This window comes from Caballeronia eucalypticola (assembly GCF_047608185.1).
Classification (GTDB): domain Bacteria; phylum Pseudomonadota; class Gammaproteobacteria; order Burkholderiales; family Burkholderiaceae; genus Caballeronia.
This window is the reverse complement of the sequence record NZ_JBLKRU010000011.1, coordinates 55,823-112,780: the sequence shown is the minus strand read 5'-3', so window position 1 is coordinate 112,780 and position 56,958 is coordinate 55,823. Positions and strand designations below refer to the sequence as shown.

General features: G+C 59.7%; 54 protein-coding genes (1 of these 54 running past the window's edge). 28 read left to right on the top strand and 26 right to left on the bottom strand.

Going from position 1 to position 56,958, the window contains the following annotated elements; all coding sequences use genetic code 11:
* The 6 genes from ACMX25_RS15290 to ACMX25_RS15265 form a co-directional block, all read right to left on the bottom strand.
* On the bottom strand, nt 1-835 hold the 5' portion of the coding sequence (locus tag ACMX25_RS15290) for a short-chain fatty acid transporter (protein WP_414950809.1). Its footprint begins 500 nt before the window's first position; the window shows 835 of its 1,335 coding nt (coding positions 1-835); its start codon is at nt 833-835; its stop codon lies off the left edge, out of view.
* Between the two features lie 80 nt (nt 836-915).
* Nucleotides 916-1,875 (bottom strand): 3-hydroxyacyl-CoA dehydrogenase, encoded by a 960-nt coding sequence (locus ACMX25_RS15285; protein WP_414950808.1) that lies wholly within the window; start codon nt 1,873-1,875, stop codon nt 916-918.
* A gap of 1 nt (nt 1,876) precedes the next feature.
* A complete protein-coding gene (locus ACMX25_RS15280; RefSeq protein WP_414950807.1) occupies nt 1,877-2,578 on the bottom strand; it encodes an SDR family oxidoreductase in 702 nt (233 codons plus the stop codon).
* A gap of 18 nt (nt 2,579-2,596) precedes the next feature.
* Nucleotides 2,597-3,664 carry a cyclase family protein gene (locus tag ACMX25_RS15275; RefSeq protein WP_414950806.1) on the bottom strand — a complete coding sequence of 356 codons (1,068 nt, stop codon included), beginning with the start codon at nt 3,662-3,664 and terminating at the stop codon, nt 2,597-2,599.
* 57 nt (nt 3,665-3,721) lie between these two features.
* Nucleotides 3,722-4,465: an IclR family transcriptional regulator gene (locus ACMX25_RS15270; RefSeq protein WP_414950805.1), complete on the bottom strand. Its 744-nt coding sequence runs from the start codon at nt 4,463-4,465 to the stop codon at nt 3,722-3,724.
* A gap of 443 nt (nt 4,466-4,908) precedes the next feature.
* The gene (locus tag ACMX25_RS15265) at nt 4,909-6,042 is read right to left on the bottom strand and encodes an acyl-CoA dehydrogenase family protein (RefSeq protein WP_414950931.1); all 1,134 of its coding nucleotides are present in this window, start codon (nt 6,040-6,042) and stop codon (nt 4,909-4,911) included.
* 225 nt (nt 6,043-6,267) lie between these two features.
* On the opposite strand from ACMX25_RS15265, the gene ACMX25_RS15260 reads away from it, so the two are divergent.
* Together ACMX25_RS15260 and ACMX25_RS15255 are read left to right on the top strand one after the other, a co-directional pair.
* Nucleotides 6,268-7,332: an AraC family transcriptional regulator gene (locus ACMX25_RS15260; protein WP_414950804.1), complete on the top strand. Its 1,065-nt coding sequence runs from the start codon at nt 6,268-6,270 to the stop codon at nt 7,330-7,332.
* A 62-nt stretch (nt 7,333-7,394) separates the two neighbouring features.
* Nucleotides 7,395-7,583, top strand: a complete 189-nt coding sequence (locus tag ACMX25_RS15255) for a hypothetical protein (RefSeq protein ID WP_414950803.1) — start codon at nt 7,395-7,397, stop codon at nt 7,581-7,583.
* A gap of 10 nt (nt 7,584-7,593) precedes the next feature.
* Here ACMX25_RS15255 and ACMX25_RS15250 read toward each other — a convergent pair whose 3' ends face one another.
* The gene (locus ACMX25_RS15250) at nt 7,594-8,250 is read right to left on the bottom strand and encodes a hypothetical protein (protein ID WP_414950801.1); all 657 of its coding nucleotides are present in this window, start codon (nt 8,248-8,250) and stop codon (nt 7,594-7,596) included.
* Nucleotides 8,251-8,640: 390 nt separating this feature from the next.
* Here ACMX25_RS15250 and ACMX25_RS15245 point away from each other — a divergent pair, with 390 nt between their 5' ends.
* Together ACMX25_RS15245 and ACMX25_RS15240 are read left to right on the top strand one after the other, a co-directional pair.
* Entirely contained in the window at nt 8,641-8,898 is a 258-nt protein-coding gene (locus ACMX25_RS15245) for a helix-turn-helix domain-containing protein (RefSeq protein ID WP_414950800.1), read from the top strand.
* Entirely contained in the window at nt 8,898-10,250 is a 1,353-nt protein-coding gene (locus tag ACMX25_RS15240) for a type II toxin-antitoxin system HipA family toxin (RefSeq protein ID WP_414950799.1), read from the top strand. Before ACMX25_RS15245 ends, ACMX25_RS15240 begins: the two co-directional genes overlap by 1 nt.
* Nucleotides 10,251-10,348: 98 nt before the next feature.
* Here the strand turns inward: ACMX25_RS15240 and ACMX25_RS15235 are convergent, their stop codons facing one another.
* Nucleotides 10,349-11,644, bottom strand: a complete 1,296-nt coding sequence (locus tag ACMX25_RS15235; protein ID WP_414950798.1) for an MFS family transporter — start codon at nt 11,642-11,644, stop codon at nt 10,349-10,351.
* A gap of 461 nt (nt 11,645-12,105) precedes the next feature.
* On the opposite strand from ACMX25_RS15235, the gene ACMX25_RS15230 reads away from it, so the two are divergent.
* Nucleotides 12,106-13,146, top strand: a complete 1,041-nt coding sequence (locus tag ACMX25_RS15230; protein WP_414950797.1) for a DUF2891 domain-containing protein — start codon at nt 12,106-12,108, stop codon at nt 13,144-13,146.
* A 57-nt stretch (nt 13,147-13,203) separates the two neighbouring features.
* Here the strand turns inward: ACMX25_RS15230 and ACMX25_RS15225 are convergent, their stop codons facing one another.
* Together ACMX25_RS15225 and ACMX25_RS15220 are read right to left on the bottom strand one after the other, a co-directional pair.
* Nucleotides 13,204-13,524: a YnfA family protein gene (locus tag ACMX25_RS15225; protein WP_414950796.1), complete on the bottom strand. Its 321-nt coding sequence runs from the start codon at nt 13,522-13,524 to the stop codon at nt 13,204-13,206.
* Nucleotides 13,525-13,566: 42 nt separating this feature from the next.
* Nucleotides 13,567-14,685 (bottom strand): alpha/beta fold hydrolase, encoded by a 1,119-nt coding sequence (locus ACMX25_RS15220; RefSeq protein WP_414950795.1) that lies wholly within the window; start codon nt 14,683-14,685, stop codon nt 13,567-13,569.
* 214 nt (nt 14,686-14,899) lie between these two features.
* Here ACMX25_RS15220 and ACMX25_RS15215 point away from each other — a divergent pair, with 214 nt between their 5' ends.
* From ACMX25_RS15215 to ACMX25_RS15205, 3 genes are read left to right on the top strand one after another with little or no spacing between them, the layout of a single operon-like run.
* On the top strand, nt 14,900-15,694 hold the full coding sequence (locus tag ACMX25_RS15215; protein WP_414950793.1) for a DNA/RNA non-specific endonuclease: 795 nt from the start codon (nt 14,900-14,902) through the stop codon (nt 15,692-15,694).
* Nucleotides 15,687-15,956: a hypothetical protein gene (locus tag ACMX25_RS15210; RefSeq protein ID WP_414950792.1), complete on the top strand. Its 270-nt coding sequence runs from the start codon at nt 15,687-15,689 to the stop codon at nt 15,954-15,956. The genes ACMX25_RS15215 and ACMX25_RS15210 overlap by 8 nt, the downstream gene beginning before the upstream one ends.
* 28 nt (nt 15,957-15,984) lie before the next feature.
* Nucleotides 15,985-16,488 (top strand): methylated-DNA--[protein]-cysteine S-methyltransferase, encoded by a 504-nt coding sequence (locus tag ACMX25_RS15205; protein WP_414950791.1) that lies wholly within the window; start codon nt 15,985-15,987, stop codon nt 16,486-16,488.
* Between the two features lie 130 nt (nt 16,489-16,618).
* Here the strand turns inward: ACMX25_RS15205 and ACMX25_RS15200 are convergent, their stop codons facing one another.
* The 5 genes from ACMX25_RS15200 to ACMX25_RS15180 form a co-directional block, all read right to left on the bottom strand.
* A complete protein-coding gene (locus tag ACMX25_RS15200; protein WP_414950790.1) occupies nt 16,619-17,326 on the bottom strand; it encodes an OmpA family protein in 708 nt (235 codons plus the stop codon).
* 402 nt (nt 17,327-17,728) lie between these two features.
* Nucleotides 17,729-18,430 carry a DUF2968 domain-containing protein gene (locus ACMX25_RS15195; RefSeq protein WP_414950788.1) on the bottom strand — a complete coding sequence of 234 codons (702 nt, stop codon included), beginning with the start codon at nt 18,428-18,430 and terminating at the stop codon, nt 17,729-17,731.
* A 209-nt stretch (nt 18,431-18,639) separates the two neighbouring features.
* A complete protein-coding gene (locus ACMX25_RS15190; RefSeq protein ID WP_414950787.1) occupies nt 18,640-18,936 on the bottom strand; it encodes a hypothetical protein in 297 nt (98 codons plus the stop codon).
* A 203-nt stretch (nt 18,937-19,139) separates the two neighbouring features.
* Complete coding sequence (locus tag ACMX25_RS15185; protein WP_414950786.1) at nt 19,140-19,868, bottom strand: LrgB family protein; 729 nt, start codon at nt 19,866-19,868, stop codon at nt 19,140-19,142.
* A 10-nt stretch (nt 19,869-19,878) separates the two neighbouring features.
* Nucleotides 19,879-20,253 (bottom strand): CidA/LrgA family protein, encoded by a 375-nt coding sequence (locus ACMX25_RS15180; RefSeq protein ID WP_414950930.1) that lies wholly within the window; start codon nt 20,251-20,253, stop codon nt 19,879-19,881.
* 320 nt (nt 20,254-20,573) lie between these two features.
* Here ACMX25_RS15180 and ACMX25_RS15175 point away from each other — a divergent pair, with 320 nt between their 5' ends.
* The 4 genes from ACMX25_RS15175 to ACMX25_RS15160 all read left to right on the top strand — a co-directional run bounded on the left by ACMX25_RS15175 (nt 20,574) and on the right by ACMX25_RS15160 (nt 23,191).
* Nucleotides 20,574-22,073 (top strand): RAD55 family ATPase, encoded by a 1,500-nt coding sequence (locus ACMX25_RS15175; protein ID WP_414950785.1) that lies wholly within the window; start codon nt 20,574-20,576, stop codon nt 22,071-22,073.
* Nucleotides 22,070-22,426, top strand: a complete 357-nt coding sequence (locus tag ACMX25_RS15170; protein WP_414950784.1) for a response regulator — start codon at nt 22,070-22,072, stop codon at nt 22,424-22,426. Before ACMX25_RS15175 ends, ACMX25_RS15170 begins: the two co-directional genes overlap by 4 nt.
* A 99-nt stretch (nt 22,427-22,525) precedes the next feature.
* Nucleotides 22,526-22,780, top strand: a complete 255-nt coding sequence (locus ACMX25_RS15165) for a CsbD family protein (RefSeq protein WP_414950783.1) — start codon at nt 22,526-22,528, stop codon at nt 22,778-22,780.
* A 177-nt stretch (nt 22,781-22,957) separates the two neighbouring features.
* Nucleotides 22,958-23,191, top strand: coding sequence for a hypothetical protein (locus tag ACMX25_RS15160; protein ID WP_414950782.1), 234 nt, complete (start codon nt 22,958-22,960; stop codon nt 23,189-23,191).
* Between the two features lie 37 nt (nt 23,192-23,228).
* Here ACMX25_RS15160 and ACMX25_RS15155 read toward each other — a convergent pair whose 3' ends face one another.
* Together ACMX25_RS15155 and ACMX25_RS15150 are read right to left on the bottom strand one after the other, a co-directional pair.
* Nucleotides 23,229-23,627: a hypothetical protein gene (locus ACMX25_RS15155; RefSeq protein WP_414950780.1), complete on the bottom strand. Its 399-nt coding sequence runs from the start codon at nt 23,625-23,627 to the stop codon at nt 23,229-23,231.
* A gap of 106 nt (nt 23,628-23,733) precedes the next feature.
* Nucleotides 23,734-25,233 (bottom strand): AarF/UbiB family protein, encoded by a 1,500-nt coding sequence (locus tag ACMX25_RS15150; RefSeq protein ID WP_414950779.1) that lies wholly within the window; start codon nt 25,231-25,233, stop codon nt 23,734-23,736.
* Between the two features lie 1,274 nt (nt 25,234-26,507).
* Here ACMX25_RS15150 and ACMX25_RS15145 point away from each other — a divergent pair.
* Entirely contained in the window at nt 26,508-26,948 is a 441-nt protein-coding gene (locus tag ACMX25_RS15145; RefSeq protein WP_414950777.1) for a hypothetical protein, read from the top strand.
* A 374-nt stretch (nt 26,949-27,322) separates the two neighbouring features.
* Nucleotides 27,323-27,688 (top strand): hypothetical protein, encoded by a 366-nt coding sequence (locus ACMX25_RS15140; RefSeq protein WP_047845755.1) that lies wholly within the window; start codon nt 27,323-27,325, stop codon nt 27,686-27,688.
* An 80-nt stretch (nt 27,689-27,768) separates the two neighbouring features.
* Here the strand turns inward: ACMX25_RS15140 and ACMX25_RS15135 are convergent, their stop codons facing one another.
* On the bottom strand, nt 27,769-28,881 hold the full coding sequence (locus ACMX25_RS15135) for a porin (RefSeq protein ID WP_414950776.1): 1,113 nt from the start codon (nt 28,879-28,881) through the stop codon (nt 27,769-27,771).
* 594 nt (nt 28,882-29,475) lie between these two features.
* Between ACMX25_RS15135 and ACMX25_RS15130 the strand changes: the two genes are divergently transcribed.
* The 5 genes from ACMX25_RS15130 to ACMX25_RS15110 all read left to right on the top strand — a co-directional run bounded on the left by ACMX25_RS15130 (nt 29,476) and on the right by ACMX25_RS15110 (nt 36,785).
* Nucleotides 29,476-30,309, top strand: a complete 834-nt coding sequence (locus ACMX25_RS15130; protein ID WP_414950775.1) for an alpha/beta fold hydrolase — start codon at nt 29,476-29,478, stop codon at nt 30,307-30,309.
* Nucleotides 30,310-30,387: 78 nt separating this feature from the next.
* The gene (locus ACMX25_RS15125; RefSeq protein ID WP_414950774.1) at nt 30,388-31,638 is read left to right on the top strand and encodes an NRAMP family divalent metal transporter; all 1,251 of its coding nucleotides are present in this window, start codon (nt 30,388-30,390) and stop codon (nt 31,636-31,638) included.
* Between the two features lie 392 nt (nt 31,639-32,030).
* Nucleotides 32,031-33,002, top strand: a complete 972-nt coding sequence (locus ACMX25_RS15120) for a ferritin-like domain-containing protein (RefSeq protein ID WP_414950773.1) — start codon at nt 32,031-32,033, stop codon at nt 33,000-33,002.
* Between the two features lie 675 nt (nt 33,003-33,677).
* A complete protein-coding gene (locus tag ACMX25_RS15115) occupies nt 33,678-35,429 on the top strand; it encodes an ABC transporter permease (RefSeq protein WP_414950772.1) in 1,752 nt (583 codons plus the stop codon).
* Nucleotides 35,430-35,441: 12 nt separating this feature from the next.
* Nucleotides 35,442-36,785 carry an ABC transporter ATP-binding protein gene (locus ACMX25_RS15110; protein WP_414950771.1) on the top strand — a complete coding sequence of 448 codons (1,344 nt, stop codon included), beginning with the start codon at nt 35,442-35,444 and terminating at the stop codon, nt 36,783-36,785.
* A 919-nt stretch (nt 36,786-37,704) separates the two neighbouring features.
* Here the strand turns inward: ACMX25_RS15110 and ACMX25_RS15105 are convergent.
* Nucleotides 37,705-39,105, bottom strand: a complete 1,401-nt coding sequence (locus tag ACMX25_RS15105; RefSeq protein WP_414950770.1) for an aminotransferase-like domain-containing protein — start codon at nt 39,103-39,105, stop codon at nt 37,705-37,707.
* Nucleotides 39,106-39,250: 145 nt separating this feature from the next.
* On the opposite strand from ACMX25_RS15105, the gene ACMX25_RS15100 reads away from it, so the two are divergent.
* Together ACMX25_RS15100 and ACMX25_RS15095 are read left to right on the top strand one after the other, a co-directional pair.
* A complete protein-coding gene (locus ACMX25_RS15100; protein ID WP_414950769.1) occupies nt 39,251-39,559 on the top strand; it encodes a DUF2917 domain-containing protein in 309 nt (102 codons plus the stop codon).
* Nucleotides 39,560-39,632: 73 nt separating this feature from the next.
* A complete protein-coding gene (locus ACMX25_RS15095; RefSeq protein ID WP_414950768.1) occupies nt 39,633-40,871 on the top strand; it encodes a pyridoxal-phosphate-dependent aminotransferase family protein in 1,239 nt (412 codons plus the stop codon).
* Nucleotides 40,872-40,897: 26 nt separating this feature from the next.
* On the opposite strand, the gene ACMX25_RS15090 is transcribed toward ACMX25_RS15095, so the two are convergent.
* The 4 genes from ACMX25_RS15090 to ACMX25_RS15075 form a co-directional block, all read right to left on the bottom strand.
* Nucleotides 40,898-41,812, bottom strand: coding sequence for an ABC transporter permease (locus ACMX25_RS15090; RefSeq protein WP_414950766.1), 915 nt, complete (start codon nt 41,810-41,812; stop codon nt 40,898-40,900).
* A 1-nt stretch (nt 41,813) separates the two neighbouring features.
* Nucleotides 41,814-42,728, bottom strand: coding sequence for an ABC transporter permease (locus tag ACMX25_RS15085; RefSeq protein ID WP_414950765.1), 915 nt, complete (start codon nt 42,726-42,728; stop codon nt 41,814-41,816).
* 69 nt (nt 42,729-42,797) lie between these two features.
* The gene (locus ACMX25_RS15080; protein WP_414950929.1) at nt 42,798-44,036 is read right to left on the bottom strand and encodes an ABC transporter substrate-binding protein; all 1,239 of its coding nucleotides are present in this window, start codon (nt 44,034-44,036) and stop codon (nt 42,798-42,800) included.
* Between the two features lie 150 nt (nt 44,037-44,186).
* Complete coding sequence (locus ACMX25_RS15075) at nt 44,187-45,257, bottom strand: ABC transporter ATP-binding protein (RefSeq protein ID WP_414950764.1); 1,071 nt, start codon at nt 45,255-45,257, stop codon at nt 44,187-44,189.
* A gap of 297 nt (nt 45,258-45,554) precedes the next feature.
* Between ACMX25_RS15075 and ACMX25_RS15070 the strand changes: the two genes are divergently transcribed.
* From ACMX25_RS15070 to ACMX25_RS15055, 4 genes are read left to right on the top strand one after another with little or no spacing between them, the layout of a single operon-like run.
* On the top strand, nt 45,555-46,553 hold the full coding sequence (locus ACMX25_RS15070; RefSeq protein ID WP_414950762.1) for a polysaccharide deacetylase family protein: 999 nt from the start codon (nt 45,555-45,557) through the stop codon (nt 46,551-46,553).
* Complete coding sequence (locus ACMX25_RS15065; protein WP_414950760.1) at nt 46,550-47,299, top strand: GntR family transcriptional regulator; 750 nt, start codon at nt 46,550-46,552, stop codon at nt 47,297-47,299. Before ACMX25_RS15070 ends, ACMX25_RS15065 begins: the two co-directional genes overlap by 4 nt.
* A 39-nt stretch (nt 47,300-47,338) precedes the next feature.
* Complete coding sequence (locus ACMX25_RS15060; RefSeq protein ID WP_414950759.1) at nt 47,339-47,929, top strand: flavin reductase family protein; 591 nt, start codon at nt 47,339-47,341, stop codon at nt 47,927-47,929.
* Between the two features lie 25 nt (nt 47,930-47,954).
* Nucleotides 47,955-49,541 carry a gamma-glutamyltransferase family protein gene (locus tag ACMX25_RS15055; protein WP_414950758.1) on the top strand — a complete coding sequence of 529 codons (1,587 nt, stop codon included), beginning with the start codon at nt 47,955-47,957 and terminating at the stop codon, nt 49,539-49,541.
* 174 nt (nt 49,542-49,715) lie between these two features.
* Here the strand turns inward: ACMX25_RS15055 and ACMX25_RS15050 are convergent, their stop codons facing one another.
* Both ACMX25_RS15050 and ACMX25_RS15045 read right to left on the bottom strand, forming a co-directional pair.
* Entirely contained in the window at nt 49,716-51,152 is a 1,437-nt protein-coding gene (locus ACMX25_RS15050; RefSeq protein WP_414950757.1) for an MFS transporter, read from the bottom strand.
* 23 nt (nt 51,153-51,175) lie between these two features.
* Nucleotides 51,176-51,901: a type IV pili methyl-accepting chemotaxis transducer N-terminal domain-containing protein gene (locus tag ACMX25_RS15045; RefSeq protein WP_414950756.1), complete on the bottom strand. Its 726-nt coding sequence runs from the start codon at nt 51,899-51,901 to the stop codon at nt 51,176-51,178.
* 1,178 nt (nt 51,902-53,079) lie between these two features.
* Here ACMX25_RS15045 and ACMX25_RS15040 point away from each other — a divergent pair.
* From ACMX25_RS15040 to ACMX25_RS15030, 3 genes are all read left to right on the top strand, one after another.
* A complete protein-coding gene (locus ACMX25_RS15040) occupies nt 53,080-54,219 on the top strand; it encodes an HPP family protein (protein ID WP_414950755.1) in 1,140 nt (379 codons plus the stop codon).
* A gap of 112 nt (nt 54,220-54,331) precedes the next feature.
* Nucleotides 54,332-54,745, top strand: a complete 414-nt coding sequence (locus ACMX25_RS15035) for a MarR family winged helix-turn-helix transcriptional regulator (protein ID WP_414950754.1) — start codon at nt 54,332-54,334, stop codon at nt 54,743-54,745.
* A 52-nt stretch (nt 54,746-54,797) separates the two neighbouring features.
* Complete coding sequence (locus tag ACMX25_RS15030; RefSeq protein ID WP_414950752.1) at nt 54,798-56,594, top strand: chloride channel protein; 1,797 nt, start codon at nt 54,798-54,800, stop codon at nt 56,592-56,594.
* A gap of 49 nt (nt 56,595-56,643) precedes the next feature.
* On the opposite strand, the gene ACMX25_RS15025 is transcribed toward ACMX25_RS15030, so the two are convergent.
* Entirely contained in the window at nt 56,644-56,943 is a 300-nt protein-coding gene (locus tag ACMX25_RS15025) for an ArsR/SmtB family transcription factor (protein WP_414950751.1), read from the bottom strand.
* Between the last annotated feature and the right edge of the window lie 15 nt (nt 56,944-56,958).

Here is a 56,958-nt window from a genome sequence, read left to right as displayed (position 1 = left end):
AGTTGATCAGGTTCAAATCCATCGTGCCGCCGCCGTGGAAATACAGCACCACGTAGACCACGCCGATCAATCCAATCAAGCCGCTCAGCAACCGGCTGTTATTCAGGCGGCTGGCAAATGTGTTTTCGTCGCCGGCGTCAGCGGGAATAGCCGCTTGAGCCGCGCGCGTACGCTCCTCGAGCGTACGGTCGATCTCGGTCACCGGCTGGCCCGGCTTCGGATGCAGCCACGCGTTAAGCAAGGGCAGCGTGATCAGCACGACGAGGCTGGTAACAAGCATGGTCGGCGAAAAGATGGTTTCCGAGAGCGGAATGACGCCCATCTGCGCTTCCATCGGGTGGCCCTTGGTTGAGATAAGCACAGGAATGCTTGCCGACAAACCAAGGCCGTAAAGCGTGAAACCGCTATACGCCGACGCAATGATCAACGGGTAGTGAACGCCCTTCACACTCAGCGCCAGCTTGCGCGCGACAATGCCGCCGATCACCAGCCCGAAGCCCCAGTTGAGATAACTGCCGATACCGCCTACCAGCGTTGCAACAATGATCGCCATGCGCGGATCGTGCACTCGCATGACGATTCGATCGAGGAATCGCTCGGTCAGCGGCGCGGTCGCGAGCACGTAACCCATCGCGAGAATCACGGCCATTTGCGTGGTGAATGCGAGCAGCGTCCAGAAGCCCTTGCCCCAGCTCGTTGTCAGCGCCACGATGCCCTGGCCCTGCACCAATACGGCAAGGATCATGGTGAGAATGGTTAGCCCGATCGCGAATACAAACGGATCGGGCAAATACTTGCGCATCAGTTCGGTGAAAAATCCCGTTATTTTCTGCATTGCAATGTCTCTGAAGTATTATTTAGTTGAGCGAAATTTTTGCCAATAATGGCCAGTGGCGCCAGCGGCTCGTTCGGCTCTCAGGATTCTTTTTCTGAACTCATTAAGCGCCGGTAGCGGGTCAGCGCCATCAATGACCGGTCGCGCCATGCCACGCGTTCTTCCCATTGTTCAAGCGGCACCGCTGCGCGCCTTGCCGCGGCTACTTTCTCGACAAGCTCCGGTGTCCACGGATCGTGCTGACCGCGCTCCGCGCCCATGCGTTCGTATGCAGGGCCCATCTTCTGCGCATGCGAGCTGATGCCGCCGCGCGTATTGAGATCCACCGTTTCGAATGGTCCGATCACGGACCATCGCAAGCCGAGGCCATCGCGCATCACTGTATCTATGTCCTCGACGGTCGCAACGCCGTCGCGCACGAGGCAATATGCTTCGCGCAGCACGGCGCCCTGCAACCGGTTGAAAACGAAACCCTCCATTTCCTTCGATACCAGCACGGGTTGCAAGCCGACATCGCGGAAAAGTTGCAACGTGCGTTGCGTGACGTCATGCGCGGTAAAAGGCGCGGGCACAATCTCGATCACGGGAATGAGGTACGGCGGATTGCCGGGATGCGCGATCAGGCAACGATGCTTTCCGGGCAGGTCATTGACGAAGCTTGATGCCGTCAAAGCCGATGAAGCGCTGGCGAAGATCGCCGTAGCGGGCGCGGCGGCATCGAATTGCGCAAATAACGCACGCTTGATATCCACTCGCTCGGGTGCGCATTCCTGCACGAGATCCGCGTCGGCGACGGCCGCTTCTACGGACGTTGCCAACTGGACCCGCGCCGCCACCACGTCAGCGGCTTCGTCGAGCAAGCCAAAGCGCGCCAGTTCGTTCAGGCGCTGCGTGATCTCTCCAGGGGCTGCGTCGCGACGGGACGCATCGGGATCGAACAGGTGCACGGGCCATCCCGCGCGCGCAAACACCACAGCGAATGCAACGCCGATACTCCCCGCCCCCACGATCGCCACACGCCGGATATCTGCCGTGCTCATCTCAAACTCCCGCTACGCCGACCGTCATTCCGCCGCACACATAGAGCACCTGACCGGTGACAAAACCGCTGCGGGCATCGAGGAGATAGGACGCGGCGTGCGCGATATCTTCCGGCGTGCCCACGCGTTTCACCGGCACGCTCTCGACAATCGCGCGCGTACGCGGACTGTCCGGCGGGTTCGCGCGATCGAAGAGTTCAGTGCGAATGGGGCCAGGGCCAATTGCGTTCGACGTGATGCCATGACGGCCGAGTTCAAGCGCCCATACGCGCGTCATGCCGATCAACGCGGCCTTGGTCGCCGAGTACGCAGTACGTAGTTCCTTGCCTAGCGCTGCGCGCGAAGACATATTCACGATACGGCCGAAACCCGCGGCCTGCATGCCAGGCAGCAGCGCCTGCATGCACTGCATCGCGCAACGCACATTCAGGGACCACGCGAGTTCGAGTTCTTCGATACTTTGTTCGCCTGCGCCGGCCGGGACCACCACGCCGACGTTGTTGATTAACCGAGTGATCGGGCCTCCCGCGAGCGCCTGGTCAAGCGCTTTCCTTGTTGCTTCGGTATCCGAAAGATCAGCGATCAAACCCTTGCCTACGCGATCGATCACAACCGCTTCGAAGCCATCCGCTTCACAGCGCTCGGCACAGGCCGCACCAATCCCGGCCGCGCCGCCGGTAATCAAAACTCGTTCTCGTGTCATGTCGTGTACTTTAAAAAATCAGACGGTTGCGATCGGCGTCACGGGCGAACCCATCGCGCCCGGCAAACGCAGCGGGGGCGCCGTGAGCATGAAGCGCGAGCGCCCGTTGGCGCGCAGCCAGACCGCCAGATCGTGCAGATACCAGAGCTCGCCAAGCGGCAAACCCAGCTTGAACAAACAATGATGATGCAGCGGCATCAGCGGATAGTGACCTTCTTGACCTTGCGCCGGACGTGCGGGATAACGCTCGACTGCATAATTGTCCGCCACCAGCGCAGCGATGCCCGAGTCGGCCAGCCACTGCAAGAGCCGCTCGTCGCGGCCGTCGAGTGCACAGCATTGACTGTTGAGCACGGCTTCGTCGGGATGACGATTCATCTCCAGCACGAGTTCAGCGAACCCGGTACGCAGCAGCAGCATGTCACCGCGTTCGACCTGTACCTTGTCTGCGTCAATCGCGAACATCAGGTCGTCGTAACCCACGGTGCGATGCTCGCGCCCGTAATGCGCCACGAGATCGACAAGCACGCCGCGTCCCTGCATGCCTTTTACCGCCAGATTTTCGATACCGAGCGCTTCCGCGTGGCTATGTTCGCTCCCGCATTCGTGCGGCGCGAACGCGTCCTCGCGACGGTATTCCATGGGTCCGACTACGTCGGTGTTCGCCTTGTAACCGTTGTAGTAGACGCTTTCCGCCACGCCGTCGCCATCGGCATCAAAGAGCGCGCCCACATGCGCGAGCGAATCCCATTGGGTGGAATATTGCAAACTCATGAGCACTTGATCGTCGCTGACGACATCGGTCGCCTGCTCCTCCATGCGCGCGAACGGAAAGTTCACGTAAGGCAAACCGTCCTTTGTCGTGGGCCGTAAAACCGGCGGATGACGACGCGCGTTAAGCTTGCTATCACCTGGATAATCCAGCGGCAGGGACAGGCAAAAACTCAGACCCGCGCGAATCTCGCGCGCACCTTTCAACACTTTTTCCGATGTGATCAGGTTCGGTCGTCCAAGTTGATCGTCGGGGCCGAAATCGCCCCAGTTCGACCCGTCAGGCCTATTTTTCCAGCGCCTCTGATCCTGCATGTTCTTCTCCTTGCACGACGTCCAGAGCAGTCGGCGCGACCAGGATCACTGCTGCCGCTAGCCAATCAGCGTCTGCGGTATCCGGTCGAAAATATCGAGGAGCGCCGCGACCGCGTGCGCCTGGTTCTTCAGCAAGCGTGCCTTCGGGCCGCCAATAACGAGCGCGAACGCCTCGCCGTGAATCGAGAATCCCTTCGCGAGGCCCGCCACGTCCTCAACGTTCTCTCCGGTCGAACGATGCCAGCCAAGCGTCACGCCCTGTTCCACTTCCACCTCCAGCGCCGCGCGATCAATCACTGAACCATCAGTCGATGCGCTCAGCGGCTCGCAACTGTCGAGGAGGCGCCGGCGCGCATCCGCCGGCAATGCGCCGAGCAGCGCCTTGCCTGCCGCGCTGGCATGGACAAACATGAAACCGCCGGGTTCGTCGCTGTATCGAATTTTCTGACGCGATTCCATGACGTCGAGATAAACGACTCGATTGCCTGCGAGCGTCGCGAGCCCGGCCGTTTCTCCGGTCGCATCGCGCAACGCCGTGAGCAACGGCTGGAACAGCAGCGTGAGCGGATCCTCGCTGCAAATGTCGCGAGCGACATGCAACAAGCGCTGCGTCGGGTAATAACCCGCTTTTACGCCCGGCGCATAGAGATAACCCTTTGCCACCATCGTCTGCAAAAGCGCATGACAACTCGACAAAGGGATTTCGGTTCGACGCGCAATCTCGCTGTAGATCATCGGTTGCCGGACTTCGGCAAACAGGTTGATAACGTCAAAGACGCGCACTGCAGTTTTCACATCCATGACAATATTATCGGTATATCGATAACTTCAACGCAATAGGGTCAGGGGTATACACCTAGAAATCCCTCACCGCTTTAGGTCGGAATCATCCCGGCTTAGACCATATGAAGAAATCGTCCGCCGAATGCCGCAGGCCGAATCGCCGGCTTGCTTGCGAGGCCGATTTTTAAAATAGATAGCTATCCTTATAAATTCCCACCATGCTTGCTGCTTCGTCGCGAGATCGAAACTAAAACACCGGTGAGAACCTGCAGGATGCAAACGGTGAGTTTATTCGGGAGAGTGAGCTGCGATCAAGGTGAGCTTTCGCGGGAGCTAAAAGTGAGTGTATGCGGGAGCCATAAAAAAGTGGCGAAGCCTTCGTGCAGGGCTTCGCCGCTTGTCGAACTGTCCAAACCGCTAGCGGTGTCTCCGCATGACATCGCGGGCGACCTTCATGCGCCTTAAAGCTGCCGCGCGATCACCATGCGCTGTACTTCGCTCGTGCCTTCGTAGATCTGCGTGATGCGGGCATCGCGATAATGGCGCTCGACCGGATAGTCTTCCAGATACCCATAACCGCCATGAATCTGGATGGCCTGCGAGCAAACCCGCTCCGCCATCTCCGATGCAAACAGCTTCGCCTGCGACGCTTCACTCAGGCACGGCAAGCCTTCAGTGCGCATGCGCGCCGCGTGCAACACGAGCAGTCGCGCGGCGTTCAGGCTGGTCTGCATATCGGCGAGAAGGTTGGCTACCGACTGATGCTCCTTGATCGGCTTGCCGAACTGCACGCGTTCGTGGGAATAAGCACGGGCCGCGTCGAATGCCGCGCGTGCAATGCCCACCGCCTGCGCCGCGATACCAATGCGCCCGCCCTCCAGGTTAGCCAGCGCGATCTTCAATCCTTCGCCGCGCGCGCCCAACAAGTTGGCCGCAGGAATCGCGCAATCCTCGAGGGAAATCGGGCAGGTATCGGAGGCGCGGATGCCCATCTTGTGCTCGGGCCGCCCCACATTAAAACCAGGCGTATTCGTCGGTACGATGAACGCCGACAAGCCCTTCTTCCCAAGCTCCGGATCGGTCACGGCGAACACGATCGCCATGCCGGCGCGCACGCCATTCGTCGTGAACTGCTTCGCGCCGGAAAGCACCCACTGGCCGTCGCGTTCAATCGCGCGTGTCTTCAGGTTGTTCGCCTCCGATCCGGCTTGCGGCTCCGTCAGCGCGAACGCGCCGATCATCTCGCCCGTTGCCAGTTTCGGCAGATATTCGGCCTTTTGCGCTTCAGTGCCGAATGCGAGAATCGGTCCGCAGCCAACGGAATTGTGCACGGCCATCAGCGTGGAGCAGGACGCGCAACCCGCTGCGATTTCTTCGATAGCCAACGCATACGCCACGTAGTCGCTGAACGTGCCGCCCCACTCGGCGGGTACGATCATGCCAAGCAAGCCGAGCTCGCCGAGTTGCTTCACGACTTCATCCGGCAAGGCGGCGTCGCGGTCCCATTGGCCCGCGTGCGGCGCCAGTACTTCGGTGGCGAAATCGCGCGCGGCATCGCGGATCATGCGTTGGTCATCGGTCAGGAAACTGTCGATCATGTTGGTCGGGCTCGTGTGGAATACAGAAGAACGCTGTGGGCTTACACTGCTGCGCTTAAGCGATGAAACAGTCAGGTGGATGGCAAAAAGCCTCACGCCTGATTCTAGGCGTGATACATCCGTCTGCCGATGCCTGAAACGATCAAGCTTCCCGAGCGAATGCGCCACCTAGTGACTACCCCAACACCGAAAAGCCCGCATGATCGGCGACCCAACGCTGCAGTGCCCACTCTCAAAACATCACGCCGCCAAGGCAACGAACGCGGGACCATAGCGGCGGATTTCGTCGAAGAAGCACTGCGGTGCGCCGAGCGTCGCGGCGTGGCACGGGTCGCGTTACTGGAGCAAGCGGGCATCCATCCCGCCACGCTCGAAGCGCCGCTTGCCCGCGTGTCGGCGGCGCAATATGGCCGCTTGTGGAGCGCCATTGCCGATGCGCTCGACGATGAATTCTTCGGCCAGGACAGTCATCCGATGCGTCGCGGCAGCTTCACGTTGCTTTGTCATGCGGCGTTGGGGTCGCGCGACGCAAGCCAGGCACTGACCCGCATCGCGAGTTTCCTGCGACTCGTGCTGGACGACCTGCGATGCGAAATCGGTACCAACGAAGCCCGCGTGAGAATTCGCCTTGTCGATACCAATACCTCTAATAAAGCTCGCCCGATGTTCGCTTACGCGACCGCGTTCATCATGATCTATGGTTTGTTGTGCTGGCTGGTCGGGCGTCGCATCCCGGTGCTGACGGCGCATCTGCGCTGCCCGGAACCGGCAGCAAGCGACGAATATCGGCTAATGTTCTGCGATGCAATGTTCTTCGACCAACCTGCGTCGTATGTCGATCTCGCGCCGGACTGCGCCACGTTGCCGGTCGTTCAGACGGCTGCCACGCTGAAGGTTTTCCTGCGCGAGGCGCCGGCTAATTTCATCGTTAAATATCGCAATCCCGATTCGCTCGCCGCACGGATTCGACGCAAATTGCGGCAGCTGCCGCCCATCGACTGGCCGGATAGCGAACGCATGGCGGCGGCGCTGAACATGGCAGAAGCCACGCTCAGACGCCGCCTGAAACAAGAGGGCGCAACCTATCAGTCGATCCGCGATGCGCTGCGGCGAGATCTCGCCATCGCGCGGCTTGCCGATACGACGCAGACCATCGCGGAGATTGCGCATGCGCTCGGGTTCGCGGAACCTAGCGCATTTCATCGCGCGTTCAGGAAGTGGACGGGGGTTCGGCCGACGGCGTATCGCGGCTTGCGGGCTGACACCAATGGCAACGCCGGTGCATGACAGCACGCGCGCCATCGCGCTGCTATAGTGAAAATATGCTGGTCCACTAAAGGAGCGTTGTCATGCCGCAACCGAAAACACCGCCGCGCAGCAAGCCGAAAGCGAAGGCAGACGCAAATCATCGCGAGGACGCCCTGGACGAAGCGCTGGACGAGAGTTTTCCCGCAAGCGACCCGGTCGCGATCTCGGTCGATCATCAAGCTGCCCCAGAACCGAAGCGTCACGACAGCCAGAACAAACGGACGCGATAGTCGGCTCGCGCTAATCGTCGAGACCGGCCAGCAACGTCGCGAGCTTGTCCACATGCTGCATGAGCATTGCGCGGTGTTTGTCGATCTGCTCGATCCGTCCGGCAAGATCGGCTTTCACCGGGTCGTCCAGTTTGCCCGACGCGCGCAAATCCTCCGCCTTCGCGTTGATGCCATCGAGCTGGACCATCGAAAGCTGCCGCTCCACGCGGCGCAGGTCAGTCAACAACAGGTCGCGGTTGCGCCGGAACATCTGGTCACGCCGATGCGTCTCCACTTGCTGGAGCGCCTGATCGGCGATGCGCCGGGTCGCCTCGGTCTGTGAGAGCAGCGGTTCCGGCCCTCGCAGCACGGGCCGCTTGGGCGCCGGGTGCGCATTGCCGCGGAACACGGCAGCGGGCGTTTCCTCGTCCATCGCGCGCTGGGTTTCGGGCGGGATGTCGCGCCGGTCGCGGCGCTCGTCCAGCCAGCGCGGCGGCAAACCAGTGACGGTTTCCACGCCCCGTACGAATTCCTCACTGAAATCACGCCTTCCGGCCAGGATCAGTTTCATGTACGACGGGGAAAAACTCATCATGCGGGCAATCCTCGCGCCGCCAGCCGGCGATCCAGCGAGCACATTCAAGTTGGCTCGCCACACGAGGTACAGCGTTTCATCGAAATCTTCCATGGGCTAGTCTCCAAGCAGACGGACTCGCAAACGCCGCGCGGCTGTTTCACCTGCGCTTGACGCTTAGGTCCTGGCGAGCCCGTCATCACGGCGACGAGCCGGATCGTATCGGGGGCGTCGCCTAAGTGGGCATCTGACCGCAATCTTACCGGTATCTCAATAATGCGCGTTTTGTCTTGCACGCGGTAAAAACCCGCAGAATCAACAGCAAGCGCGTGGTTTAAGGGCAACCACGCGAAGTGCCGCCATGTCTTATTCCAGAATATCTGTCACGCGAATAAACGGCAATTATGCGTGTGACAGATAATTTCCGAATATCCGCCACACGCATAATTGACAAATATCTGCCAGAAGAATAAAGTGCATTTATTCGTGTGAGAGATAATTATCATGCAGCAGACCATCGCAACGCCTTACCAAATGGGCCAAATTCTCGCGGCCGGCCGTCGGCGCGCGGGCCTCACCCAGGCCGAAGCGGCCTCCAGACTCGGTGTCAGCCAAAGTCGCGTATCAACGCTGGAGGCTAATTCCGGCGCGCTAACGCTCGATCAGTTGCTGACCCTACTTGGCGCATACGAACTGCAACTCCAGGTATTGGACAAGGGTTCGTCCGTCCCCGCTTCCCACCCGTCAGCGCTGGAGTGGTAATGGCTGGACGCAAGCCACATTCCCGAGCGCTATCGGTATGGGTCAACGGCGTACGAATGGGTATCTGGCACATTCCAACGCGCGGCCCAATGGAATTCGCCTACGACGCCGAGTGGACTGCCTCCGAGCTGAGCCGGCCTCTCTCGTTGTCGCTGCCAATTCCGCTCGATAACGCCCCGCTCAAAGGCGATCGGGTACTCAACTACTTCGACAACCTGCTGCCTGACAGCGAAGCCATTCGAAAGCGCATCGGCCAGCGATTTCGCACCGACACCCTGGATGCGTTCGATCTCTTGCAGGCCATTGGCCGGGACTGCGTCGGCGCGGTCCAGCTACTGGGCGTAGACGAGGAGCCCACTGGCGTCGAACGGATCGATGGTACTCCGCTCAGTGACTCAGAAATCGAGACACTCCTGAACCAGACTGCCGGCAGCGGCACGTTTGGCCCCCAGAACGACGATGACGACTTCCGGATTTCTCTCGCCGGTGCGCAGGAAAAGACAGCGCTCCTCTGGCACGAGGGTCAGTGGATGAAGCCCTACGGCGCTACGCCGACCACGCATATCCTGAAGCTCCCGCTTGGCCTGGTGGGGAATCGGCGCGCGGATCTCACCAAGTCGGTTGAAAACGAATGGTTGTGCATGCATCTCCTGCAGGCTTACGGCTTGCCGGTCGCTGAAACGGAGATCAAGACCTTTGGCCGGCAACGCGCGCTGAGCGTCAAACGATTTGACCGCCAGATGCACTCGAGCGGCAAGTGGATCCTGAGGCTGCCGCAAGAGGACTTTTGCCAGGTGATGGGGCTCCCCTCTTACAAGAAATACGAGAACGAAGGCGGCCCGGGGGTGATCGATCTGGCGCAAGTGCTTCAGCAGTCCGAGACGGCCAAGGAAGACATCGAAACGCTGCTGACCACGCAGATACTCTTCTGGCTGCTGGCGGCTCCGGATGGGCACGCGAAGAACTTCAGCATCCGGTTGCTGGCGGGAGGACAGTATCGGCTGACGCCGCTTTATGACGTCATGTCGATCTGGCCGGTCGAGGGGAAGGGAGCAAGCCAGTGGTCGTGGTTCAAGGCAAAGCTCGCCATGGCCGTGTCGGGCAAGAACCGTCACTACGCTTTCCGCGATATCCAGCGCCGCCACTTCAACGCAATGGCGCCGCGATGCTCATATGGACAGGATGCGGAGCCGATCATCCAGCGGCTGATTGCACAAACGCCCGGTGTCATCGAACGTGTGTCAGCTGAATTGCCGGAGGATTTTCCGGCGAGAGTCGCGGACCGTATCTTCGAGGGACTGCGCAGGACCGTAGCCGAACTCGATGCGATGCCCGCCAGGTTAGCTGCCTGATAGACGACCTGAGCGATTGACGTGCTCGATCTCGCGCAAAACCCGGCTCACGCCGGGTTTGCATCGGATCAGTCGCATCAATCACATGAATCAATTCATCAAGGCACGTCGCGCAAATACCCTTCCTTCGACGAATCGCGCATCCGCAACGAGACGATCCAGGAAATCGCGCACAGTGCCGTCACGTACCAGTAGAAGGTCGACTCGCTACCGATCGATTTCAGGAACAACGCCACGTATTCCGCCGAGCCGCCGAACACCGCGTTCGCGACCGCATACGACAAACCCACACCCAGAGCGCGTACTTCCGCCGGGAACATTTCGGCCTTGATCAGCCCGCTGATCGACGTGTAGAGGCTCACGATAGCCAGCGCGACCACCACCAGCACAAACGCCAGGACCGGGTTCGTGACGTCCTTCAACGCGGACAGGAGCGGAACAGTGCAGAAAGTGGCGAGGCCGCCGAACCAGAGCATCGACTTGCGCCGGCCGATCCGGTCCGACAACGCGCCGAATGCGGGCTGCATGATCATGTAGATGAACAACGCCCCGGTCATCACGTTGCTGGCCGTCTTGGCATGCATGCCGGCGGTGTTCACCAGATATTTCTGCATGTACGTGGTGAACGTATAGAAGATCAGCGATCCGCCCGCCGTGAAACCAATCACAGTGAGGAATGCGCCTTTATGCTGCATGAGACCGCGAAGCGTGCCGGCCTCCTTCAGCTTGCGGGTTTCAGCCGTGGTGGTTTCATCGAGCGATTTCCGCAGATACAGCGACACGACCGCCGCGAGCGCGCCGATCCCGAACGGGATACGCCAGCCCCACGCTCTCAATTCTTCCGTGGTCAATAACTGCTGCAAAACAACCAGCACGAGCAACGCGGCAAGCTGTCCGCCGATCAGCGTCACATACTGAAACGATGCGAAGAAACCGCGCCGCCCCTGCAGCGCCACTTCACTCATATAGGTCGCGCTCGTGCCGTATTCGCCGCCCACCGACAAGCCCTGGAACAGCCGGGCGATCAGCAGGAAGAACGGCGCCCATGCGCCAATGCTCGCGTAGGTCGGCAAGAAGCAGATCACGAGCGAGCCGGCGCACATCATGAGCACGGAAATCATCATCGAGGTACGGCGGCCGTGTTTGTCGGCAATACGGCCGAACATCCAGCCGCCAATCGGCCGCATCAGGAAACCCGCTGCAAACACGCCCGCCGTGTTGAGCAACTGCGTAGTCGGGTTCCCACTTGGAAAGAACGCCGGCGCGAAGTACAGCGCGAGGAACGAGTAGATATAAAAGTCGAACCACTCGACGAGATTTCCCGATGAAGCGCCGACGATCGCGAGAACGCGGCGGCGGGTATCGGCTGAAGTTGAGAGGGTGGTGTCGGCCATGCTGGTTGAAACTCCTGTCGCGTGTTGAAAACGGCGGCTTGTGTCCGCTCTTGCGCCGGACTGATGGGGAATGGTCCGCCCTGAGGGGCGTTGGCGCGCCAGTTTATACGACGAGAAGCGGGTTGATGCAAGATGACGGTCAACCACAATTCAGCTTACAACCTAAGTTAATCGGAAAGTTTTTTGTCAAAATACGAACTCGATAAAAACGCCGAAAAGCCTTTTTGCGCTTCGAACCCCCGCTAGATCAACGACTTGCAGCGAACCTGATGTAAGCCTGAAGCGCCCATAGTTAAACCTTACGATTACCCGTATTGAAAGAATTTAGTAATTACCCTAAGTCACCAAACTAAGTGACGAGCAACCGGGCTTCCGCCCGCGCACTGCCGTTCTCTATTCAAGCGATCCCTGAGCCGAAGTCTTGCCATAATTGCGGACGCCTGGTTTTTCTGGAGAACCGCATGAACCCGCAGTCCGACCAAACGCATCAAACGCATCACACGCTCGACGCCGCCCTGGCATCGAAATTCGCCCGGCTCGCACTTGGCCACCTGACCCGCGAATACCCGAACAAGCTCGATCACGTAATGGGCAGCGTCGCCGATGCACAAGGCCCGCGCGCGCTCCATCCAATCTTCTATGGCAGCTTCGACTGGCACTCGTGCGTTCACGGATACTGGTTGATCGCGCGGCTTGTCGACCGTTTCCCCGCGTTGCCGGAAGCGGCTGACATTCGTGCGCTCATCGACTCGCATTTCACCGATACCAATGTCGCCGCCGAAGTCGCGTACTTGCAGCGTCCGGAGGCACGCGGTTTCGAGCGTCCGTACGGCTGGGCATGGTTGCTTGCGCTTGCCGGCCAGCTTCATTCGATGCAATCAGTTGAAGGCCAGCGCTGGTCCGCGACCCTGGCGCCGCTTGCGCACGCGTTTGTCGAGCGTTTCACGGAGTACCTGCCGAAATTGACGTATCCGCTGCGGGTGGGCACGCATTTCAATACGGCGTTCGCGCTGACGCTGGCTATCGGTTATGCACGGCAAGTGGGTGACACGGCGCTAGAAACGCTGATCGCCGACACCGCGCGCCGCTGGTATCTGAACGATGCGGATTGTCAGGCGTGGGAACCGGGCGGCGATGAATTTTTATCGTCGTCGCTCATGGAAGCCGAGTTGATGCGGCGGGTGTTACCCCCGGCCGAATTCGCCGGCTGGTTTGACCGCTTCCTGCCACGGCTGAACGTGAGCGAACCCGCCACGTTGTTCGTGCCGGCGACCGTGTCAGACCGCAGCGACGGCAAGCTTGCTCACCTCGATGGCCTGAACCTGAGTCGCGCGTGGTGCCAGCGTTCGCTCGCGCGTGCACTGCCCGCGGGCGATGTGCGTATCGGCTTGCTCAATGCCACGGCGAACGCTCATCTTTCAGCGGGACTGGCGCATGTGGCGGGGGACTACATGGGCGAACACTGGCTCGCGACGTTTGCGTTGCTGGCGCTTGCGACCTGACTGGTTCGACGCCGCGCGTTTGTGATCGAGTATGTGATCGCACCTGTCAGCCCGATCTCAGCCGCGCGGCTGAAACGCGATCACGCTCATGCCGGCCAGCGCGATTGCGACGCCGGCGAGATCCCAGGTCGTGGGGCGAATCCGTTCGACGATCCATAGCCACATGATCGCCACGGCGATATAAACGCCGCCGTACGCGGCATATACTCGACCGGCGGCGCTGGCATGCAGCGTGAGCAACCAGGCGAAAAGTGCGAGCGCCACAGCACCCGGGACGAGAAGCCACGGGGACCCGCCCTCCTTCAGCCATCGATAGGGAAGATAGCAGCCCATTATCTCGGCGACAGCGGTGACAACGTACAGCAGGAACGTCTTCATATCGGTGGCCAGGGTTTCATGGTGGTTTTTATCAGCGCCCTCTCACTTGCCATTCTCACCAAGCGCTGCCAGTCCTGCGAGCAATGCCTGATGAAACGCCTTCGGGTCCTGCATCTGCGGCGCATGCCCCAGCTCCGCAAACTCGACCAGCTTCGCACCGGGGATCGTCTCCACCGCATGTTTTGCCAGCTCCGGATAACGCCCGAGCGTCGGCCGGATTTCCGGCGGCGCGAGATCCTTGCCAATCGCGGTGGTGTCCTTATCGCCGATCAGCAATAACGTCGGCGTCCTGATCTGCCCAAACTCATAGACAACCGGCTGCGTATAAATCATGTCGTAGAGCAAGGCTGAATTCCACGCTACAACATCCTTGCCCGCCCCGCGATACATCCCCGCCAGCATCTGCACCCACGGCTCGTAACGCGCGTCCCAATGACCCGCGTAATACGTGGCTTGCTCGTATTTGCGAATGCCGTCGGCGCTGGTTTTCAACTCGCGCGCGTACCAGTCATCGATCGAAATGGACGGCACACCCTTTGCCTTCCAGTCCTCCAGACCGATCGGATTCACCAGCACGAGCTGCTCGGTCTCTTGCGGATACATCAGCGCGTATCGCACCGCGATCATGCCGCCCGTGGAATGCGCGACGAGCGTCGCTTTCTTCACGCCCAGCGCCGCGAGCAACGCGTGCGTGTTGCGCGCCAGTTGCTGGAACGTGTACTGATACCGCACCGGTTTGGTCGATTTGCAAAAGCCGATCTGGTCCGGCGCGATCACGCGATACTCTGCATCGGTCAACACGTCGATGCTTTCCTTCCACGTCGCTGCGCAAAAGTTCTTGCCGTGCAGGAGCACGACGGTCCGTCCGTTCGGACGCTTGGACGCAACATCCATATACGCCATGCGCACGATTTGCCGCTGCGATGAAATCGCGAACCGGCCCACCGGATACGGATAGTCGAAGCCCTGGAGTTCGGGACCGTACGCGGGACCGTCGTTGTCGGCTGATGGCGGAGAGGAAGCGGCCGCGGGTTGATCGCTCGAAGTGGCGGAAACGCTGGAAGCGCTGGACGCGGCCGAATCGGCGAAGGCGGGTGATGCCGATGCAATCGATACAGCTAAAGCTAACACTGCGCAAAGCACGCGGCTAATCGAAGTCATGGGCGCGGAAGCTCGCAAATGGAAACAAGGGAGAAGCTAGAACAATCCCAGCAAGGTCGTGGCCCCACGATGCAAACAGGCACCTTGTGACGGCCGGGGAATTTTATCGCGTGTGCGTTTTGGCCGCCGGCAGTGTGGATAGCTTCGACAAGCATCGATCTCACCACCACGCGATAGCCCCCAGCGCCTTATACTCCCGCCTCGACTCACCTGGATGAACCCCGACCTCGCACGCCGCATGAAAATCCGCTTGACGTTCCTTGCCTCCTTGCTGGCTGCGCTTGGCGCTACCGTATCCCTCAATGTTTTCGCTGCCAGCGACTGTTCCCAGTTCAGTCCCGGTGGCCGGGCGCCCATTGTCGTCAATACCAAGATGCGCGCCTCGACGCAGCAACTTTGTTATTCCGACTTCGCGGTCCTCCACTCCGGCGTGACACACGGGCCGTTGTGGTCGGCGGAGCACCTGACGGCCGAGCACATCGACGATGCCCGCGACAACACCCGCACCAATCGTTTTTTCGTCGATAAAAAATTGCCGCCCGGCGATAGCGCCACGCTCTCGGACTACAAGAAGAGCGGCTACGATCGCGGCCATATGAGTCCGGCCGGCGATCGCTGGGACAAAAAAGGCATGGCAGAATCGTTCTCTCTAGCGAACGTCGTGCCGCAAAATCCGTCGAACAACCGGCGCATCTGGTCGCGCATAGAACAGTCCGTGCGACGGCTGGTGGAGCAATCCGGCGATGCCTACGTGGTCACCGGCCCGCTGTTTTCGGGTCGGCAGTTGCAAACCATTGGTGAGTCGCGTGTGCTCGTGCCCACGCAGTTGTATAAGGTAGTGTATTTACCCGGACGCGACCTGGCGTTCGCAGTGGTGGTCGAGAACACGCCGACAAACGAATACACCGTCAAGACGGTGCGCGAACTGGAAAACATGAGTGGTCTGCAATTTCCCGGCATTCCGGAAACGCTGAAAGACCAACGCATTGGAGGACTAAAAGGTGTCTAAGCCGTTTCAGCCGTTTGCCAACGATTCCGATACGCTCAACATCAACGGCGACGCGCTCGTGATCGCCAACGACACCGCCCGGCTGTCCATTTCCGGCGACCTGGAAATCGCCCGCGACAAGACTGGCTTGACCACGGCGCTCGCGCTGCAAAAGGCGGTCAACGCTATCGTCGATGCCCTGCAGAATGACGCAAACCTACCCGCTAAACTCGCCGATGAAACGCCGAAGCCAGCGGGCAAGACGGATAATCCGTTCATCTGAGCGTTAAAAAACTGGCCGGAGACGTATCTTGATCGAATGCCACATTGCACCGAGCCCACTGGGCCATCTCGCGTATCGCGCGGAGGACGATTACCTGACGGGATTGTTCTTCGTCGGCCAGAAGCATTTTCCCGCCGGCCTTATCGATACAGGAGCGCCGAAGTCACGTGCAATCATCGTGGCGATGGAACAGATCGCCGAGTACTTCGCCGGTGAGCGCACCGTGTTTTCCGTCCCGTTGCGACTCAACGGCACCGAGTTCCAGCAACGTGTGTGGGCGGCGTTGCAAGAGATCCCGTTCGGCACATCCTCGACCTACGGCGATCTTGCGCGCCGGATGGGTGTCGCCGCCGGGGCATCACGAGCCGTGGGCGGAGCGAATGGGCGCAATCCCGTGGGGATCATCGTGCCGTGTCATCGCGTGATAGGCGCCGATGGCGAGCTGACCGGCTATGCGGGCGGCGTAGAGCGTAAGCAACATCTGCTGACGCTTGAAGGTGGCCCAGGACGCGCGCAACTCACGTTGTTCTGAACGTTCTGAAAAGTAGCCGATAGATCGGGCAGAACATAAAAAACCCCCGCAAGCGCTAAGCGCTCGCGGGGGTTTTACGCTTCTGGACGCCGGGAAACAACGTCCAGCGCATCAAGACTCACGACACGGATTACTGCTGCTGCGTGCTGACGCGAATTTCGACGCGGCGATTCTTTGCGCGGCCGGCAACGGTCGAGTTCAATGCAACCGGATTCGACGCGCCAAAACCTTGCGCCGTGTAGCTTTGCGAACGCAGGCCATGGCTCTTCAGGTACTGCATCACCGATTCCGCACGGCGTTGCGACAACTGGCGGTTATGCGACGCCGAACCTGTTGAATCGGTGTAGCCCGCCGCCGCGACCTGACGCAACGTCACGCCCTGGGCAGCAGACACGAACTCGTCGAGCGTGTCGGTTGCCTTCGGCGTCAGCGAAGCGCTGTCGGTAGCGAAGTTAGCGTCACCGCTCAAATCGATCTGGCGGGGCATTTCCGGAGCGGCCTGCGGGACCGGAGCCGGCATCGGCGCCGGTGCAGCTTCAGCCTGAGCAGGCGCGCCGCACTGGAACGTCAAGACACGCGGGTCAGCCGCATCTTCCGACGGCGCGCGCAGGCGTTCCATGGTTTCGAGCTTGTATGCGGGCTTGTCGCCGCAAATTTTCTGGGCCTGCTTCACGCATGCCGCCACGCCTTCGAACAAGCCATGACATTCCACGCGATAAACCTGCGCGCCGTTGGCCGTCTGGATCTGGTTGGCGTTGAAAGTCGGACCCGAAGCCGTAGAGCAGCCGGCGAGCGCGCCGATCGACAACAGACCTGCAGCGATTAGTTTATTGGACATCTTGTTTACCATTCTTAAATTGACGTGTGACTGAGATATCGAGACAAATGCGTACTGGATGGGTCATCAGACAGTTACCCGATTTTCACAGCCACCTATTCGCCTCAAGCCTTCGATCCGGATCTTGAAAATGATCTGGAATCCGAAATCGCGCGGCATGTTAGCACGTGAAAACTAGCATTCCTAACTGGATAATTCCTAATAAATGAAACACGTTCGAGCGATTTAGGAAATAACCTATAAACGTGAACAATCGGAAAACTTTTGACGCTTCATTACTGCGCCGGAAATGAAAAGCGGCCGCGAATGCGGCCGCTTTTTCTCAATTTGAAATGCATTGCGAGCGATCGGAACGCGGGCAGCCAAACCAACATCAGGAAGTTTGACGCGCTCAGGCGCCCTTCACTTTGGCAATGGCATCAGGTCAACATCCGACTGGCGCTGGAGATCTTGAACCTTTGTTTGCAATGCACGCAATTGCGCTTGCGCTGCGTCCTGCTCCGCACGCAGTGAACGGATTGCTTCCTGTTGCTCAGCCTGCCTGTCGGCGACCTGGCTTTGCTGCGCGCGCGCGACATCGAGGTCGGCTTGCAGACGATTGGCACGCCCTTGCTGGACCGCGATCAGCCGGTCCGCAAAGCTTTTCTCGGCTTCGAGCTTGGTCCGGCGAATCTCGGTATCGGCGAGTGCCGCACTATTCTTGGCAAAGTCCGCGTAAATGGTTTCCGCACGGGAATCCACTTGAGTCTTGACCACGCGCCAGAATTTCTTTTGCTGAAACAATGCAATATAAAACGTCATTTCATCGGGATAAAACAGCAAGCTCGCGCCATAGCTGCCGTTATACGTGGTGCGCAATTCCTTTACCCTGCCGTCGCGAATCATTTGCTGCAGTTCCGCGACGTTGCCATTCACTGTTGACTGCGGTTCGTCGGCCGCGCCGTTGGTCAGAAGACTGCGGCGCGCGCTTGAATCGCCGAGTGCATCGGCTGTCGGGGCACTGCCTGGCTTGGGCGCTACGGGCCCGGCGGCACACGCTGCGCCGCACAGGACGAACCATGCCAAGACCAGTGCCCCGCCTCTCGTTGTATTGTTGGAGTTCATGGAATTTCCGGGTTGAACGCAATTAAGAATGCGAAAGCACCGGAATTATGGCAGATAGAAAAGCCAAAGCGGAAAATCCATGAAGAGGCTTTTTACGGTATTGCCATTGCCTGAAAACACTCAACGGTTTGAAACGATTTATGCAGCGATTCATGTAAGGACTCGCTGCATAAGCATTGCCCGCTTCATTGCAGGATCTCTGCCGTGTTTTATAAATCGTGGCGCAGGCGCACGTGCTCCTGAACGACCGTTGGATTGGTTATATCGCCGGTTGAGGTGACGGGCGAGAAGATACGTGCATCGATTTGATGCGTCGGCACGCCAGCAAAGATTCCACGATCTGCTTTGAAAGCGAACGGTGCGCTCGAGTAGACGCGCGGATCGATGGACGTTGCCGCCATGCCCGGCGAGACGTGGAAAAGCACACCGAGCGTGATCAGGCTGACGGCCGTGAAAACCGAACGGAATGAATGAGATGAACGAAACGAAAAGACATGCAAGGACATGATAAGGACTCGCGCAAAAAATGCCTGCGCGCGAACAATCGCTTAACCGCGTACTCGTGACAGGCGTCAGACAGAGGAGGAACTCACATGCGCCCGAAGACAACGCACGACCAGCCAAGATGAGACCATCTCCATGCCGCCCGAACCATGAGCAAGTTCTGAATTTCTCCCATGGCGCGCTGATCCTTTCAATTCTCCGCGGGTCAGTTGACCCAGCGCAAGATCATCGGCAACAAGACCGGCACCACGAACGCCGTGAACAATCCGTTCAGGCCCATGCCGAGACCGGCGAATGCGCCCATTTCATCGCTGACCTGAAACGCGCGTGCCGTCCCAATGCCATGCGATGCCACGCCAAGCGCGAAGCCTCGGACCTCTGGCTCTTCAATGCGTAAAACATTGAGAATCGTCCGTGCCGATACCGCGCCGAACACGCCGGTGCAAATGACAAGTACGGCGGTCAGTGACGGCAGTCCGCCCAGCCGCTCGGCAATCGCCATGGCGATCGGCGTGGTCGCGGACTTGGGCGCGAGCGATATCACCGTCACACGCGGCACGCCGAACAAGATGGCAACGATGGTCGCCGAGATAATCGCGGTCAGCGAACCGGCGATCAAGCCGCCGGCCAACGGCACAGCGGCGCGACGCAGCTTCGGCAATTGCCGGTAGAGCGGCAGCGCGAGCGCGACGGTCGCCGGGCCGAGCAGGAAATGGACGAACTGCGCGCCCTGAAAATAGGTTTGATACGGCGTACGCGTCACGCTCAGCACGGCGACGACCAGCGCCACCGCCATCAACACGGGGTTCGCCAGCGGGTTGAACCTGGCGCGGGCGTAGATGCCTTGCGCGATCAGGTAGGCGAACAGGGTCATCGTCAGGCCGAGCAGCGGTGAGGCGGCGAGGTAGACCCAGAGGGCGCCGAGTTGTGTCATCGCGTGGTCCTCACGATTCTGACGGCGTGTTCACGCGCGCCCGGCGGATCTGGCGCCGCATCAGCGCACGCGTGACGAGCGCGGTGACGGCAATGGCAAGCGTGGTGCTCACCACCAGCGCGACCGCGATCGCGAAACCTTCGCCGCGCACCTTGTCGGCGGCGACCATGATGCCTACGCCCGCCGGCACGAACAGCAAGGATAGATGGCGCAGCAATTCAAGCGCGGTAGGTTCGATTGCATCGACGGCGGACGGCCTTATCAGCAGATAGCCGAACAGGAGCAACAAACCGATCACAGGTCCCGGAACGGGCACATGCAGGCCGATGGAAAGGCCTTCTCCGAAACACTGAAACAGAAGCAAGGTGGCAAGGGCGCGCAGCATGGCGTGAGTAAGTGCGTGAGGTTGAAGGACTATGCAGCGAAGTCGGGATGATGACATGCGTCACGCCTGGCATGGTGTCCCGGTCCGCGCGAACCAGCGCGTCTGGCGCAATCAGGCAGCGATCGCGATCGGGCTTGAAAAGTGCTCCCGCAATCATCCTGATGCGGCGCGTGCGCGGGTCAAGCCCTCTCTCCGGCATTCCGGCGGTTTATTCGACGCCTTCATAAAAATTTACAAATGCCGACATCGCCCGCCATCTCGGCGATAATCCGTTTCTACGCGACATACGTACGAGCCGGGCGACGGCACACGAGATCTCCATGACCGACAAAGCTACTCCATCAAGCCATATCGATTCCGACCCGAACACCGTGACCACCGGCGTGCCCGGACTTGACGACATACTCGGCGGCGGCCTCATCAAGGGTGGCTTATACCTGATCGAAGGAATGGCAGGAGCGGGCAAGACCATCCTGTCGACGCAGATCGGCTTTCATCGCGTGGCCGAGGGTGACTCGGTGCTGTACATCACGCTGATCGCGGAATCGCATTCCAAGCTGCTGTCGCATCTGAAAGCGTTGTCGTTCTACGATGCCGATGCCATCTCGGACAAAATGCTGTTCGTCTCCGGCTACCACGAACTGATGCGCGACGGCCTGAACGGTTTTCTTGCGCTGATCGCGTCGACCATCAAGACAAGCCGCCCGCGTTTCATGGTGATCGACGGGTTCCGCAGCGCCCGCGAATTCAGTTCCACCGAGCTGGAGTTGTCGCAGTTCATCCACGAATTGAGCGCGTTCGTGACGGCCGCGGGCTGCACCACGCTGATTCTCGCGCCGCTCTCGGGCAACGAGCCGCATCCCGAACACACGCTCGTCGATGGCCTGGTCGAACTCAACCGTTTCGCTACCGGCATGCGGCGCGCGCGCGAAATTGAAGTGCATAAGCTACGCGGCCGCGATCACCTGCTCGGTCGCCATTTCTTCAAGATCACCGCCGACGGCCTCGTGACGTTCCCACGCCTGGAAGCACGTTCGATGCTGCTCGAAGGGGCGCCGGACCTGAAGTCGAAGCTGTCGTTCGGCCTGCCCGACTTCGACGCCATGCTCGGCGGCGGTGTGGTCAAAGGCTCGACAACGACGCTGATCGGTCCATCGGGGATCGGCAAGACGCTGCTATCGTTGAAATTCCTTGACGGCGGTGTGGGTAACGGCGAGCGCTGCGTGTATTTCGGCTTTTACGAATCTCCGGAGCGGCTGGTCGCCAAGGCGGAATCGGTGTCGATCCATCTTGCCGACGCCATCGCCGATGGTCGCCTGATCATCGAGTGGCGGCCGGCGGTGGAACTCGCCATCGACGAACTCGCGGCCGAGCTGATTGCGGTGGTCAAGCGCGCAGGCGCGTCGCGGCTGGTCGTGGACGGGATCGAAGGATTCCACGATTCGGCGAACCGCATGGAGCGTTTCGGGCTGTTCCTGAACGCGTTGACACACCGGCTGCGTCAGGAAGGCGTTACCACGCTGCTCACCGAAGAGCTGCCGCTGTATGCCGACATGGCGCACGGCGGCTCGATCCGTGCGTCAGCGATGACCGAGAACATCGTCTTGATGCGATACGTGGAAACGAGCACGTCGCTGCACAGGATTGTCTCTGTCGTGAAGCAACGCGAAAGCGCGCACGATCCGTCCATCCGCCGCTTCATCATCAATGAAAACGGCCTGCATCTCACGGACGGTTTCATCGGCACGACCACATTGTTATCGGCGCGCGGCACGATCCCGTTCGCGCCGTCCGGCCCGGACACCGGCACGCGGACATGAAAAAGATCCTCGTCGTCGACGATGAATTCGACCTCCTGACCACTTGGCGGCTGGTCCTCCAGATGGAAGGATACGAGGTCAGTACCGCGTCAAACGGCGTGTTGGCGCTCGAGTCGGTGCATGCCAATCCGCCCGACCTGATCATCACGGACTGGATGATGCCCCGCATGGACGGCGTCGCGTTATGCCACGCGCTCGCCGCCGACGACACCCTCGCGCAGATTCCCGTCGTGCTCTCCAGCGCGGCCGCGCGTACGCCGGCAGTCGCCCACCCACACCTCGAATTTCATCGGAAGCCGCTTTCCATCGATGAACTCATCGAGATCGTCACGCGTCTGATCGGCACCGCTTGATATCGACGTAGATCACGGCTGGGCACGATCCCTGCTGAAATAGTCGCTCCGGTTAGCCGGATTCTTCGATAAACCGCTTTAACCAGAACGGGAGGCACCATGGTGCAGGATCAGGTAGAAGGCGCGGCGCAAACCGTCGTAGGCAAGGTGCAGGATGCGGTCGGCGGTTTGACCGGCGACGCGGGGACGCAGGCGGAAGGCAAGGCGCGCCAGGTGCTCGGCAAGATCCAGCTTAACTACGGCGAGACAATTGATAACGTCCGTGAAGCGGTCATTGCAAAGCCGATCAATGGCGTGCTCGTGGCAGGTGCAATCGGATTCGTGCTCGGCGCGATCTGGGCGCGGCAACGATAAGTTGAGCGTTGCAATCGATGTGAAAAACAACTGGCCGTGCTGAAAAGCGCGGCCAGTTTTTTTATGGACTTTGTTTGCGGTTTGATGGGCTTGTTTTCAGATCGGCCCTAGGGCCGGGCGCGGTTGATGCTGATTTCCATGATGCAAACCTTGATGCCAACCTACGGGGAGAACCTCATGACAATCACCGCAAGCCGTCTTTCAGATACAGAGGTGCTGGTCGAGCAAACCGTTTATACGTTTTCGGATAGCGCCGTGGCAGACGCTTTCCAGCGTTGCGTTGGGCAGGATTCAGTCGATTCATGCACCGCCAGCCACGCCCCGATGTCCTCGCGAGCGTCGAACGATGCCGCCCTGGACGACCTTGCGCCCGGCAGCATCATTTCACCGTCACTCGGCGGCATGCCGTAATACTGCGTTTTGCTTAGACCGGCGCGCGCGCTCAGCGTTACTCGGACGGCTTGCCCTCCTTGTTCTTAATCGAGTTAGTCGCGGGCATCGGTTCCACCGGCCTTTGGTTTGAAACCCCTTCCGGCTCAGAACTGTGCGATCCGAACCCGCCGCGCCCACTCGCTTCGGGCGAACTGCCACTGCCCAGCGGGACTTCGGCAGTCTGCTTCGGATGCTGCGTGAGGTTGCGTTCTTCGGGCTCACCGGGTTCAGCTTTTGCGCTCGATGACTGCGGCGCGTCGGGCGTCCTCACCCCTTCGCGCGCGTCGCCGCCGGTGGCCGCCCCGCCCGGCAAATTACCGCCTGAGCCGCCGCCGCTCGCGCCGGTGCCGGAGTCTCCAAGCGGTTCGCTGTTGTCGAGCTCGCGTTGTGTCGTAGTCGGTTGCGTCGTGGCCATTGAATGCTCCTGTCCTGATGGTTTGAGTCTCATCAGTCGAGCAACGGACGTTCCTTCTCATGCGTTCCCGGCTTTTCCTCAGGTTCAAAGCGGGTTCAAAGCGAAACTACCGCGCGGAACGCGAATCCGCATTCCGGCGGTTTTGCCGCATCGCCCAGTCCGCCAGCAAATTCGGCACGCGCGGCAACGCGTGCGGCCAGTGCACGGCTTCCTTCGCCAGTTGCGCGATGACACCGTGCGAGCCGAACTGATCCAGCGCCAGACGCATGATCACCCTGCGCGCGATCAGCCACACGTCGATATCCGGCGCAATCCGCCGCGCCATTTCCTCGATGCTCTGCGCCGAGCGCGCCAGCAACGCCGCCCGCGACGCAATGCCCGTATGAGCGTCGCCGAATGCGTGCTCCAGCGGTCCTTTGCCCAGCGCGGTGAAGAGATCGGCAGCGGTCCGATGTCGATGGGCATCGCCGGCAAAACGCTCTGCCTCCCGCCTGTACGTTGATTCCACACGCACCGCATGCTGCTCTTCGTGTTCGTCGGGCCGGCCATGCCGCATGTGTTCGCGCGCGGCCGCCTTGTGATCGCCCTGCAACAACGCGTTCGACCCGGCAACGAGAAAACTGCGCTCGTGCGCGGCGAAAAACGTGAGCGGCGAATCCCCGTCAAGTACAAGCGCCCCGAACGTGTCCGGTTCGACGCTGACCGCCGCGCCTGCCGCTTCCAGACCGGCATGGAACACGCCCTCGCCGAGCGCCGTTTCGAAAAAAACCTCGATCCACGTGGCTGTCAGTTGGGCCGGGTCCAGGCCGTGGGTACGCAGCGCATTGGCATCCGAAAGCGGCACGCTGCGCACGGCCCGCGTGACGAGCGCCGTGTCGCTGCAAAAATCCCAGAGTACTTCGGGCACGACGACGCGCGAGTCTTTGTTCACTTCGCGCAACCGGTAGCGCAGAAAGCTTTGATCCGCGGCCCGTTGACGCAAGTCGAACATCCCGGCAATCGATTCCGTCAGACGTGCGATCAGCCCACCGACGTTTTGCTCACGGACCTCGCGTGAAAAACGCTCGGCCACACGCGCCGCCGAGTTCGCGATATCGAGGTCTTGCACCAATTCAATGCGTGCATCGGTACGGATCAACGTGATGCGGACGGCCACCGGCGGGCTCGATTGCGTGGATGCGAGGGGCGTGTCGAGCGTGATTAGTGCGCGATGTGTCTGCTGCGCTATTCCACATCGTTCAGGCTCGGCGTCTATGTCGATCAACGCGTCGGCCCGTCCCGGCGGCAGCGCGGCCGCAAGCGCGCGGCGCAGCGGCGCGTCTTTGAGCGGTGCCTTGAGGGCGTCCAATTCGGCGAGCGCGACGCGCACCGCGGTCTCGGCTAAGCCAGGATGTTGCGCCAGCAGTCCCGACGCCATGGTCAGCACGCCCGAGAGGTTCTGCAACACCGGCACCCGCTTGGCCAGACTGGTGGCGCCGCGGCTGCGCACGCCCCCGGCGAACGAGCGCAAGACCCGGTGGATCGTGGCGTCGGCGGCGGACTTTGTGCGGCTTTCTCGTATGAACAGCGTCGCGAGGCGCCAGATTGCACGCAGGCGCTGTGTCATTGGTCCACCGGATATAGGTTCGAATGGCTGATTTTCAGCTCCTTGGCCGAGGTGAACAGGTGAAAGCGAAAGCACCCGTGGGAGTTGAACCTCAAGAGAATAATCCTCGCGCATCATTTTGGCCTGCACGCGTCTGAAGAGTTCTCGTTCTCGTGGATAACACTCAAACTACCGTCTGCCGTAACCGAATCGGGCAACAAGATAGATCAGATCGTGCCCATGCGTCGAATCGCAGGTTGGTCGGTCGACCGCGTTCAACGGCGATCTGTTTGCGAACCCGGGGTCGATAGCAAATTCGCCGGTATGCGCATCAAACATTTTTTCATTCTGATTACTCGATTCGAAAGCAAGACGAAAGATATTAATCGTCTGATGGTTTAAATGCGGTTTCGTCGACACAGTATCAAATTGCCGTATTGTTTCAGATTCTGATTTTCTAATCATTGGTTTTCAGCCAATGCCTGCCATGCCGCATGGTGATTCAAATAATGGTTCGCGTCGAACTCCCATTACGGGAACCAATATATGGCGATTCGTCAATGCCACCTTCGCGCGACTTTGAACAGATAAAACCCCTGCCAGCAAGCACAGTATGGCTCCGCTCCACTTGCCGCGATCCCTGCACCATTTTCCGGAATGCAGGAAAATCTGCCACGATCTCGCATTTGATTCTCCTCGGCGTTGGATTTTCAAGATAGAAGCATTGACAAAACATGCTAATCAAATCGCGGTTTTTTCTTGGAATATTTTTCAACGCGTCCGAAAATAATTTACACGTTCTTAAAAGATGAGACCCCCGAATTTTCCAGCATGGAGCAAACTGGATTATCTAAACAATTTTTTGACCACAGACAACACCGGCTTAATAGCTGCAACATGTCATAAATTTATTTCCATTTAGTAAACGATATCGTTGCCCGGATCGAAATTTTTATCGTTTCGAAGCTAAACACCGCGACTAATCCAGAAAAATTTACTGAAAGTATCCCATCGTCCGAAACACGATCCTTTCAGACACATCGTTTCCTTCTCCTGTTTGCCTGAGCGGAACAGTTTGATCCTGTATCACGGCTCATCGATAAATCTGCTTCAATGATTGGCATGTTTAATGCTTTTATCTCCTAGGCAGGTCACATGATTTGTCGTGCTTTTGTCAACCCCGGATTATCACAAGGCGCCCTACTCCAGTGATCGAAACCCACCTCAGTGCCTTCCATGAAATAATCGCAGAATGCACCGACCTCAAAAGCCGCGTTGAAAATGAGCGCGTTGCGGTGTCGGCAATCACAGCCGCGATTACCAACGCAAGCGAGACCCTCGCCAGGCGGGGTTACATCACGCCGCAAAAGATTGAAGGACTGACCCTCTCTATAGAAGAGAACGCACTGGACCTTAAAGCCGCGCTCGATGAAGTCGATGCCTCCATTCGCACGGCCATCGGTCCAGTCGAGAAATTCGCCGCAGTAACCGAACGGTTGAGGACAGCCCAGAAAGCGGCGCTTCCGGTTCACGCGACGGCAGCAGGTCCGTCGGAAGAATCGGAAGGATCGATGTTCGATTCAATAGCGGCCCAGCACTCCGCCTTGTGCGAGCATTTACTGGAAAGTGTGCGGGATCTGGCCAATAAAGCCGCGTACCGGCTCGACGATCTGCGGGAAAAGATCGACCGGCTGCAGTCGTCTTATGGAGAAATCACCGCGGCAATGGCTTCCTGAAGCGTCGGCCACGACGTGTCCGGCGCGTGTGTCACGCCGTGGCGTTGAATGTTACGTGGCGGACGCTACGCGGCAGGAACATGGCTACGACCGGGTGACACCGGTGACTAGAGGCGACTGACGGCGGAGCCCCGATACCTCGCGAAAGTCGATGAAAGCGTCCGCTTCAAGCCGCCTTACCGGCGCCGCAGCGCCAAATCCAGCAGGCATTCTCTCAGCGCACCCGGCAGCAGTCGCCAAGCGCGTTGTTTCGCCTGTTCGCCCGCGAACGTTGGGCGTAAATGGAGGATTCCGCATTGCATCGTGGCGTGCTATCGTTTTCATGCCGGAATCAGAACGTCCGGCATATGTCAATCATCTTCGTGAGCGCCGCCATGAACGATGTACGCCACAATCTCAGCCCGACCGACCGCGTGGAATTGCTCTGCTGGCTCACCTGCGGGAGCCTCGGCGCTTATTATCTGAACGGCTCCTGGCCCACTGCGGCTTTTCACGTACAAGCAGCTCACAAATGGCTGGACAGGCATAAGCGCCAGGCTGAATGGCTCGCTATCGCAAAGCTCTCGGCCATTGCCGCCGACCTCGCCCAGCGACACTCGGAACTCGTCGATGCAGATTGGGCTCGCGACGCCGTCGAAGAGATCCTGGACAGCGACGATCTGAACTATCAATCAGAACTGGTGCTGCGCGTACTCGATGAATGCAAGCGCGCGCTTGCCGACAAACGGCCGGCTGACTGATCTGCCAAAAACCAGGGGCCTTCGTTGATCGATCTTCATCGACTCGACGAAAGCCCCGTTCCCTGAAGCGCTTGGCGGCTTCAGAACCTCGTGCGCATGCCGATCCGGATTGCGGTCGACGACTCCCCTGAGCCGACATACAGCCCGTTGGAGAACACGGGCGCCGAGCCACCGCCGAGAAACACCGGTGCGGCACCGCCCGATACCCGCAAGTAGGTGGCGCTGGTGTAAACATCCGTGCGCTTCGACAGCGCATAGTCAAGCAGCAGCGTCCCGTTCTGGAACTTCTGCTCGCCCAGCTTGCTGTACCAATAGCCGCCCATCAAGGTCGTCGCCGGGGTCAACTGGAACACCTCGTTGATCTCGTAGGTCGGCATCGAGCCGTTGTCCCGGGCGACGCGAAAGCGGGTATCGGTGAAAAGCAGCCGCGTGAGACTGCGCCCATACCGGTAGCTGGCACCCGCGCCGATCGTGCTGACGCTCGTGGCAACGACCGGTGCCCCCGACAAGTTCGGAAACAGCGTGGTGCCCGCCTGGGTCGGCGCGTTGAGACCGAGGTCGTGGGTATCGGTGTAGGCGACGCCGGCCTGGAACGGGCCACCGTCGTATCGCGCGCCGAACGCGATCACGCGGCCGGTTCCCGCCGAGACGGATTGCGAAGGGAACGCGTAGAGCGCGCCGAATGAGAAACCATAGAAGGCCGGCGATTTGTACTTGACCGCGTTGTTGATGTGCAAGGGGCCGGCCAGATGGTCGAAATCACCGGGATGCCAGGCGTATTGCCCGGCGTACTGACCCATCGCGAACTGCGTGAGGTTGTCCCAGAAAAAGTCGTATTGCTTGCCGAGCGTGAGCGTGCCGTAGGTGGTGTCGGTAAGGCCTACCCAAGCCTGACGGCTGAAAAGCACGCCGGACTGGACCATCGTGCCGCTGCAGAGATTAAAGCCATTCTCCAACTGGAAAATGGCCTTGGCGCCGCCGCCCAAGTCTTCGCTGCCAACCAATCCCCAGCGATTCGACTGGATGGAGCCATCGTTTGCCACGAAGGTCGCGTGCCCATTCAGGTTGCTGAAGTACGTGATGCCGGCGTCGATAATGCCGTACAGCGTGACGCTGCTTTGTGCGTAGGCGCAAGGGGCGGCCATCGTGGATAAGGCCAATACCGCGGCACTGCACATCCATCTTTTCTTCATTGCGTTGTCTCCATCAGGTTTTTTTATGCAAAGCGGTTCCCTCCCCTTCGTCGAGGGGATGTCGGGTCTGCTACAGGATCTCGGTGTGACGCGAGCGGTGTGAATCAGCCTAGGGTGGTGAACAGGCCAGGCGCGGGATTCGCGTGGCTGCGAATGCCAGGATTTTCAGATCGAGGGGCGCCGACGCGTTGCGTGCCCGGCGTATCGACCGTCTTACACGCGCTAAAACACCCGGTCAGGAAGAGTCCGTTCATCTTGTCTCCGTCTCTTGTTTTGGATTGACGATTTGGGTGAAGACAGTATCGCCCGGCAAACAGTTTTGATTTATTCTTTCAATTAACGTTATTGATTTGCGAACCGAATCAATAGATGGCCTTGACGACTCGCCGATTGTTTTCGTTGCCAAAACGGCAGTTCAGAAATACTTCGCTTTCCTAAGAATCGCCAAGCCCAGGGTGGCGCCTCACGAATAGCCGTGCGAGATCCTGTTCGCTGGCGAGTTGCCAAAACCGCGACTGGTAAGATCCAGAGGTTCAAATTGCGCGAACCGGCTCTCAACGACTGAGCGTCCCCTTTCATTGGCAGGCTTCAATCATGGATCGATTAGACCAACACACACATGCAATCTGCCAGGCCGATTTGCCCGCCACGGACGAACGGGAAGCGCTTCGTCTCGAGTATCAATGGTTGAATGCCGACCACACCAATGCGCCTGTTGCCGTCTTCCTGCATGAAGGGCTCGGCTCCATTTCCATGTGGAAGGACTGGCCGCAGAAGTTATGCGAGCAACTGGGATTTCGTGGCCTTGTCTATTCGCGGCCGGGTTATGGCGGCTCGACTCCGCGTGCAGCGGGCGTCAAATGGCCGGTCGATTTCCTGCAAAGGCAGGCTCAAGATGTTCTGCCGGCATTGCTCGATGTTCTTGGCATAGACAGCACTGAGCGCGCCCGGATGTGGGTTATCGGCCATAGCGACGGTGGTTCTATCGCCTTGCTTTATGCGGCGGCTTTCCCTGATGCACTGGCTGGCGTGATTGCAATTGCGCCGCATGTATTCGTTGAAGATGTGTCGATCGCGGCGATCACGGAGGCCAACACGCTATACACGCACGGCGACTTGCGGGCCAGGCTGTCGCGCTATCACGCGGATGTCGATTCAGCGTTCTACGGGTGGAACGATATCTGGCTGAATCCCGAATTCAGGCACTGGAACATCACAGACCTGCTGCCTTCCATCCGATGCCCCTTACTTGCCGTGCAAGCAGATGACGACGAGTACGCAACGATGGCGCAGATCGATGTCATTGCGCCTCGCGTGCCGCACGCGCAACTCGTCAAGCTGCCAGCGTGCGGACATTCACCGCACCGCCAATGTCCCGCCATGCTCGATGGCGCGATCACGGCATTCATCGCGAGTGTCAGAACCTGATGGACACACGGACTTGGGAAGCCCCGAATCTCGATACAATCGTTCACCCCTACACTTCAGCGCATCCTTTCAAAACGCATGACTGGTTCCTCGCTGCTCAAACCTAAGGTGTCACCCAGTCTGCGTTGGCTCACCCTGTGGGGACCGGGCCTGCTCGTCATGCTCGCCGATTGCGACGCCGGTAACGTGGTGACGGCGGCGCAGAGCGGCGCACAATGGGGCGCGCAGTTACTGCTGGTTCTGCTCGCGCTCATCCCCCTGCTTTATATGGTCCAGGAACTCACCGTGCGGTTGGGTATTTTCACCGGGCAGGGTCATGGCGAACTGGTTCGCTCCAACTTCGGTCCGGGTTGGGCGTGGGTTTCGGCAGTCGGCTTAGGCGTTGCCGTCCTCGGCTCGCTGGTGACCGAGTTCACGGGGGTCGCAGGCGTAGGAGAGATGTTCGGCGTCTCGCGGTCCGTCACGTTGCCGCTCGCCGCCGTATTCCTGGTGGGGATTGTGTTCACCGGTTCGCACAAGCGTGTGGACAAGTTCGCCATCGTCATTGGCGCCTTCGAACTGTCATTCTTCGCGGTCGCCTGGCACGCACACCCGGACATCCCGGGCATGTTCCGGCAGATGACCCAGCTTCCGGTCGCGAACCCTCATTACGGTTATCTAGCGGCTGCATTGATCGGCGCGACGTTCAACCCGTGGATGATCTTCTACCAGCAAGCCGCCGTCGCCGATAAAAAACTGGGTGCCCAGGACTATTCCGCCGCCCGCATCGAAACGGCAGCCGGTGCAATTCTCACGCAGTTGCTCACGGCAGCGGTGCTTGTCGCGGTGGCGGCAACGCTGTCGAGAGACGGCCAGCATCATGCGTTTCGAAGCGTAGGTGAAATCAGCGATGTCCTCACGATGTCGGCAGGACCGCGCGTCGGCCGCTTTCTGTTTAGCGCGGGTGTGCTCGGGGCATCGATGGTGGCGGCCATTGTCTGCTCGCTGTCGCTGGCGTGGGGCCTGGGTGAAGTGGCGGGATACAAACGCTCGCTTGAGGGCGGACCGGCGAGTGCGCCGTGGTTCTATGGTGTGTACGTGGCCGCGGTTGGTGGCAGCGCGATCATTGTGTGGCTGGCGCCCAATCTCATTTCGCTGAACGTCGCCGCCCAAGTTGTGAACGCGCTGATGCTGCCCTTGGTCGTGGGCTTGCTGATCGCGCTCAGCCTGACTGCGCTGCCAATGCCGCATCGGCCTCGCGGTGTCTACCTATGGCTCGTATGCTGCATTGCTACGCTCGTGTCCGTGGCCGGCATTCTGGGTGCCGGGATAAGCATTCTCTCTCGATAAGCGCCTGCGCTGCCTAGTATCAATCCCCGGTGCGATTGGGACGTCGGTATTGAATGCCGAATCACGTCTTCATAGCTCGTCAAAACGACCGTCTAAAAAAGCTTCGCTGTCTTCCATCGGGTAATCACTCGAAATATTTTTGATCGCACGCGCATCCGTGTTGCGGTCGGCCTGCGTATCCACCCGTACGTGACAAGAGAAGCGTCAGATCAGCATTGCTGCTCTGCGTCGTGCTTCGTCACGCATTCGTAATTCGTAGTTCGTCATTCGCGTTTGACACAGGCAGCCCGCCTGGCGCTTCGTCGTCTGCTGTCCGCCGTTTTTCCGTCTCTGGCTTTCATCGGACGCAGTCGCCGTATTGCTTAGTTCACAGAACGGTTCAAGGAGATGTCATGTCAGAAGACTCAAAGGTCATGGATGTACTCGTGCAGCGCGCCGACAAGCTGGCAAAACGCAGGCAGTTCTTCCGCAGCGCGGGAGGCGTGGGTCTGGGGTTAATCGGCGGCACGATCCTCGGTGCATGCGGCGGCGGCTCCTCGGGTGCATCGGCGCAAACCAGCGGCCCGACCGATCCGGAGATACTCAACTTCGCCCTCAACCTCGAATATCTCGAAGCCACTTTCTATGCGTATGCGACCACCGGCGCTGGACTACCCGCCAGTCTGATGAGTGGCGCAGGCACGCCGGGAACGGTTATTCCTGGTCATGCGGTGACGTTCTCCGACCCGGTGGTCCAGGCCTATGCGAACGAGATCGCGAAAGACGAACTCGAACACGTCACGTTCCTGCGCACGGCACTCGGTGGGTCAGCGGTAGCCATGCCGGCTCTCGACGTCGGCTACCAGAATCCGAACGGCGCGTTTTCCAAAGCGGCGCAAGCGGCCGGGCTGGTTCCTGCGGGCACGGCCTTCGACCCCTATCTGAACGACGAAACCTTCTTGCTCGCCGCCTTCATTTTTGAGGACGTGGGTGTGACGGCTTATAAAGGCGCCGCGCCACTGATCACGAACAAGACTTACCTGGAGGCAGCTGCGGGCATTCTGGCAGCAGAGGCGTATCACGCCGGCCTAGTGCGCACGGTGCTTTATTCGAAAGGTATTGCTAACCCGTCGCTTGGTCTGATTGCGTCGGCTAATGCAATCTCCGCTGCGCGCGCCTCGCTCGACAACGTGGGTAACGACGATCAGGGCATATCGGGAGCAACGGCCGGCAGCTCGAACATCGTGCCGCTCGATTCCAACGGCCTAGCGTTCAGCCGCGGTTATCCGAATGTGCTGAACATCGTCTACCTGTCGAGTGCTGCAGTCACGCAGGGTGGGTTCTTCCCGGCAGGCGTCAACGGCGATCTGCACATGAGCGCCTGATGTCCTGATCTCCCGATCGTTGGAGAGAATGTTTTGGCATCACCGTGCTGGGTTCCACCGCTTGCGAGTGGTGGAAAACCCAGCACGGTTTTTTTACGCCTTGAGTATTGGCATGAAGTCTTTAGAAAAAAGCATGACTAACTTTTTCATCGATACGACATGAAGGCATCGTGCCTTGAAGACAGCCCGGGCATCCGTAAGAGAAACGAAATTTCCACTCTGCATCAGCCTTCAATCAGCCAACAAGCACCTTCATAGGCACACGCGTTAAGCGCATGCGTTTAAGCAAGTGCTGCCCTGACGTCAGATCCTCCGCTACGACGTTGACAAGCGAATGACCTCGAAAGGCGCCGGCTTCAACCTCGGATCACCCGAAAAAAACGACAAGTTACGCCCGCGAGGTTGTGCCTGAAACACGCTTTGGTGTAGTGTCGGGCCGTCCTGAAAGAACGGTCGAAATGCCCGGACAAATCATGTCCGGGGCTATCGCGTGCACGCTTCTCGCGTAGCTGCATTCCTTGACGCTCAAAGCTTACAGTTCACGTTTTTTCGCGGTCTGGTCGCGTGCCTTTGCGTTCGTCATCTGCATTGGTGAATCAATGCATGACGGCATTCAAGGCTCGAATCTCGAAGGGCATGCTGTCATGTTTTCAAGCATAGCTGGTCGGAGAATATATGGATTTCGGATTCAACCTGAACCGCACGGCTAATGCGTCAGCCTGGCGGCTCTTGCCTAATCGATGGGACTTTGTCGCGTTCCCCTTGATCATCTGCCTGATCGCGATGGCCGCCATCGGCTTCCATCAGACCATGGCACCGATCGCAACGCTTAAAGCCCAGGCGATCTCGCTCGCGCCATCGAACCTGCCTGAATACGCGTTGCGCACGACGTTGCGGATGCTCGCCGCCATGATCGCTTCGCTGGTCTTCACGCTGATCTACGGCACCCTTGCGGCCAAGAGCCGTCGTGCAGAGAAGGTGCTGGTCCCGATCCTGGATATCCTCCAGTCGGTTCCGGTCCTGGGCTATATCTCGTTCACGGTCACGTTCTTTATCGCGTTGTTCCCAACACGCGTGGCGGGTGCCGAATGCGCGGCGATCTTCGCGATCTTCACGAGCCAGGCGTGGAACATGACGTTCAGCTTCTACCAGTCGCTGCGTACGACACCGCGAGACCTGGACGAAGTCGCTTGCAGTTTCCACCTGACCGCATGGCAGCGGTTCTGGAAACTTGAAGTCCCCTTCTCGATGCCGGGCCTCATCTGGAACATGATGATGTCGATGTCCGGCGGCTGGTTCTTCGTGGTGGCCTCTGAGGCAATCACGGTCGGCAACAATACGATCACGCTGCCGGGCATAGGCGCATACCTCGCGCAGGCGATCACCGAAAAGAACATGGGTGCGGTTGGCTGGGTCATTCTCACGATGACCGTCGTGATCCTTGGTTACGATCAACTGCTGTTTCGTCCGCTCGTTGCCTGGGCCGACAAGTTCCGCATGGAGACAACCAGTTCCGGCGTGGCGCCCGAATCGTGGGTGCTCGGCCTGGTTCGACGCACGCATCTGATTCACCGCTTGCTGGTTCCGGCCGGCTGGGTCTTCGCCAGCGCCGCACGCATCCCGCTGCGGCTACCGTCGTTCGATCGTGCGAATTTGCGTGTGACGAAACGCCGGACGCCGTCGCGCTTCGGCGATATTGTCTGGAGCGTCGTAGTCATCGCGGTCACGCTTTACGTGGTCTGGCGCGTGGTCAGCTATGTGCGCACCGGCGTGGATCTTCATGAGGTCGGCCATGTGCTCGTGCTTGGCCTGATCACCTTGCTGCGCGTGGCGATCCTGATCGCGATCTCGTCGCTGATCTGGGTCCCGCTTGGCGTGATGATCGGATTGCGGCCCGCACTCGCTGAGAAAGTGCAGCCGCTTGCACAGTTCCTCGCGGCCTTTCCGGCGAACCTTTTGTTTCCCATCTTCGTGATCGTGATTGTCCGCTTTCATCTGAACCCGGATATCTGGTTGTCGCCGCTTATCGTGCTCGGCACGCAGTGGTACATCCTGTTCAACGTGATTGCGGGCGCCACGGCTTACCCGAATGATTACCGCGAGGTTGCCGCCAACTTCCGGATTCGCGGCTGGCAGTGGTGGCGCCAGGCCATGCTGCCGGGCATCTTCCCCTATTACGTCACGGGCGCGATCACCGCGTCGGGCGGGGCGTGGAACGCCAGTATTGTCGCCGAGTTCGTGCAGTGGGGCGACACCAAGGTCGCCGCGCACGGCTTGGGCGCATACATCGCGCAGACCACGGCTGCGGGCGACTATCCGAAGATCATCCTGGGTATCGCCGTCATGTCGTTGTTCGTCACGCTTTTCAACCGCCTGCTCTGGCGCCCCATGTTCACCTTTGCCGAAGCTAGGCTTCGAGTCGATTAAGGATTCCTCTCCATGCCAAATTCAGACTTCAACGTGGCGTCGCCCGCGACGCCGGCGAGCCCCACGCCCCGGGTTACTCAAGAGATCCTGAACGTCAAGGATGTGTCCCGGGGCTTCAAGAAAAGCCAGGGCGATTTGCTCGTACTCGACGACGTCAACCTCTCCTTGCGCGAGGGCGAGATTGTCGGGTTGCTCGGACGTTCCGGCTCGGGCAAGTCGACGCTGCTGCGGATCATTGCGGGTTTGATCGAGCCGACCACCGGCGACGTCACCTATAAAGGCAAGCCGCTCGAAGGCCCCGCCGATGGCGTTGCGATGGTGTTCCAGACCTTCGCGCTGTCCCCCTGGCTGACCGTGCTTCAGAACGTGGAAGCGGGCCTGGAGGCGCAAGGCGTGGGCGCAGCACCTCGACGTGCACGGGCGCTCGCAGCAATCGATTTGATCGGGCTGGACGGTTTTGAGAATGCGTATCCGCGAGAGCTGTCGGGCGGGATGCGCCAGCGTGTGGGTTTCGCACGCGCGTTGGTCGTGGACCCGACGTTGCTGCTGATGGACGAGCCGTTCTCCGCGCTCGACGTGCTGACGGCCGAGAACTTGCGTACCGATCTGCTTGACCTTTGGACGCAGGGCAAGATGCCGATCAAGTCGGTGCTGATCGTGACGCACAACATTGAAGAAGCGGTGTTCATGTGCGACCGGATCATGGTGTTGTCGTCGAATCCGGGACGGGTGATTGCGGAGATCCAGGTGCCGTTCAAGCATCCGCGCAATCGTCTGGATCCGGTGTTCAGATCCCTCGTCGATGAAATCTACGCCAAGATGACCGCGCGGCAGTCCGGTGAAGCGACGAGGCAGACGCTCGAGTTTGGTAGCCGGTTACCGCATGTGTCGACTAACTTGCTGGCGGGCCTGATTGAGACGCTCGCGGTGGCGCCCTACAACGGCCGGGCGGATATGCCGGTGATCGCGCGGTCGCTTCATCTGGAGGTGGACGACTTGTTTCCGATCGCGGAAATGTTGCAGCACCTGGGTTTCGCCGAACTGCGTGAAGGGGATATTTACCTGACGCCGTCGGCGCATGTGTTTGCGGATCTTGGCACGCATGAACGCAAGATGATGTTTGCCGAGCATCTGTTGAAACACGTGCCGTTGGCCGCGCGCATCAAGAAGGTGTTGAACGAGCGTCCAGGGCATCGGGCTCCGCGTGTTCGCTTCGAACAGGAACTGGAGGATTTTCTGACCGATGGCGCGGCCGAGGACACGCTTGATTCAGTGATCAACTGGGGGCGATATGGGGAGGTGTTTTCGTACAACGACCAGACTGAGTTGTTTAGTCTGGAAGATGTGGAATCGTGAAAAGATGCTGGCGCAGGTGGACGGGGTTTAGGTGGGGTTGGTGGGTTCTGGCGTTAGCGGTCTGATTCAATGCCGGGTTGCTGCTTCTTAGGTCTTCGCGCGTTTAGTGTTAGATGATTTCTTTATCACTATTAGCCACTGCGCGTGGCGGCGCGTCATTTCTTGGTCCTTAGCGACAAAGAAACGAAGCAAAGAAAACGCTTTCACCGCTCTACCCTAAGTGTCCACAGCGTGCAGTTTTTATTCATGGGTACCCCAAAAGCACGGTGCTCGCCAGAGCCACCGATGTTTGAACCCCTCCTTCTCGCGAATCCTGACATTAACACGCTTCGCCCCGTACGCTCTCGGGCTAGCACCCGTGCCAAGGAAACCCGCACGGCCTCACGCGTATTTGCCGCAGTGGTACTTCGCGAGTTAGCTATCAGTTTGCAATGTTATTTGCCGGGTTATGGGTTATGCCTTATGCATTCTGCAGATCCATTTCTGGGTGGTTTAAAAAATGGTTCGACATGCGTACAAATTCGGTGAAAGGTTTTCCGCGGATAGCGCGGGGCGTTCCTTGGGCAGGTTCAGTCGCTAGTGCTAGCCCGAGAGCGTACGGGGCGAAGCGTTTTACTGTCAGGATTCGCGAGAAGGAGGGTTTCACACATCGGTGGCTCTGGCGAGCACCGTGCTTTTGGGGCACCTATGAAATGGAACTGCACGCTGTGGACACTTAGGGTAGAGCGGTGAAAGCGTTTTCTTTGCTTCGTTTCTTTGTCGCTTTGGACTAAGAAATGACGCGCCGCCACGCGCAGTGGCTAATAGTGATAAAGAAATCAGCTAACACTAAACGCGCGAAGACCTAAAAAGCAGCAACCCGGCAGTGAACCAGACCGCTAATCCTGGACCCGACCAACCCGCCCCCCCCCCGCGACCATCACCTCCGCCCCATATCTTCAAAGAACCGAATGGCCCGTGCATCGTCGGTATGAGCCGTATTGATCCGCACCCACGGTGAAACCTCCCCATTAGGCCGATAGTAGCTCCCAGGCGCGAGCGTGATACCAAATTTCAGCGCCCGCTCGACCAGCACCATCGAGTCCTCCACACCAGGCACACGCGTCCAGATAAAATTACCGCCACTAGGTTCATCAAAGACTTCCCATCCATTCTCCTCAAGACGCTGAACCGCTGTCGACAGCGTGTCGTGAATGCGGCGCCGTAAACGCTCAAGATACTTGCGGTACGTACCGCGCTCAAGCAACGCCGCCACCACGCACTCACTAAAGCGCGAACCGCCCAGGCTAGTGAGCACCTTCACATCGACCAGATCCTTGATCAAATCGCGCTTGGCCGCCAGATACCCAATCCGCAACGACGACGACAATGTCTTCGATAACCCACCCACGTAAATCACATGATCAAGCTGATCGAGCGACGCAAGCCGCTGCGTCGGCGTCGCCTGGAAGTCTGCATAGATGTCGTCCTCCACGATCATGAAGTCATGCTGCTGCGCAAGTTGCAGCAACTTGAACGCAACCTGCGGCGCAACATTCGTCGCGGTCGGATTGTGAAACACGGTGTTGATAAAGAACAGTTTCGGCTTGATGGTCTTGAGCAAATGCTCCGCAACCGCCACATCCGGCCCGCTCGCGAGGCGCGGAACACCAACAATCCTGACACCCTGCAGCTTGAGCAAACCGAACAGGTTGTAGTAGCCGGGGTCTTCCACGAACACGGTATCGCCCGGCTTCAGCATGAACCGGACAACCAGATCGAGCGCCTGACTCGCACCGCTCGTGGCAATGATGTTCGAGATATCCGCCTCAATGCCGACCACCTTAAGCCGCATCTGGATCTGGTGCCTCAGGCTCGCGTCGCCATGCGGCATGGCGTAATCGATCACGCAGCTCGGGTCCGTCCGCATGACCTGGCGCACGGTCTGGGCAATCCCCTCGATGTCTCGCCACGCTTCGGGCACAAAGCCGCTGCTCAGCTTCAATGACTCGCCGGGATAGTTGAACTGCTGCAGGATCTGATGCGATTCTTCCTCGGCAAGACGAGGATCAGAACCGCCCGCCGCGTTGCCTTCGCCCCCCATGTGGTTCGCGACGTAGAAGCCCGAACCATGCTTCGGCACGATAAAACCCAGCGACGAAAGCCGGTCATACGCTTCGATCACCGGAAAGCGGCTGATCTGCTGAGTAGCCGCCAGCGCCCGGATGGACGGCAGTTTCACACCGGCCAGAAGCTGGCGCGAGCGGATCAGACCCGAAATACCGGTCACGAGCTGATCGGTCATAGGGACGCCACTGCGCGGGTCGATGACAAGGTCCATTACGTGATCGCTTGAAGTGTGCAGGGAAAATCACTGAACAGTGCGGCACAACTGTTCGCGACTGTACATTCCTAAGATTGAAGTTTAAATAAATAATGCAGTCAAGAGGCCGTCTCTCTGTGAGCGGCCGTGATGGGAGAGGGACATGCGTGAAATCCGGACCTTGGAGCAGGAACCCCATGATGCGCCAGCCTGCTGGCTCATCGATCGGCCTCACACCCTGACGGTTTGCAGGGGTACGGTGTGGCTGACCATTGAAGGCGAATCCGAAGATTGGTGGCTGCGGGAAGGCGAAACGCTTGAACTCGCGCCGCGTTCGAAGGTCTGGATCAGCACGTCTGAACCAAATAGCCGTTTCGTTTTGGCATCGGCACCGGTATTCTCGCCTACACGCAAATTCGCTTTCTACTGGCTGCTGATCCGTTTCGGCCAGCGCAGGACGCGGGCAATGTAAGCGGGGCGAGGCCGTCTTCGGCTCGCTTATCCAACCTTAGCCAACCGACAACGCCTTTAATTAAAGAACTTCGATGAACGACCGACATTCCTTCTCAGCAAATTCCGGCACACCGGACACGTTCAGCATCGCCTGTCCGACGGTCCTGCCGCTCTCTTCAATTCTTCCCGAAGAGCCTCTGCTGATGATGGGCGCCGGCCCCGTACCGATTCCCGACGCCGTGGCCAAAGCCAACGGTGTCGTGATCAACCATCTTGGTTCGACCATGGCGGCGGTCATCAGCCAGGTCAAGACGATGGCCCGGTATGTATTCCAGACCGAATCGAAATGGGTAATGGGCGTAGCGGGACCGGGCTCGGCTGCCATGGAAATGGCGATCACGAACCTCGCGTGGAAAGGCTCGCGCGTGCTGTGCATCTGCAACGGCTTTTTCAGCGAGCGCATGGCGGAGATGGCAAGGCGAACCGGCGCGGAAGTGGAGACGCTGAACATAGTCGACGGCACAGCGGCGGACACGCAACAAGTGGCGGACGCTATCGACCGGTTTCGTCCGGAGATCGTGACGATCGTGCATGGCGAGACATCGAATACCGTCTGGAACCGCAGTCTCGAATCAATCTCCGCGGTCGCTCGCGCCGCCGGCGCGCTGGTGATCGTCGATGCGGTCTGTACGCTGAGCACCATGCCGCTGCCGATGGACGCATGGGGTATCGACGCCGTGATTACCGGTGGCCAGAAAGGGCTGTCATCGATTCCCGGCGTCTCGTTGCTCGCGTTCTCCGAAGCGGCGTGGCAACGCATCATGTCGCGTCCCGTGCCGCCAACGCACTGGTGCCTCGATGCGGCGCTTGCCACGAACTTCTGGCATAACGCGTCCTACCATTACACCGCGCCGGTGTCGGGCGTGCTCGCGCTTCACGAAGCCCTGCGGCTCGTGTGCGCGGAAACGCTCGAGCGCCGGTTCGCGCGTCACCAGCGCTGTTCGAACGCGTTGCAGGCGGGCATCGAGGCGTTGTCGTTGAAGCTCTATGTGCCTAAGCCGAGCCGGCTGAATTCGGTTGTGGGCATTGCGTTGCCGCAGGGCATCAGCGGGTCGGACGTGTGCGCTCATATCTCGCGGCATCATCACGTAGAGATTGCAGGCTCGTTCGGCGCACCGATCGTACGGATCGGCCAGATGGGCGAGCAATGCCGCGAGCATCATCTCTTCAGGACCATCCACGCGCTTGGCCGGACCATGATCGACCTCGGCGTGCCGGTGGATCTTCCCTCAGGCGTGGCGGCGCTGGAGCGGTCGTTATCGGCGGCTTGATTGCGTGGGCACGCAGGCTCTGACGGTCAACCTGCCAGTGCTCTCGAACGTCGGCGGCTCAGCCACTGAACCGTCAGCAGCCCTACCACCATCACTGTCAGCGAGAGCATCGTGGTCATCGTGCCGAGCGCATAGATCACGGGCGTGGTGACCGAAGTCGTGAGCCCCTGCAGTTCCAGCGGAAGCGTGTTCTGGTCGCCGATCGCCTGTGACGTGCGCGCGATCTCGTCCCACGACAGCGTGAAGCCGAACATCCCGACGCCAATCACCGATGGCCCGATGATCGGCAACACCACATGGCGAAAGCTCTGCCAAGGCGACGCGCCAAGATCGCGAGCCGCTTCTTCATACGCCGGGTTAAAGCGGTTGAAGACAGCAAACATCACGAGTAGTCCGAAGGGTAGCGTCCAGGTCAGATGCGCGCCGAGCGCCGAGGTATAGAGGCCCATCGACGTGGTGTAGTTGTCGACGAACGATTGATAACCCCACGCGCCGGCAAGATACTTCACGCCGTTATCGAGCAGCCGGAATGTCAGCCCGATTCCCAGCGACACAATAATCGACGGCATGATCAGGCTCGCGACGGACACATAGAACACGGCTGTGTCGCCGCGAAAGCGCTTGCGAAACGCGAGGCCAGCCGCGACCGAGAACAGCACCGTCAACACCGTGACGACTGCGGCAAGACGCACCGAGCGGCCGAACGCCGCCCAGATATCTATGTCACCCACGCCTTGGCGCAACACGGCGAACCAGTGTAACGAAACACCGCGCATGGGAAACGTGAGACCGCCTTCCGGTCCCTGAAACGACAAGATGAAGATGGTGATGACCGGTCCATACAGGAACAACACGAACAGCCCGAACACCAGTGCAAGCCAGTAGAAACTGGCGGGACGCCGCTCGCGGTGGTGCTTCAGACCTTGACGAATGGCTGCCATGTCAAAGCTCCTTGCGGATATCGACTACGCGCGTGAGCGCCCAGACAATAATCAGCACGACGGCCAGCAGGATGATCGCGTTGGCAGCAGCGGCAGGAAACTGGAGGTAGCCGGTCTGCACCTGAATAATCTTTCCGACCGATGCAATCTGCTGTCCGCCCATCACGCCGACCGTCAGGAAGTCGCCCATGACGATGGTGATGACGAAGATCGAGCCGATCACAATGCCCGTCTTCGACAATGGCAACACGACTTCACGGATCACCTGCCAGCCGCTCGCGCCGGCGTCGCGCGCGGCTTCGAGCAACGACCGGTCGATGCGCATCATGGCGTTGAATATCGGCACGATCATGAAGAACGTATAGAGATGCACGAACGCGAGCACCACCGAGAAATTGGAATACAGCAGCCACTCAAGCGGCTTGTCGATCATGTGCGATGAAAGCAGCGCCTGGTTCACGAGCCCGTTGCGGCCGAGCAGCGGTATCCACGAGATCATCCGGATCACGTTCGACGTCCAGAACGGAATGGTGCAGACGAGGAACAAGACCGTCTGCATACCCGATGAACGAATGTGAAACGACAGGAAATATGCGATCGTAAAACCGAGCACCAGCGTCACCGCCCAGACGATCGCGCAGAATTTGATCGTCGACCAATAGGTCTTGAAGGTCACGCACACATCGGTTATCGATGAACAACCGTCGAAGATCGCCGCGTAGTTCTTGAACGTAAACGCGGGGATGATCTGGTATTCGTTGAAGTCCCAGAAACTCACGATCAGCGTGATGACCAGCGGCACGAGAAAGAACAGGATGAAGGTCAACGCAAGCGGCGTCGCCTGCAGCCAGGCAGCGGCGCGCCGGTGCTTGACGGTCGCTTCCAGCGGTTGGATGGGTAGCTCGATCGATGCCATCGCGAATTGCCTATTGGATAAACGGAAATCGACCGGCGTGCATCAAGTTCAGCAATCCGGTCATGCGCGCTAAGCTGCGATGAACTCGTTCCACTTCTGGACCATATAGATGTTCTCGTCCATCACCGCGTTCCAGCACGCGATCGCCCCCATGCGCTGGTTGTACGAACCGCCGTCACGCACCGTGCCGACCTTTTCGAGCAATTGACCGTCGGGCGCCTTGATGTCCTGCGCGGCCGGTTTGCCTTCGATCCAGTAGTCCCATTCATAAGGCTGCATGTGGGTCTTGGCGGTATCAAGCACACCCGCGTAATATCCCTGGCGCATCAGGTAAGCGCCTGCCCAGCCGTCCTGGAACCAGTTGATGAACTCATAAGCGGCGTCAAGCTTGCGGCCTTGCAACGAACGCGGCAGGCCGAAGCCCGACGCCCATGACCGATACCCCTCCTTCAGCGGTTGAAATTTGCATGCAACGCCCATCGTGCGGACCTTCGTGACGGCAGGTGACCACATCGACTGGATCACGACCTCGCCGGACGCCATCAGGTTAACGCTCTCGTTGAAGTCCTTCCAGAACGCACGGAACTGACCCGCACGCTTTGCCTCGATCAGGATCTTGATGGTCTGGTCGATCTCGGCCTTGGTCATGTTGCCCTTGTCGCCGTATTTCACATGACCCATCGCCTCGATCGCCATGGCTGAGTCCATGATGCCGATAGCGGGAATGTTCAGGAGTGCGGCACGTCCCTTGAATTCAGGGTTGAGCAACTCGGCCCAGCTGGTGACCGGGCGCTTGATCAGGTCAGGACGGATGCCCAGCGTATCGGCGTTATACGTGGTCGGGATCAGCGTCATCCATTCGGTGGGCGTCGCCGAGAACTCGGTCGAGCGGGCACCCGTCAGGAACATCACTTTCTTCGGGGCCGTGCCCTGGTCACCAATCTTCTTGCCGTCGACTTCACCGCGGGTGAGCACCGGCGTGATCTTGTCGGCGAGCTTGATCTTTCTGGCGTCCATGCCGGCCAGCGTGCCGGCGGGAATCAGCTTCTTCAGCGAGAAATACTCGGTGTCGACAATATCGAATGAATTCGGCTGCGTGATGATGCGCTTGGCGACATCGTCAGTCGTCACCGGGATGTACTGGATCTGGATGCCGGTATCTTCCTGGAATTTCTTCGCGATGTCTGAACTCTGGTTCACCGCCGTGCCCAGGTAACGAAGCGTGATCTTTTCCTGCGCATGCACGTACGGAAACCCAGCAATGCCAGCCGCGGCGACCGCGCCCTTGAGCAGGGTGCGGCGTGACATGCCCTTCGGTTCGGTCGTCGCGGCGCTTGAGGACGAGTCACTCGTGCTGAGTTCGGACAGTTCTTTGTTACGCTCGGTCATGGCCATCTCCCTTGGTTGAAATTGTCGTTCGCTGCAACGTGCGGCGCAGAGCGCTCGCTTGGCGCCCTCTCATGCCGCCAATGCATGGGCGTCCTGTTCGTTCCACCAGACCACGACACGCGCATCGGGGCCCAGCCGCTGTGGGTCGTATTCGTTATCGGGAAGTAGTGAAACCAGGTCGGGTGAACCGTCGAGCGGTGCGAGCGTCATGCGCAAATGGGTCCCCTGGTATTCGGTTTCACGGACCGTGCACGGGATGCCGCCGATCCGGCTGAAGCCGCTTTCGTTCGTGGGTGACTGCACTGGTGTAAAGCCGTGCGGCGCAATCCGCAGATGATCGGCGCGCACCGTAAATGCGCGGCCGTTGGCGCCAAGCACGTTATGTCCGCCGAGGAACCGCGCGACGAATTCCGTGCGCGGCCGGTTGAATACTTCGTAGGGCGAACCACTTTGTTCAATGCGTCCGTGACTCATGACAACGACCATATCCGCGAGCGCGAGCGCCTCTTCTTGCGAGTGCGTCACGTGCACAAATGTGATGCCCAGCTCCTTCTGCCAGCGCTTCAGTTCCGAGCGCATCTGTACGCGCAGGAACGGGTCGAGTGCGGACAAGGGTTCGTCAAGCAGCAGGCAGCGCGGCTCGTTCAACAGCGCGCGGGCGAGTGCGACACGTTGCTGCTGACCACCCGATAGCTGCGACGGCTTGCGTTGCGCATAGGCGCTCATCGCGACAAGTTCCAGCAGCTCGCCCGCCCGCTTCCGGCGTGCATCCTTGGCTACGCCGCGCATCTTCAGGCTGAACGCGACGTTATCGAGCGCGGACAAATGCGGGAATAACGCATAACTCTGGAAGACCATCGCAGTGCCGCGCTCGGCGGGTTGCGCGCGCGTGATATTACGCTGACCGATGAGGATGTCGCCGTCGCTGATGGATTCATGGCCGGCGATCATTCGCAATGTCGATGTCTTGCCGCAGCCCGACGGCCCGAGCAGGCAGCAGTACTGGCCGCCGGGAATCCGGAGGTCGATCGAATCGACGGCGAGCGAGTCGCCGTATTGCTTCGATACATGCACGAGTTCGATATCGGCGGGCTCGGTCTTGAACACGGCGGCAGGCACGGCAGAAGTGGACGGACTCATGGGTACGAACGCATGCAGGGCGTTTCCTCGATAAACCAAAGACGGGGCTAAGGACTCTCCAAGGCCCTGAATGCAAGACCTATGCCACTTTGTCCGCATATCGATTATTTGATCGCAAACCATCACGGCTGTTGAACGTAGACGATATGGCGTGTAAATTGCACACAATCCGAAATCAACCTGTCAGCGATCAAACCCGTTATTCCGCACAACCGCGGTGCGCCACGGGTCCGTCGCGGGGCGCGATCCCCCAAAAAGGTTCACGCGCGGCACGCTTGTCACTCAAGGCTTTTGCACATGGACACCATCCGCCACGCTCACGCGTCGCACGATCCTGCGTCTGGTCCTGCGTTCGGTCCGCTCGCCACGCACGACCGCTTTCCGTACCGGCCAATCACCGATACCGACGCGTTTCGGTGGCCGGGCGACACCGGCCTCGCTGTCTATCTCGGCTTCAACATCGAGCACTTTGCGTTCGGTGAGGGATTGGGTGCGGCCCTCGGCCCGGTCTCGCCACAGCCCGACGTGCTCAATTACAGCTGGCGCGAATACGGCAACCGCGTGGGCGTATGGCGCTGCATCGAACTCTTCGATCAGCTCGACCTGCCGTCGGGCACGCTGATCAATACATCGCTTTATGACCACTGTCCGGAGGTCATCGAAGCCTGTCTCGCGCGCGGCGACGAACTGATCGCGCACGGTCATACGAATGCGCATCGCCAGAGCGACCTGGACGAAGCCGGCGAGCGCGCGTTGTTGCTGCATTGCCGGGAACGTATCAGCGCCCATGCCGGCACGCCGCCCTCGGGCTGGCTCTCGCCATGGATCTCCGAATCGCGCGTCACGCCCGACCTGCTCGCGGAAACCGGCTACCGCTACACGCTCAACTGGTGCCACGACGACCGCCCGGTGCGCATGGCGACTCGCTCAGGTTCGTTGTGGTCCATCCCCTACCCGCAGGAACTCAACGACTTGCCGATGATGGTCGGCCGTCATCTCGACGCACGCGATTTCGCCGACATGATCATCGACCAGTTTGATGAAATGCTCGAACAGGCAAACCGCAGCCGCCATCCGCAGGCGCTCGTGATGGGCATTGCGCTGCATCCCTATCTCGTCGGACAGCCCTACAGGCTGCGTCATTTGCGTCGCGCACTGAAGCACATCGCCGACGCTCGCGCGAATGGCGACGTTTGGATGACAACGCCCGGAGCAATCGCGCGCCACATGGACGAGATGGAACGCGAGGGTCTCGTCGGCACGTCGCAACTGGCTCTCCTTCCCGTAGAAAAATGACGCCGAAACCCGCATTGAAAGTGGCTGCAAGGCCCCGAAAGAAGCCCGTCCGCGAGTCAGACGCAGACACACCAGCAGCGCTGGACGCTGATGCACGCCTCTATCAGGCGATCTTCGATGGTGTGCTCAACCATCGGCTGACGCCCGGCACCAAACTTCCAGAGCCAGAGTTGTGCCAGTTGTTCGGCGTCGGCCGCGCGGTCGTGCGGCGCGTGCTGGAGAAGCTCGCCTACGACGGCATCGTCGCGCTGCGGCCGAACAAGGGCGCGGTCATCGCCGAGCCGTCGGCCGAGGAGACACGCGAGATTTTCGAAGCACGCCGTTCGATGGAGCGCGTGCTGGTCGAGCTCGCGGTGCTGCGCGCGAGTGCTCAAGACATCAAGACGCTTCGCCGTCAGCTAGCCGATGAACACGAAGCCATGCATCGCTTCGACCAGCCCTCGTGGGCGCGCCTTGCAAGTGACTTTCATCTGCGCATCGCGGCGCTTGGCGGCAACTCGATCCTGCAACGCTACCTGACCGAACTGGTGTCGCGATGCTCGTTGATCGTGGGCGTCTACGAGCCGCCAGGCCACGCGCCCTGCGAGCATGAGGAACATGCGGCGATTGTCGATTGCATCGAGGCGCGCGATGCAGCCGGCGCAGTGACACGCATGGAAGCGCATCTGCGCGAACTGGAAGAACGCATCGAGACGTCACGCATGCTGGGCGAAAAGAGCCTTGGGCAACTGCTCGGCATGCGCTGACTCCGAACGTCAACCCTTGGTCCACTGATCTACGCCATCATGGAAATAGACTTCGAAGCCATCACCGAATATCAGCGATACAAGCTCATGGCGAGCCTGATCGTGCCGCGCCCGATCGCGCTGGTGACGACCGTGAGTGCGAGCGGCACGATCAACGCGGCCCCCTTCTCGATGTTCAACATGCTGGGCGAAGAGCCGCCCATCGTGATGATCAGCATCAACCGTCTCGACGATGGCTCGCTCAAGGACACGGCCGTGAATATCGTGCGCAGCCTTGAGTTCGTCGTGCATCTTTGCGACGAAGCGATGGCCGAAAAAATGCATCGGTGCGGGGAGCGTCTGCCGCCCGATGTCAGCGAACTCGAGAAGGTCGGCCTGACACCCGTGGCAAGCTCGCGAGTCGCGCCGCCACGAATCGCGGAGGCGCCGGTGGCATTCGAATGCACGTTGTGGGAAACGCTGGAAACCACGAGCCGTCAGATTTTCATCGGATGCGTTCACAGGCTGCATGCGCGCGATGAATTGATCGATACCGAAACGTGGCGCGTGCGGCTTCAGCACTACTTCCCCGTTGGCCGGTTCGGCGCGAGTGATTATGTGACCACCCGCGAGCGCTTCACGCTCGGCTGAACATCCCTCCCGGAGCACCCCATCCATGCACAACGCTACCCTTGCCACGTCCACTGAAGGCATGGTCACCAGCCCCCATGCACTTGCGAGCGAAGCGGGCCTCGAGGTACTGCGCGCGGGCGGCAACGCCATTGAAGCGGCCATTGCGATTGGCGCGGCCCTGAGCGTGACTTATCCGCATTTCACCGGTCTTGGCGGCGATGCGTTCTGGGTCATCGGCGACCAGGCGGGCATGCTGCGGACGTTATCGGGTATCGGGCACGCGGCGCAGACATTGCCCGCGTTCTCCGCCGCGATCCCGTTGCGTGGGGGCGGTTCCACATTGACCACCGCTGCAGCCGTCGATACCTGGCATCAGGCCTATGCAATCAGCCAGGCAGCATGGGGCGGCCAACGCACGTGGTCGTCGCTGTTCGATCGCGCTATCGAGCATGCATCGGAGGGATTTCCGGTCACGCCATCGCAGAACTTCTGGCAGCAGTTCCGCGCGGGTGAATTGAGCGCAATGCCGGGCTTTTCAGCGATATTCGCGCCTGACGGTCATGCGCCTGCGATCGGCGAACGCTTTGTTCAACCGGCGCTTGCACGCAGTCTTGAACGCATCGCGACCTATGGCGCACGCGAAATCTATGAGGGCGAACTCGCCGAGCGTATTGCACGCGGCTTGCAGCAAGCCGGTTCACCGCTGACACACGGCGACCTCATCAAGACGCGCGCACGCGACGAAGCACCGCTGCGCGTGGCGTATCGCGGTGGAGAACTCGTGAGCCTGCAACCACCTACGCAAGGCGTCACCACGCTGCAGATCATGGGTATGCTGGCCCGCTTCGATCTGTCGTCCATCGCCGAAGGTAGCGCCGACTACTATCATTTGCTGGTGGAGGCAGTGAAGTGCGCGTTCGTCGATCGGGACCGATGGGTCTCCGACCCGGAGTTCAACCGCGTTCCCGTCAGCGACATGCTCTCGACCAGCACGCTCGACGCTCACGCGCGCTCGATCAATCTTCAGCAAGCGCGTGCGTGGCCACATATATTCCGTCCCGGCGATACGGTGTTCATCGGTGCATCGGACGCACAGGGCCGCAGCGTCAGTCTGCTGCAGACGGTCTACTTCGATTGGGGCAGCGGCGTGGTCGCTGGCGACACCGGCATTCTCTGGCACAACCGCGGCGCGTCGTTCAGCGTTGACCCTTCGCATCACAATGCCGTAAAGCCCGGCAAGCGGCCGTTCCATACGCTCAACCCGGGCATGTATCTGAAGGATGGACGGCCGCATCTGGTGTTCGGCACGCAGGGCGCGGACGGTCAGCCCCAAACACTGGCAGCGGTGTTGACGCGGCTGATTGACTACGGGATGGACCCGTTGAGCGCGCTGGGCCGCCCGCGTTTCCTGCTCGGCAAGACCTTCTCGGACACCCGCGATGCGCTGAAGCTGGAGGAAAACGCCGGTGCCGACGTGTTCGCCGCTTTAGCGGCGCGCGGGCATGAGGTGAGCGCGATTGCAGCGCAGAGTCCGCTTGCGGGTCATCCGGGCGTGATTCGGATTGAATCGGATGGTGCAATGTCCGGCGCGCATGATCCGCGTAGCGACGGCCAGGCCATAGGACTTTAAACACTCGACACGCACCGCATGCCATTCATGGTCGAGCCGGCATGATGCTCGGCAACGATCGTGCGATCAAGGTGACCCACGTGGCCGGCGAGCAAGTGTATGAGCGCACGACCTCGGGCGATGACTTCCGCTATCCCGCGGCTGCGTAGCTGCATGTAGCATGGGGGCGATTGGCTAATTCAGGCCGCTCGCCCCCGTCTTCCCTCCTGATCGCACGCCGCTGTCCACGCGCACCCCTGCCGCACGCATTGGGTCTGAAACAACAGCGCTCTCCTTGGGCAGCGCCCATTCCAGCCAGCGGGTGCGCTGCAGGACCACCAGCGCGAACGCGATAGCCGACAGCCCGCCGAAGGTGGCGAACCCCATCTGATAGCTGCCGGTGCTTTCCTTGGCCATCCCCATGATCACCGGCAGATAGAACCCACCAATCCCGCCCGCCGCGCCGATAATGCCGGACATCAGCCCGGTCTTGCCCTTCCAGCGTTGCGGCACCAGTTGAAACGTCGCACCATTGCCGAGACCGAAGCACAAGTAGGTCACGACCAGCAGCGCGATCCCGGCGGGCAACGGCGGCATCCACGCCGCGAACATGAAGTCGCACACCGAGATAGCGGCGAGCAGCAGGACAAGCGCACGCACGCCGGAAATCCGGTCCGCGATCAGGCCACCGATCGGACGCACCAGCGCACCCGTGAAAGCGAGCAACGACATGAAGAGACCCGCCTCAAGTTTCGGCAACTGATACAGCGAAATCAGCAGCGTGGTTACGTAGGATGACATACCAACGAAGCCACCGAACGTGATGCTATAGACCAGCATCACGATCCACGTATCCCCTTCCACCAGCACGCTGCGGTAGTGTTTTGGCAATACTGCAATAGCCAGTAGCGCGCCCAGCACCGGAAGCAGCAGCACACCCGTTTTGCCCGCACCGAAAACACCCCAATGCACAGCAAGCACGAGCGCAACGAGTCCGCCCAGCGTCACGCAGAAGCTAAGGAACGCTTGCGGTGCGCTGCCTGACTTGGGCCCCAGATCCTTCGCCCAAAAAAAGATTGCTGTGGCCGCCAACGCCAGCAAAGGCAACGCAGCGCCCGTCGCTTTCGCCCAGCCGAAATGGTCGGCCAGGCCGGGGAACATGAAGCCGTCGAGCACCGCGCCGATGTTGCCTGCGGCGGCGAGCCCGAGCACGAGACCTTGCACCTTGGGCGGATAGTTGCTTCCGGCCATCGGTAGCGCAACGGCGAAGCTTGCACCACCCACGCCAAGAAACACGCCGAGCACAAGCAGCAACGTATAGGACGGCGCGGACGGCAGTAACAGCAGGACGACCGACGGCAAAGCCGACAGCGCGATGCCCATCAACGCGATCCGCCGGCCATCGTGGGCCTGATAAAGATTGCCGAGCGTCACTCGCAGGATGGCCGCGCCCAGCACCGGAACCGCGACCAGGAAGCCGAGTTCGGCCGGCGACATCGCAATGTCTTTGTGGATGAACGGCGCGAGCGGGCCGAACATCACCCACACGGTGAAACCGGTATCGAAGTAGAGGAAGCACGCAAGCAACGCGCGCCAGTTACCGCTCGATAGCGAATTCAGCAGGTTTTTCATGGGTCTCTCTCACGGGGCGAAGGCTATTGAAAAGCGCGATCAGCACTGACGTGCGGACCTTGTGGATGAACGCTGCGTTGAGGCGACGCCTCGCTGGCGCTACGCGTGTTGACGACGCTGTGAATCAGTTGGTCCATCTCCTTGATGATGTCGGCGAGGACCGTCGTGATCACCGCGAATTCACGGCCGAATTGCCCCGCACGCGCGGCTGCAATGCGCGCATTGAGGGCCACGATATTGGCCTGCATGGAGATGCTTCCAAGTTGCTCGGCAATGTCACGCTCACGCTTGAGCGACGCCGTCTCGATGCTGCGCATCTCGTATTGATACGCGAGCGTTATGTCCTGCAGGAGCCCGAGCAGCGGCGTGGCCTGAGCAACGAGTGCATCAGTCTTCTCGCGGCCGTCCGCCAGGCCCGACTCGAGACAGGACACCGCCTGATTCGCTTGCTCGATAAAGCACTGGATCCTCTCGTGTGCGTTGCGCGCGCCGAAATAAAGCTGATGCAGGGCTTCCGAAAAAACGCCTGTCAACGGACCATCGCCGCTCACCAGGCCGGTGTGCGTCTGCGCAAACGTGCCCAGGCAGTCCTTCACCACCATCAGCGCGGAGGTGTCCCCGTGTGATGCGAGCAGCACATGCAAAACGATGCGTTGCGAGAGCATCCGTTGCCTGCCGGACAGATTGATAAGCTCTCCGATCGTCTGCGCTGAGACTTCTTGCCGGTTGGCATGGGTCCACTGTTTCATGATTAAGGCCAATGTCCTGAGACCGTTTGCTTGCTCATCCGATCACAAGACGTGAACCAGGATGAGACTCGCGATGGTTGATCGAACGCGCAAAAAAAAGCGCCCCGAGCAGCAACCGCACCCCGATTGCTCGGTCGCACAGTTGACGCTCGGGACGCCGTTGTCCCTGCCGGCCGCTACACGCGAGCGGCCGAAAAATGGTTGATACGCTGAGGCCGCCATTGGCCCCCGGTCCGTACTAATGCAATAGCCGTGCCAAAATCCGCGTGGCGCGGGTCAGCAGGGTTCTCGTCTGGCGGGTTCCAGCATTGCGCAAAGCCGCCATTGATACGCCCAGCAGGGCTCAGACAACCAACGACGTGTTACCCGGCCGCAACATTCAATGAAAGTCCAAAGGGTCGTCGCCCCGCGCTTGATAGTGTGTCGCGCGCTGCGAAATGCGGATTTGCGATCAGAGTTGGTGCGACGCGATGGTGCACTGCACTGTGCCTGTGCGCCATGCCGAGCCACAGTGAGGGGTCGTACGCTACTGGCGCGATGCGCATCGGCTGAGGGCGGTCATCCGGACCGACGACGTCCGGCCTTCTCCACGGGAACAAAAAAAGGCACCCGAAGGTGCCTTAAAAGTGAATCAGGTTATTGTTTTTGCTCTCTCTCGCACCGGCCCCAAATGCCGACGGCGCCTCAATAAGCGAATTGAAGCCATACAGTGGTGACTTGGAGATGCTCCGATACGTGAGGGTACTAACGGCACGAATTAGTCAAACTTGAGGGGACTAGGGAATCTACTAGCTGCAACGAACCAGACAAGCATCGGAATGAATGTTTCCGTTGCTTGAGAACTGCGAGAAGCATGAAAGGGTAGCCGTCAATGTGCCTGGACCAAGCACTCCATTGCCCGAAAGCAATCAACGGTCCTTTCAGGTTACCTAAAAGAGAATTCCCCGCGACATGCGGTCTACCACCACCACATGATTCGCCCGGTTCACGAACTATCCACCCCAGGCCTGCGCCTCAATAATATGTTGCACCGTGACATATATCGACCGCAAACCGCGCTGTAGCAGCGTGAATATATGTCATAATCACATACTTTTTGACAATGCGTTTGGCAGGAGACGCTGCCTGACGGTGAAGACGGCCAATGCACGGCCGCCCGCTCACACTATTTCAGGCTTATGCTCCGAACCGCTCTTGCACGCTGGCTTCTCAGCTTCTCTCCTTCACCCGTCGCACTTGGTTGGCCCGAACGATTCAGGTCGTGTCTCGGCGCCCTGCTCGGCATCTCCTTCACTGCGGGGGTGATGCATGTTTTCCTGGGCGACCACGCGTTTATCCCGCTGCTGGTCGCGCCGATGGGCGCCTCCGCGGTGCTGCTGTTCGCGGTGCCCGCGAGCCCTCTCGCACAGCCCTGGTCGATCATCGGCGGCAATCTGGTTTCCGCGATTGTCGGCGTGGCGTGTGCGACCTGGATCACGAATCCGATCGACGCCGCGCCCATCGCAGTGGCACTCTCGATTGGCGCAATGTTCGCGTTCAGGTGCGTGCATCCTCCCTCCGGCGCAGTCGCGCTCACTGCCGTGCTCGGTGGACCGGCAGTGCATGCCCTTGGATTCGGATTCGTCATTGCACCGATAGCGGCACAGTCATTCTCACTATTAGCGGTCGCGATCGCGTTCCACGCGGCGACGGGGCATCGTTATCCCCACGCGGCGCGCCCGCTCAAGGAATCAGGCGCCCGTGCACCAGCGGCCAGTCCGGGATTCACACGGGAAGACCTGAAGGAAGTGCTCGGCCGTCGCAACGAATTACTCGATATCGCCCCAGGCGATCTCGAGTCGCTGCTGCTGGAAATACAACTGCAATCGTACGTGCACGGCTTCAGCGGATTGAGCTGCGCGGAAATCATGTCGAACCCTGTCGTTACAGTCACATCCACAACAACGATTGCAACGGCCGCCTCCATGCTCCGGCGTCATGGCATCAAGGCGTTGCCTGTTATCGATGATCAGGCGTTCGTGATTGGCATCATCACGCCGGCCGATATAGCGAGAAATACGGCGGCCGGAAAACTTCGCGGGCTGGCGACGTTCATCGAACAATTGTCCGCTGCGCCCGGTTCAGCGCCAACGGTAGCGTCCATCATGACGACCGACGTGTCCACGGTCAGCGTCACCACGTCGATTGCGAAGCTCGTGCCCCTATTCGCCGCTTATGGCCATCACCATATTCCGGTGCTCGATCCTCAAGAGAAACTCGCCGGCATGATCACCCAGGCTGACTTGATACTCGGTCTTTATCGACAAACACACGCATAGCCGCAGCGAGAATCGCTTGAACGTTTGCCAGCAATCCTCGCAGTTCAGCGCCAACATATATATCATCATGTGATACATTGTTAGTTTAGATTCCTGACTGGACGCTCCCCAAATGAAAGAAACTTCTCGCGCACTCAGCAAAGAGAACTTTGAACAGCTGTCCGAATTTCGTTACCAGATGCGGCGGTTCGAGCGGTTCTCCGAGCAGGCCGCTCAGGACGAAGGCGTTACGCCGCTGCAGTATTTGCTGTTGTTGCATATCAAGGGTTATCCGGACCGGGACTGGGCAACTGTCGGCGAACTCGCGGAGCGACTTCAGGCGCAACACCACGGAGTTGTCGCGCTTGTGTCGCGGTGCGAAGCGCTGGGTCTGGTCAAGAGAAAGCCTAGCGAAATCGACCGTCGGCAAGTCGAGATTCATCTGCTGAAACCCGGAGAAAAGATTCTCTCGCGGCTAGCCGAATTGCATCGGGCAGAACTGAAGTCGCTCGCAGGGACCTTCCGCGTTCCGCAGATCGATCTTTAAGTTGGTGAATGCCAACGCAACCCAAACCAATCTGAGTTGATGAGGAGTCAAGGTGCACGAAAACGCTTCACGAGGTGATTTTGCGGCGAATGCCCATCTGTTGCGCATCACAGCCATTGCCGTAGTAATCGGCGCGTTGAGCACAGTCACGGCCTATGTGCTGCTCCACCTGATCAACCTTTTCACCAACCTTTTCTTCTTCCAGTCGATGTCGTTCGACAGCCGCTCGCCTGCGGGAAATACGCTCGGTCTCTGGGTAATCGCGATTCCCGTCATCGGCGGACTGGTGATTGGACTGATCGCGCGCTATGGCAGCGAGGCCATCCGCGGACACGGCATTCCGGAAGCGATCGAAGCCATCCTGTTTGGCAAGAGCAAGATGTCGCCGAAGGTCGCGGTGCTCAAGCCGCTTTCCTCGGCTATTGCAATTGGCAGCGGCGGCCCGTTCGGTGCAGAAGGGCCAATCATCATGACGGGCGGCGCGCTGGGATCTCTGCTCGCACAATATTTCCACCTGACCGCGGGTGAGCGCAAGACGCTGCTCGTCGCTGGCGCGGTAGCCGGAATGACGGCGGTGTTCGGCACGCCTGTTGCGGCAGTCCTGCTCGCGGTCGAACTGTTGCTGTTCGAATTGCGTCCGCGTAGCCTGCTCCCCGTTGCTGTCGCGTGCGCGGTGGCAGGTTTCACGCGCCCTCTTCTGATCGGCAGCGGCGCCCTCTTCCCATTGCAAACCATTCCACTGGGTCCGCTCGGGCTCATTTCGTGCCTGGTCGCAGGTCTTGCTGCCGGCGCCATGTCGTGGGGTTTGTCATCGGCGCTGTACAAGGTCGAGGACCTCTTCGGCAAATTACCGATTCACTGGATGTGGTGGCCGGCGCTTGGCGGCATTGCAGTCGGCATCGGCGGCTATTTCGAGCCACGGGCGCTCGGCGTAGGTTATGACGTCATCGGCGATCTGCTGCACAACCATCTTGCGATAAGCGTCGTGGCGGCCTTGATACTCGTGAAGGCGATCATCTGGGTCATCGCGCTCGGCTCCGGCACATCTGGTGGCGTACTCGCTCCGCTGCTGATGATGGGCGCGGCCATGGGAACCATCGTCGGACCGTACTTGCCAGGCGGGGAGCCCGCAGTGTGGCCGCTGGTATTCATGGCGGCCACGCTCGGCGGGATGATGCGCGCACCGATCATGGCGACCGTGTTCGCGTTCGAACTCACCCATGACGCCAATGTGCTCTTGCCCCTGCTCATGGCTTCGGCTGTCGCATACGGATTCACCGTGCTGCTGATGCGGCGTTCCATCTTGACCGAGAAAATCGCGCGCCGCGGTTATCACATCTATCGTGAGTACGGCATCGATCCGCTTGAACGCCATTTTGTCGAAGAAGTAATGACGCGCAAGGTTGAGACGATAGATGTGAATATGCCGGTCGCCGAGGTGCTGGCGAAGTACTTTGGTGAAAAGCAAATCCATCGCGCGTTTCCCGTGACACAGGACGGCGCGCTGATAGGCATGATCGAACGTGACGGATTCATCGCGCGAAGCGGCAATCCAGCTATCCGGGTCATGAGCGATTTGTTCGGAGCAAACACACCAATCATGGCGTTGCCCGGGGAAACCTGCCGGATCGTGTCCAACCGGCTCGCAGTGCATGGACTCGAGCGCCTGCCCGTCGTGTCGGATGCGCAATCGCGACGGCTGGTGGGCTTGATAAGCCGCAGCGATCTGGTGAAACCATCGCTCGCGTTCTTCGAGGAAGAAGAGCGGCGGGAGATGTTCCGGCGCTCTCCCCTGCACCACCTGAAGAAACGGTTTGCACCGGTTCCCGGTCATAAAGACGACGCATAAAGACGATACGACTCGGAAGCATTCCTAAGTTTCCCGGAAATCGGAATGGCTACAGATGCAAGCGGACTTTCGCCGCACAGGCGCGAATGACTTCCTCATTGCGCGATAGAAACATCCACTGACCAACGCGGGTCGGGACAACCAGTCCCGCGTCGATCAATGCGGCAACGTGCACCGACAAAGCCGATTGAGAAAGCCCGCTGCGCGCGTGGATTGCGTTTGACGGAATCCCGCAACCAAGATCGGCGTGTCCTTGCACAAAGTATTTGTCCGGCGTCTTTAGCCACGTGAGGATCTCGCGCCGGAACGGATTGGCGAGCGGCTTATAAATTAAATTCTCGTCAGCCATAGATTTCGACCAGGA

Coding starts and splice junctions, on each gene's coding strand:
- ACMX25_RS15185 (WP_414950786.1), bottom strand. CDS start 19,868: ATGACACAACTCGGCGCCCTCTGGGTCTACCTCGCCGCCTCACCGCTG.
- ACMX25_RS15025 (WP_414950751.1), bottom strand. CDS start 56,943: ATGGCTGACGAGAATTTAATTTATAAGCCGCTCGCCAATCCGTTCCGG.
- ACMX25_RS15105 (WP_414950770.1), bottom strand. CDS start 39,105: ATGGACCTTGTCATCGACCCGCGCAGTGGCGTCCCTATGACCGATCAG.
- ACMX25_RS15155 (WP_414950780.1), bottom strand. CDS start 23,627: ATGGCCACGACGCAACCGACTACGACACAACGCGAGCTCGACAACAGC.
- ACMX25_RS15040 (WP_414950755.1), top strand. CDS start 53,080: ATGCTCCGAACCGCTCTTGCACGCTGGCTTCTCAGCTTCTCTCCTTCA.
- ACMX25_RS15230 (WP_414950797.1), top strand. CDS start 12,106: ATGAACCCGCAGTCCGACCAAACGCATCAAACGCATCACACGCTCGAC.
- ACMX25_RS15095 (WP_414950768.1), top strand. CDS start 39,633: ATGAACGACCGACATTCCTTCTCAGCAAATTCCGGCACACCGGACACG.
- ACMX25_RS15115 (WP_414950772.1), top strand. CDS start 33,678: ATGGATTTCGGATTCAACCTGAACCGCACGGCTAATGCGTCAGCCTGG.
- ACMX25_RS15120 (WP_414950773.1), top strand. CDS start 32,031: ATGTCAGAAGACTCAAAGGTCATGGATGTACTCGTGCAGCGCGCCGAC.
- ACMX25_RS15075 (WP_414950764.1), bottom strand. CDS start 45,257: ATGAGTCCGTCCACTTCTGCCGTGCCTGCCGCCGTGTTCAAGACCGAG.
- ACMX25_RS15170 (WP_414950784.1), top strand. CDS start 22,070: ATGAAAAAGATCCTCGTCGTCGACGATGAATTCGACCTCCTGACCACT.
- ACMX25_RS15060 (WP_414950759.1), top strand. CDS start 47,339: ATGGAAATAGACTTCGAAGCCATCACCGAATATCAGCGATACAAGCTC.
- ACMX25_RS15150 (WP_414950779.1), bottom strand. CDS start 25,233: ATGACACAGCGCCTGCGTGCAATCTGGCGCCTCGCGACGCTGTTCATA.
- ACMX25_RS15125 (WP_414950774.1), top strand. CDS start 30,388: ATGACTGGTTCCTCGCTGCTCAAACCTAAGGTGTCACCCAGTCTGCGT.
- ACMX25_RS15225 (WP_414950796.1), bottom strand. CDS start 13,524: ATGAAGACGTTCCTGCTGTACGTTGTCACCGCTGTCGCCGAGATAATG.
- ACMX25_RS15085 (WP_414950765.1), bottom strand. CDS start 42,728: ATGGCATCGATCGAGCTACCCATCCAACCGCTGGAAGCGACCGTCAAG.
- ACMX25_RS15270 (WP_414950805.1), bottom strand. CDS start 4,465: ATGGATGTGAAAACTGCAGTGCGCGTCTTTGACGTTATCAACCTGTTT.
- ACMX25_RS15140 (WP_047845755.1), top strand. CDS start 27,323: ATGAACGATGTACGCCACAATCTCAGCCCGACCGACCGCGTGGAATTG.
- ACMX25_RS15255 (WP_414950803.1), top strand. CDS start 7,395: ATGCCGCAACCGAAAACACCGCCGCGCAGCAAGCCGAAAGCGAAGGCA.
- ACMX25_RS15200 (WP_414950790.1), bottom strand. CDS start 17,326: ATGTCCAATAAACTAATCGCTGCAGGTCTGTTGTCGATCGGCGCGCTC.
- ACMX25_RS15240 (WP_414950799.1), top strand. CDS start 8,898: ATGGCTGGACGCAAGCCACATTCCCGAGCGCTATCGGTATGGGTCAAC.
- ACMX25_RS15055 (WP_414950758.1), top strand. CDS start 47,955: ATGCACAACGCTACCCTTGCCACGTCCACTGAAGGCATGGTCACCAGC.
- ACMX25_RS15220 (WP_414950795.1), bottom strand. CDS start 14,685: ATGACTTCGATTAGCCGCGTGCTTTGCGCAGTGTTAGCTTTAGCTGTA.
- ACMX25_RS15090 (WP_414950766.1), bottom strand. CDS start 41,812: ATGGCAGCCATTCGTCAAGGTCTGAAGCACCACCGCGAGCGGCGTCCC.
- ACMX25_RS15045 (WP_414950756.1), bottom strand. CDS start 51,901: ATGAAACAGTGGACCCATGCCAACCGGCAAGAAGTCTCAGCGCAGACG.
- ACMX25_RS15195 (WP_414950788.1), bottom strand. CDS start 18,430: ATGAACTCCAACAATACAACGAGAGGCGGGGCACTGGTCTTGGCATGG.
- ACMX25_RS15080 (WP_414950929.1), bottom strand. CDS start 44,036: ATGTCACGCCGCACCCTGCTCAAGGGCGCGGTCGCCGCGGCTGGCATT.
- ACMX25_RS15215 (WP_414950793.1), top strand. CDS start 14,900: ATGAACCCCGACCTCGCACGCCGCATGAAAATCCGCTTGACGTTCCTT.
- ACMX25_RS15160 (WP_414950782.1), top strand. CDS start 22,958: ATGACAATCACCGCAAGCCGTCTTTCAGATACAGAGGTGCTGGTCGAG.
- ACMX25_RS15135 (WP_414950776.1), bottom strand. CDS start 28,881: ATGAAGAAAAGATGGATGTGCAGTGCCGCGGTATTGGCCTTATCCACG.
- ACMX25_RS15275 (WP_414950806.1), bottom strand. CDS start 3,664: ATGCAGGATCAGAGGCGCTGGAAAAATAGGCCTGACGGGTCGAACTGG.
- ACMX25_RS15250 (WP_414950801.1), bottom strand. CDS start 8,250: ATGGAAGATTTCGATGAAACGCTGTACCTCGTGTGGCGAGCCAACTTG.
- ACMX25_RS15130 (WP_414950775.1), top strand. CDS start 29,476: ATGGATCGATTAGACCAACACACACATGCAATCTGCCAGGCCGATTTG.
- ACMX25_RS15190 (WP_414950787.1), bottom strand. CDS start 18,936: ATGTCCTTGCATGTCTTTTCGTTTCGTTCATCTCATTCATTCCGTTCG.
- ACMX25_RS15165 (WP_414950783.1), top strand. CDS start 22,526: ATGGTGCAGGATCAGGTAGAAGGCGCGGCGCAAACCGTCGTAGGCAAG.
- ACMX25_RS15065 (WP_414950760.1), top strand. CDS start 46,550: ATGACGCCGAAACCCGCATTGAAAGTGGCTGCAAGGCCCCGAAAGAAG.
- ACMX25_RS15175 (WP_414950785.1), top strand. CDS start 20,574: ATGACCGACAAAGCTACTCCATCAAGCCATATCGATTCCGACCCGAAC.
- ACMX25_RS15235 (WP_414950798.1), bottom strand. CDS start 11,644: ATGGCCGACACCACCCTCTCAACTTCAGCCGATACCCGCCGCCGCGTT.
- ACMX25_RS15180 (WP_414950930.1), bottom strand. CDS start 20,253: ATGCTGCGCGCCCTTGCCACCTTGCTTCTGTTTCAGTGTTTCGGAGAA.
- ACMX25_RS15035 (WP_414950754.1), top strand. CDS start 54,332: ATGAAAGAAACTTCTCGCGCACTCAGCAAAGAGAACTTTGAACAGCTG.
- ACMX25_RS15100 (WP_414950769.1), top strand. CDS start 39,251: ATGCGTGAAATCCGGACCTTGGAGCAGGAACCCCATGATGCGCCAGCC.
- ACMX25_RS15245 (WP_414950800.1), top strand. CDS start 8,641: ATGCAGCAGACCATCGCAACGCCTTACCAAATGGGCCAAATTCTCGCG.
- ACMX25_RS15280 (WP_414950807.1), bottom strand. CDS start 2,578: ATGACACGAGAACGAGTTTTGATTACCGGCGGCGCGGCCGGGATTGGT.
- ACMX25_RS15050 (WP_414950757.1), bottom strand. CDS start 51,152: ATGAAAAACCTGCTGAATTCGCTATCGAGCGGTAACTGGCGCGCGTTG.
- ACMX25_RS15110 (WP_414950771.1), top strand. CDS start 35,442: ATGCCAAATTCAGACTTCAACGTGGCGTCGCCCGCGACGCCGGCGAGC.
- ACMX25_RS15070 (WP_414950762.1), top strand. CDS start 45,555: ATGGACACCATCCGCCACGCTCACGCGTCGCACGATCCTGCGTCTGGT.
- ACMX25_RS15285 (WP_414950808.1), bottom strand. CDS start 1,875: ATGAGCACGGCAGATATCCGGCGTGTGGCGATCGTGGGGGCGGGGAGT.